This is a genomic window from Rhodopseudomonas palustris (assembly GCF_003226555.1).
Lineage (GTDB): Bacteria > Pseudomonadota > Alphaproteobacteria > Rhizobiales > Xanthobacteraceae > Rhodopseudomonas > Rhodopseudomonas palustris_I.
In genome coordinates this window covers 3,015-60,685 of sequence record NZ_QKQS01000029.1, presented here as the reverse complement: position 1 = coordinate 60,685, position 57,671 = coordinate 3,015, and the positions used below count along the sequence as shown (strand labels likewise).

Sequence of the window (57,671 nt, the reverse complement as noted above, 5' to 3'; positions counted from 1 at the left end):
GACCGCCCGGTCGACATCGGCCCCCAGACCATCCGGCTGCGTCCGGCGCCGCATACGCGGACGCCGATTCTGTCGTATTCGCTGAAGGTCACGCCGGCCAACCACTTCATCAATTGGCAGCAGGACCCGCAAGGCAATTGGCTGGCACGGTTCGTGTTTCCGGAGAAGGCGGACGAACTCAAGATCGAGGTCGATTTCACCGCGGCGATGACGGTGATCAACCCGTTCGACTTCTTCGTCGAAAGCTACGCCGAGAGCTTTCCGTTCTCATATACCGCCGACCTGCAGCACGAGCTGGCGCCGTATCTGGCGACGATCGAGCCGGGGCCGTTGTTCAAAGCCTATCTCGATTCGATTCCGCGCGAGGCCGAAAGCACGGTCAATTTCCTGGTCGATCTCAACGCCAAACTGCGCGAACGGGTCAATTACATCATCCGGATGGAGCCGGGGGTGCAGACCCCGGAAGAGACGCTGGCCAAGAGTGCCGGCTCGTGCCGCGACTCGGCTTGGCTGCTGATCCAGACGCTGCGGCATCTCGGCCTCGCGGCGCGGTTCGTGTCCGGTTACTTGATCCAGCTCCGCCCGGACATCGAGTCGCTCGACGGGCCCAGGGGCGCGGCGCACGACTTCACCGATCTGCACGCCTGGGCCGAAGTGTATCTGCCTGGCGCCGGCTGGGTCGGCTTCGACGTCACCTCGGGATTGCTCGCCGGCGAGGGCCACATCCCGGTCGCCGCCACGCCGCATTATCGCACGGCAGCGCCGATCTCCGGCGTGGTCGGCTTTGCCAATGTCGATTTCAAGTTCGACATGCGGGTCGAACGCATCCGCGAAGCCCCTCGCATCACCAAGCCGTTCTCCGACGAATCCTGGGCGCGGCTCGATGCGCTCGGCGAGAAGGTCGATGCCGATCTGGTCGCGCACGACGTGCGGCTGACGATGGGCGGCGAGCCGACCTTCGTGTCGATCGACGATCTGGAATCGCCCGAGTGGAACGTCGCCGCGGTCGGCGGCGCCAAGCGGATGCTGGCCGACGATCTGATCCGGCGGCTGCGCAGCCGCTTCGCGCCCGGCGGCCTCCTCCATTTCGGTCAAGGCAAATGGTACCCGGGCGAAAGCCTGCCGCGCTGGGCGTTCGGCCTGTATTGGCGCAAGGATGGCGTGCCGATCTGGAACAATGCCGAGCTGATCGCGCCGGTGGTGGGGCAGCGCCCGGCCAAGGTCGAAGAGGCCGAGCAGTTCGCGATCGGGACCGCGAAGCGGCTCGGCATCGACACCGATTACGTGCTGCCGGCCTATGAGGATCCGAACCATTGGCTGCAGAAGGAGGCCGCGCTGCCGCCGAACGTCGACCCGCACGACAACAAGCTCGCCGATCCAGAAGAGCGGGCGCGGATGGCGCGGGTGTTCGACACCGGGCTGAATACGCCGCGCGGTTTCGTGCTGCCGATCCAGGCGTGGAATGCGGAAGCGACGGCGGCGCAGAAGAAGCGTTGGCGCAGCGAGCGCTGGAAGCTGCGCCGCGGCAATCTGTTCTTGCTGCCGGGCGACTCGCCGCTCGGCTTCCGGCTGCCGATCTCGTCGCTGCCGCACATCCCAGAAGACGATTATCCGTTCATCGTGCCGCGCGATCCGCTGGAGCCGCGCGGCACGCTGCCGCTGTTCGCGCCGCCGCCCGCGAACGATGCGGAGCCTGAGCGCGAGCAGATGGCGGTGTTCGAACAAGGCTCGGCCGAGGCGACCACGAACCAGCCGGTCGAGGAGCAGAAGCTGCGCAAAGGCGGCGTGCGCACCGCGATGTCGATCGAGCTGCGCGAGGGCGTGCTGTGCGCCTTCATGCCGCCGACCGAGCGAATCGAGGACTATCTCGAACTGATCGCCGCGGTCGAAGCCACCGCCGAAGAGATGCAGATCCGCGTCCATATCGAAGGCTATCCGCCGCCCTACGATCCGCGCATCGACGTCATCAAGGTGACGCCCGATCCCGGCGTGATCGAGGTCAACATCCAGCCGGCGCAAAACTGGCGTGAGGCGGTGCGCACCACTTTCGGCCTGTACGAGGACGCAGCCCAAGTGCGGCTCGGCGCCAACCGCTTCCTGATCGACGGACGCCACACCGGCACCGGCGGCGGCAATCATGTGGTGGTCGGCGGCTCCAGTCCGGCGGACTCGCCGTTCCTGCGCCGGCCGGATCTGCTCAAGAGTCTGGTGCTGTTCTGGCAGCGGCATCCGTCGCTGTCGTATCTGTTTTCCGGCATGTTCATCGGCCCGACCAGTCAGGCGCCGCGGATCGACGAGGCTCGCCACGATTCGCTGTACGAACTCGAAATCGCGCTGGCGCATGTGCCGCCGCCGGGCGTGAAGGGCCCGCTGTGGCTCGCCGACCGGCTGTTCCGCAATATTCTGGTCGATATCACCGGCAACACGCATCGGGCCGAGATCTGCATCGACAAGATGTATTCGCCGGATAGCCCGACCGGCCGGCTTGGCCTGGTCGAATTCCGCGCGCTGGAGATGCCGCCCGATCCGCGGATGAGTCTGGCGCAGCAGCTTCTGATCCGTGCGCTGATCGCGATGCTGTGGCGCGAGCAGCTCTCCGGCAAGTTCGTGCGCTGGGGCACGGCGCTGCACGACCGCTTCATGCTGCCGCATTATCTGTGGGAGGATTTTCGCGACGTGCTCGGCGAGCTAGGCCGCGCCGGCTATGCGTTCGAGCCGGAGTGGTTCACCGCGCAGCTCGAGTTTCGCTTTCCCGTGTTCGGCAGCGTGTATCACGGCGGTGTCACATTGGAGCTGCGGCAGGCGCTGGAGCCGTGGCATGTGCTCGGCGAAGAGGGCACCGCGGGCGGCACGGTGCGGTTCGTCGACAGTTCGGTGGAGCGATTGCAGGTCAAGGCCGAAGGCTTCGTCGAAGGCCGCCACGTCATCACCTGCAATGGCCGCCGGCTGCCGATGACGCCGACCGCGCGCGCCGGCGAGGCGGTGGCGGCGGTGCGGTTCAAGGCCTGGCAGCCGGCTGCCGGGCTGCACCCGACGATTCCGGTGCATGCGCCGCTGGTGTTCGACATCGTCGACACCTGGAACGGCCGCTCGCTCGGCGGCTGCGTCTATCACGTGGCCCATCCGGGCGGCCGGGCCTACGAGACCAAGCCGGTGAACTCGTATGAAGCCGAGGCGCGGCGGCTGGCCCGGTTCCAGGATCACGGCCATACCCCGGGGCGGATCGATCCGCCGCAGGAAGAACGCACACTTGAATTCCCGCTGACCCTCGACTTGCGCACGCCACTGCTGCATTGAATCCTTCTACATGGGGGATGAGACAATGGCGCAGCAAGGCGGCCCGGCCCGGAAGGCTCGACCGCGCGATCGCAAGGTTGCGCAGTGGAGCCGCGACTATGTGCGCCTGCCTGGCATTCCCGACGAATTCATCGGTGCCGACGGCCAGCCGCGCGCAGTGTGGAGTCGCTATTTCGACGCGTTCGCGGCGTTGTCCTCCGACGAGATCGAGCGCCGCTTCGCCGCCGCCGACCGGCATCTGCGTGACGCCGGCGTCACCTATCGGGCGCCCGGGGACGCGGTGGATCGCGCCTGGCCGCTCAGCCATGTGCCGTTGCTGATCGGTGAGACGGAGTGGCAACAGATCGCCGCCGGCATCGCCCAGCGCGCCACGCTGCTGGAGAGCGTGCTGCAGGACATCTACGGCGACGGCCGGCTGATCGCCGACGGTGCGCTGCCCGCCGCGGCGATTGCCGGCAGCGCGGATTATCTGCGGCCGATGGTCGGGGTGAAGCCACCGGGCGGTCGTTACTTGCATTTCTACGCCGCCGACATCGGGCGCGGGCCGGATGGGCAGTGGTGGGTACTGGGCGATCGCACCCAGGCGCCGTCCGGCGCCGGCTACGCGCTGGAAAACCGCCTGGTGCTGTCGCGCGCCTTCAACGATCTGTATAAATCGATGAATGTCGAGCGCGTCGCGTCGTTCTTCGAAGCGTTCCGCGACAGCCTGCGCGCGATCGCCGATCGCGACGAGCCGCGGATCGGGCTGCTGACGCCGGGCCGGTTCAGCGAGACCTATTTCGAGCACGCCACGCTGGCGCGCTATCTCGGCTTTCTGCTGGTCGAAGGCGACGATCTCGCAGTCGCCGACGATCGTCTGCACATCCGCACCGTCGCCGGCCTGAAGCGGATCGACGTGCTGCTGCGCCGGATCGACGCCAATTCGCTCGATCCGCTGGAGCTGGACGCCTCCTCGCAGCTCGGCGTTGCCGGTCTGACCGACGTTATCCGCAAGGGCGGCGTCGTGGTCGCCAACATGCCGGGCTCCGGCGTGCTCGAAGCCCGCTCGCTGCTCGGTTTCCTGCCGCCGCTGGCGCGCCGGCTGCTCGGCGAAGATCTGAAGATGCCGCACATCGCCACCTGGTGGTGCGGCCAGGCCGCGGCGCGCGAGGAGGTGCTCGACCGGCTCGACGAGTTCGTGATCGAAGGCGCCTACGGCCAGAGCGTGCCGGGCTTCTCGCATCACGGTCCGGTGCTGCCTGGCGAATTGCCGCCGGTGGTGCGCGATCATCTGCGCGACGCCATCGCAGCCCGCGGGCTCGACTACGTCGCTCAGGAGCAGGTGCGGCTGTCGACCACGCCGGTATGGGACGACGGCAAGCTGGCGCCGCGGCCGTTCGTGCTACGGGTGTTCGCCGCCGCCACCGAACAGGGCTGGGCGGTGATGCCCGGCGGGTTCTGCCGCATCGCCGACCGGCTCGACTCGCGCGCGGTGTCGATGGGCGAGGGCGCCCGCGCCGCCGACGTCTGGGTGGTGGCCGATCATGCGGTCGAGCCGTCGTCGCTGCTGCCGGCGGTCGACAGCGTCCGCATCCGCCGCATCACCGGCGTGCTGCCGAGCCGGGCCGCCGACAATCTGTTCTGGCTCGGCCGCTATCTCGAGCGCGCCGAAGCGACGCTGCGGCTGCTGCGCGCGCTGAGCGCGCCGCAGCGCGATCCCGGAAAGGGGCCGTTGCACCACGCCATCGAGAAGATCCAGCGGCTGCTGATCGCCTGGGGTGCAACCTCGCTGGGGCCCCGCGCCCAGACCGCCAAGATCGCCGCCGACGCGCTGCAGAGCCCGGATGAGTTCGGCTCGGCACTGTCGCTGATCCGCGCCGCCCAGCGCAACGCCTCGTCGCTGCGCGAGCGGCTGTCGCCGGACGCCTGGCACGTCATTACCCAGATGGAAGCGCGCCTCGCGGTACCGGTCGAGGGTGAAGAAGCGGTGGTCCAGGCCGCCGACGTGGCGCTGCAGGAACTGGCTGGTTTCTCCGGCCTGTCGCACGAGAACATGAACCGCGCCGCCGGGTGGCGCTTCCTGCGGATCGGCCGCCGCATCGAGCGGGCCGTCAACACCGCCCGGTTCGCCCGGCAGTTCTCCTGCGACGGCGCGACCTCCGAAGACCTCGACGTGCTGCTGACCCTGGTGGATTCGCAGATCACCTACCGGTCGCGCTATCTGCTGGCGCCACTACTGGCGCCGGTCCGGGATCTCGCGGTGCTCGATCCCTACAATCCACGTTCGGTGGCGTTCCAGGTCGAAGAACTCAACGACCACATCGCCAGCCTGCCGGCGCTACACGAAGGCGGCCTGATCGAACGGCCGCAGCGGCTCGCAGTGTCGGCGCTGGCAAATCTGACCGCGGCCGAGGCCGAGGCGATCGACGCCTCCTGGCTGTTCAGTCTGGAGCAGGACCTGCTCGGTCTCGCCGAGGCGGTCGGCGCGCACTACTTCCCGCACGGCGCCAGCGCGATGCGCCCGGAAAAGCTGACGGGGCTGGCGTGATCTACGACATTCGCCACGTCACGACCTACTCCTATGGCAGCCAGGTCAGCTTCGCCCGCTGTTCGCTGCGGCTGAAGCCGCTTGCCGATGCCGATCAGCGGCTGCTGTCGCACGCGATCGAGATCAAGCCGCGGCCGGCCGTGCGCACTGCTCGGACCGATTATTTCGGCACGCTGACCGAAAGTATCGTGATCGATGCGCCGCACCGCGTCTTGCGGATCGACAGCCGGTCGCGGGTCGAGGTGACGCGGCAGCCGCCGCCGCGCGATTCTGGTAGTCAGCCGTGGGAGGCTGCGCGTGACGCCGCGCTCACCAGCCCGAGTCTCGGTGCGGCCTCGCCGGTCGGCTACGTATTTTCCAGCCCGCTGGTACCGATCCAGTCGGCGGTAACGCGCTACGCGGCGCACAGCTTTCCCCCTGGTCGCGGCGTGCTCGCCGGCGCCGCCGAACTGATGCGGCGGATCCGCACCGAATTCCGCTACGATCCCAAGGCGACGGTCATCTCGACCCCGCTGGCCGAAGTGTTCGAGAAGCGCCACGGTGTCTGCCAGGACTTCGCTCATGTGATGATCGCTGGTCTGCGCGGGCTGGGGCTGCCGGCCGCCTACGTCAGCGGTTACTTGCGGACCTATCCGCCCAAAGGGCAGGAGCGGCTGCAGGGCGCCGACGCCACCCACGCCTGGGTCTCGGTGTGGTGCGGCAATGAACTCGGCTGGATCGGATTTGACCCGACCAACGATCTTCTGGTCGGAACCGACCACATCGTCCTGGCGATCGGCCGGGACTTCTCGGACGTCTCGCCGGTCGACGGTGTCATCGTCGGCTCGCGCCGGCAGAAACTCTCGGTTGCGGTCGACGTCATACCAATCGAGTAACCACTCGGACGGTCTCAGTTCGTCCCGAATGTCCGCTGCCGTACCGGCGAGCCGATAAAATCAGTAGATTTCCCAGTTAGTTATTAGTTCGAAGGCCGATCGCCTGGTAACAACCCGAGGTAGTTGTTTAACACTACGTTCGCGTTTGAACGTCAGTGTGACCGGGCATTGAACCTGTGGTCTTTCCAGGAGGACATCTCCAATGAACAAGCACATCCTTGCCGTCGCCGCCGCAGCCGCGATGGCCTTTGCCGCCGCCCCCGCCGTCGCCGGCGCGAGCAAGGACGACGCCATTGCGATGGTCAAAAAAGCCGTCGCCGCGATCAAGGCCGATGGCGCCGACAAGGTTTATCCGACGATCAGCGACCGCGGCGGTCCGTTCGTCAAGGATGATCTCTACGTCGTGGTTTACCAGCTCGACGGAAAGGTATTGGCGCACGGCGCCAACGCCAAGTTCGTCGGCAAGGATATGATCGAGGCGCAGGACGTCGACGGCAAGTTGTACGTCAAGGAGCGTGTCGAACTGGCCGCCAAGCAGCCGTCGTTCTGGCAGGACTACAAGTTCGTCAATCCGGTCAGCAAGAAGGTCGAACCCAAAGAGATGTACTGCGAGCGGCTGGAAAACACCGCCGTCTGCGCCGGCGTCTACAAGATGTGACCTCTGCCGGTCACGCTCGATCGCCGCGGAATGGATATCGGAACATCGTTGATGACAAGCTGGATTAAACACATCGGGTTGTCGTGGAAGGTCCAGCTTGCTCCGGCATTCCTCGTCGTGGTGATGATCGCGATCGGCGCCTTTGCGCTGCAGTCGCTGCGCGCTAATCAGCAAAACGTCGACAAGCTGGTGTCCGGCCCGGTCAGGCTGTCGGAGCTCGCGGCCGACCTCAACAACACCGCCTGGACCGCGCACGCCAAGCTGTACCGGATGGCCGCGACCGCGGCGAACGAGACCGACGCGGCCAAGCTCGCTCAGGTGATCAAGGAAGCGTCCGCCGGCATCGGTCAGATCCCGGCTTCGCTCGGTGAAGTCGAGAAGGCGCTCGGCGCCGACGCCGCCAAGCCGTCGTTTCAGAAATTGAAGGCGGCGGTTGCCGCCTATCAGAAACAGGCCAAGAACGCGGTCGAGATGGCCGACGGCGACGCCGGCTCGGCGATGCTGTTCATCAAGAGCGCGGAAAAGAGCTTCGGCGAGATCGACCGGCAGATCAGCGATCTGCTGCTGTCGACGGCCGACACGCGCGACCGCGAGATTGCGCAGACCGGAATCGCGCTCGATCGCGAACAATTGGTGCTCGGCAGTATCCTCGCCGTGGCGTCGTTGGTCGGTATCGCATTCTCGTTCCTGATCGGCCGCAGCATTGCCCGACCGGTGACGGCGATGAGCGGCGCGATGCGCGAACTGGCGACTGGCAATTTCGAGGTGCAGTTGCCTGGTCTCGAACGCGGCGACGAAGTCGGCCAGATGGCGCGCGCCGTGGAGGAGTTCAAGCTTCAGGCGGTTGCGAAGGCCGAACGGGAACAGGCGGAACGCCAGCGACAAGATCGCGAGGCCGCCGAGGCCAGGCGCGCCGAGCTGCATCAGCTCGCCGACAGCTTCGAGGCCGCGGTCGGTCAGATCGTCGAACAGGTCGGCATCGCTTCGCAGGCGCTGGAAGCCTCCGCCGGCGCCCTTGCCAAGGGCAGTGCCGAGACCCAGCAGCTCGCCACCACGGTCGCGGCATCGTCGTCGCAGACGTCGAACAACGTGCAATCGGTGGCGTCGGCCACCGAAGAGATGACCGCCTCGGTCGAGGAGATCAGCCGTCAGGTCAGCGAGTCCCGCAAGATCGCCGACGAGGCGGTGCAGCAGGCCGAACAAACCGATGCGCGGATCGCCAAGCTGGCGCAAGCGGCCAACCGGATCGGCGACGTCACCCAGCTGATCACCACCATCGCCGGCCAGACTAATCTGCTGGCGCTCAACGCCACCATCGAATCCGCTCGTGCCGGCGAGGCCGGCCGCGGTTTCGCCGTGGTGGCGCAGGAGGTCAAGGCGCTGGCTGAGCAGACCGCCAAGGCCACCGACGAAATCAGCGCGCAGATCGCCGAGATGCAGGCGGCCACCCGCGAGTCGGTGGTGGCCATCAAGGAGATCGGCGGCACCATTGGCAAGATCGCCCATATTTCGTCGACGATTGCGGCGTCGGTCGATGAGCAGGGCAGCGCCACCCAGGAGATTGCCCGCAGCGTGCAGCAGGCAGCGGTCGGCACCAATCAGGTTGCGGCCAGCATCGGCAACGTCAACCGCGGCGCCGCCGACACCGGCGCGGCTTCGGACGAGGTGCTGACCTCGGCTCAGATGTTGTCCAACGAGAACAATCGGCTACGCGCCGAGGTGACTAAATTTCTCGCAACCGTGCGGGTCGCCTGACGCACGCGGCTTTGCTACGCTCCGGCCTGAGCTGCAATCGCAGCACTTGGCCGGAGACGCCATGATCTACCGCCACAGCATCGGCAACGTCTCGTTTGTGTTCGAAGACCTGCGCGACCTGCTCGCCAAGGCGAGCCCGCCGCGCTCCGGCGATCGTCTTGCCGGCATTGCCGCCGACAGCGCCGAGCAGATGGTTGCGGCGCGGATGGCGCTAGCCAATCTGCCGCTGCGGCAATTCCTGTCCGAAATGGTGATCCCTTACGAGGCCGACGAAGTGACGCGGCTGATCGCCGATCGTCACGACGCGGCGGCGTTCGTGCCGGTGGCCTCGCTCACCGTCGGCGGCTTTCGCGACTGGCTGCTGTCGGACGCCGCGACGCCGTCATCACTGGCCGCGCTGGCGCCGGGGCTGACGCCCGAAATGGTCGCCGCGGTGTCGAAGCTGATGCGCAATCAGGATCTGATCCTGGTGGCGAAGAAATGCAGCGTCGTCACCCGCTTCCGCAACACCATCGGGCTGCCGGGCCGGCTGAGCGTGCGGCTGCAGCCGAACCATCCGTTCGACGACGCCCGCGGCATCACCGCATCGATTCTCGACGGCCTGCTGCTCGGCGCCGGCGACGCCTGCATCGGTATCAATCCGGCGAGCGACGACCCGGCCGTGCTCGGCCAGTTGGTGCGGCTGCTCGACGACATCATCGCGCGGCTGGCGATCCCGACGCAGAGTTGTGTGCTCACCCACGTCACCACCACGCTGCGCCTGATGGAGCAGGGGGCGCCGGTCGATCTGACGTTCCAGTCGATCTCCGGCACCGAGGCCGCCAACCGCAGCTTCGGCATCGATCTGGCGCTGCTTGCGGAGGCGCATCAGGCGACGCTGGCGCAGAAGCGTGGCACCGTCGGCGACAACGTGATGTATTTCGAGACCGGGCAGGGCTCGGCGCTGTCGGCGAACGCGCATCACGGTGTCGATCAGCAGACCTGCGAGGCGCGCGCCTATGCGGTGGCGCGGGCGTTCTCGCCGCTGCTGGTCAACAGCGTGGTCGGCTTCATCGGTCCGGAATATCTGTACGACGGCAAGCAGATCGTGCGGGCCGGCCTGGAGGATCATTTCTGCGGCAAGCTGCTCGGCCTGCCGCTCGGCGTCGACATCTGCTACACCAACCATGCCGAAGCCGATCAGGACGACATGGATACGCTGTTGACGCTGCTCGCAGCCGCGGGCGTCAATTTCATCATGGGCGTGCCCGGTGCCGACGACGTGATGCTCAACTACCAGTCGACCTCGTTTCACGATGCGCTGTATGTTCGCGATCTGCTCGGGCTGAAACGCGCGCCGGAGTTCGACGATTGGCTTGTCCGTGCCGGCTTTGCCGGACCGGATCACCGCCCGCTGACGGACGGTGTCCTGCTGCCGGACATCGCCGCGCGTTTGATCGCCTGACGGCGCCGCTTGGACAGACACCCCGACAAGAATCGCTGGCCGCTCCGCTGGCCCCGTGATTAGATCATGCCTCGCGGCCGCGCTCGGGAACTTCAGAGCCGAGGGGAACCGGTTGCGACTCTCGTGGTTGTATTGGACTTGCCGTTTTTGGGGCCGGTGGTCGAACCGTGCGGGCGATCGCTGCAACCAACTCGGGACAGCGTGACGTTCGCGGGGAAAGTTCGATGAGAGCCGAGTCGGGGCAAACCAGTCGTCGCATACTGTGTGTCTTCCCGCGCTACACCAAGTCCTTCGGTACGTTTCAGCACTCCTATCCGCTGATGGACGACGTTGCGGCCTTCATGCCGCCGCAGGGGCTGCTGGTGATCGCAGCCTATCTGCCCGAGGAATGGCAGGTTCGCTTCGTCGACGAGAACATCCGTCCGGCCACCGAGCAGGATTTCACCTGGGCGGAGGCGGTGTTCGTCAGCGGCATGCACATCCAGCGGCAGCAGATGAACGACATCTGCCGGCGCGCGCATGATTTCGATCTGCCAGTGGCGCTCGGCGGCCCTTCGGTCAGCGCCTGCCCGGACCACTACCCGAATTTCGACTATTTGCATGTCGGCGAACTCGGCGACGCCACCGATCAATTGATCGCGAAGCTGTCGCAGGACGTCGCGCGGCCGAATCGCCAGATCGTTTTCACCACCGAAGACCGCCTCGATATGACGCTGTTTCCGATTCCGGCCTACGAGCTGGCGGAATGCAGCAAATATCTGCTCGGCAGCATCCAATATTCGTCGGGCTGCCCATATCAGTGCGAATTCTGCGACATTCCGGGCCTGTACGGCCGCAATCCGCGGCTCAAGACGCCCGAGCAGATCATCACCGAGCTCGACCGCATGGTCGAATGCGGCATCCGCGGTTCGGTGTATTTCGTCGACGACAATTTCATCGGCAACCGCAAGGCGGCGCTCGATCTGCTGCCGCATCTGGTCGAATGGCAGAAGCGCACCGGCTTTCAGCTGCAGCTCGCCTGCGAGGCGACCTTGAACATCGCCAAGCGTCCCGAAATTCTCGAGCTGATGCGCGAGGCGTATTTCTGCACGATCTTCTGCGGCATCGAAACGCCGGATCCGACCGCGCTGAAAGCGATGCACAAGGACCACAACATGATGGTCCCGATCCTCGAAGGCGTGCGGACGATCTCGAGCTACGGCATCGAGGTGGTGTCGGGCATCATTCTCGGCCTCGACACCGACACGCCGGAGACCGGCGAATTCCTGATGCAGTTCATCGAGCAGTCGCAGATCCCGCTGCTCACCATCAATCTGCTGCAGGCGTTGCCGAAGACGCCGCTGTGGGACCGGCTGGAGCGCGAGGGCCGGCTGGTCCACGACGACAACCGCGAGTCCAATGTCGACTTCCTGTTGCCGCACGATCAGGTGGTGGCGATGTGGAAGGACTGCATGGCGCGAGCCTACCAGCCCGAGGCGCTGCTGAGGCGCTACGCGTATCAGATCGAGCACGCTTATGCGACGCGGCTCCATCCTGCGACGCCGCAGCGTGCATCGAAGGCCAACATCAAGCGTGCCCTGATCATGTTGCGCAACATCATCTGGCAGATCGGTGTTCGCGGCGATTACAAGCTGGTGTTCTGGAAGTTCGCGCTGCAGCGGTTGATCCGCGGCGACATCGAGAACCTGCTGCTGGTGATGGTGGTGGCGCATCATCTGATCATCTACGCGCGCGAAGCCTCGCGCGGCCACGCCAATGCCTCCAACTACTCCCTGCGCCTGCGGGAAGCGGCCGTGCCGGCCGAATAGGACTGCTATGACTTCACCCGCCACTCCGCCGCGCTCGCTTGCCGAGCTGCGCCGTCTCACTCCGGCCCGCGTCGCCCTTGGCCGCGCCGGCGCCAGCCTGCCGACTGAGGCGCTGCTGGATTTCACCCTGGCCCACGCCCGCGCCCGAGACGCCGTCCATGCCGGCTTCGATGCCGCGGCCATCGCCGGCGAGCTGCAGGCGATCGGCCTGCCGGCTTTGCAGGTGGCGAGCCGCGCCGCGGACCGCCGCGACTATTTGGCCCGGCCCGACCTTGGCCGCCAACTGGATCCGACCTCGCGCGACTCGCTGGCCGGTGTCCTGCAAGGGGGCGATGTCGCACTGGTGGTCGGCGATGGCCTGTCGCCCGTTGCTGTGGCGGCGCAGGCCGCAGGCGTGGTGCGACAACTGTTGCCGCGGCTCGCTGCGGCCCGGATCAGCATCGGCGCCGCAGTGGTCGCGACCGGTGCCCGAGTTGCGCTGGGCGACGAAATCGGCGCCGCACTCGGCGCCCGGATGGTGCTGGTGCTGATCGGCGAACGGCCTGGACTGTCGGCGCCGGCCAGCCTTGGTGCCTATCTGACCTTCGGGCCGCGCGCCGGGCTCACCGACGCCGACCGCAACTGCGTCTCCAACATCCATGACGCCGGTATCTCGGCGGATGAGGCGGCGCACAAGATCGCCTGGCTGGTGCGCGAGGGATTGGTGCGCGAGGCGACCGGCGTCATCCTCAAGGACGAGAGCGGCAGCCCGATTCCGGAGCTGCCGTCGCCTTGATCCGAGGCGATCGGAAAACTCGCAAGCGGACCGCGAATCTGTTGGATTCCGGTTCCCAGTCTCGATGCCGAAGGGCGGTCGGTCCGAGCCTGCGCACGTGGTGAATTGCTGCATGTCCGAGGACCTGGATGCCGGGCGATGCGACGCTGTCGTATTCGTGCCGGGAATTCTGGCTAGGACGAGCGATCGACAGGACGGAATAGCGCATGCTGGATAAAAACGTGAACGATGCCGAAGTCGCGGAATTGAAGCGGCGGCGGGTCAGCATCGCCTTTGGCCTGGAGCGGCTTGGCCTAATCCCGCTACGCGCGCCGGTGGTGTCCTGCATCATCCTGCTGGCGCTGATCGTCGGTGCGGTGTTCGGCATCGAGCGGATCAAGATCGATGACTCCCTCAGCCAGCTGTTCCGCTCCGACACCAAGGAGTTCAAGCAGTACGAGGAGGTCACCAAGCGGTTTCCGTCGACCGAGTTCGACGTGCTGCTCGTGGTGGAAGGCAAGGATCTGCTGGCACGGGACAATCTTGAGAAACTGCGCGACACCGTCACCGACCTGCAACTGATCGACGGCGTGCGCGGCCTGATCTCGCTGTTCTCGGCGCGGCAGGCGCCGGAGCCCGGCAAGCTGCCGGCGGCGCTGTTTCCGCCCGATCTGCCGGAAGGCGACGCCTACGACCAGTTCATCCAGACGGTGAAGAGCAACGAGATCATCCGTGGCAAGCTGTTGTCCGAGGACGGCACGCTGGCGCTGGTGGTGCTGTCGCTCGATCCCAAGGTGGTGGGCGACACCACCCGGCTGCGCGCGACCATCGGCGAAATGCGCAAGACGATGGACCAGGATCTCGAGGGCTCCGGATTAACGCGTGAGTTGTCCGGCGTGCCGGTGATGCAGCTCGAAATCCGCAACGCGGTCGAGCGCGACGGCCTGATCTACAACGTCGCCGGCATCCTCGCCGGTTGCGTCATCGCCATCCTGTTCTTCCGCAAGATCTCGTTCATGGTGGTGGCGGCGTTTCCGCCGCTGCTGGCGATCCTGCTGGCGCTCGGCGTGCTGGGCTGGGCCGGCTTCAGCCTCAACATGTTCCTCAACGTGATGACGCCGCTGATCATGGTGATCAGCTTCTCGGACTCGATGCAGCTCACCTTTGCTGCACGAGACCGGCTGATCGCCGGCGAGGACAAATACACCGCGTTCAAGAACGCGGTGCTGGTGGTCGGGCCGGCCTGCGTGCTGACCCACGCGACCGCCGGCATTTCCTTCATCGCGCTGCAATTCTCCAATTCTGATCTGATCCGCGCATTCGGCGAGGCCGGCCTGCTCGCCACCGTGCTGGCGCTGATCGCGGTGCTGACGCTGGTGCCGGTGTTCGGCGTGCTGCTGGTCAGGCACGAAGAGGCGTTCGCGGCCAAGTTCCAGAGCGGCGATCTCGGCGTCAACGCGCTGCGGCGGTTCTGCGCCTTCATCGCGGTGCGGATGGTCGGCCGTCCTGGCCTGTTCAGCCTCCTGGCGGTGCTGGTGGTCGGCGGACTGTCGGTGATCTACGCCAATCTCGAGCCGCGCTACCGCCTGGCCGATCAGGTGCCCGACCGCGAACAGGCGGTGCAGGCCAGCAGCCGGCTCGACGCCAAGCTGACCGGCGCCAATCCGATCGACGTGCTGATCGAATTTCCCAAGGGCGAGACGCTGTATTCGCCGCAGACCTTGCAGATCATCGCCCAGGTCCACGCGACGGTCGAGAAGCAGGCCGGCGTCGGCAACGTCTGGTCGCTGGAGACGCTGCGACGCTGGCTCGCCGAGAAGGCGCATACCACCAGCGTCGACACGTTGAAGGAGTACGTCGACCTGTTGCCGCAGAGTCTGGTCCGTCGCTTCATCGCCGAGGATCAGACCGCCGTGGTGGTCTCCGGCCGCGTGCCCGATCTCGATTCCAGCCAGATCCTTCCGGTGGTGGAGAAGCTCGACCATGCGCTCGACAAGCTGCGCGCCGAGCACCCGGGTTACGAGATCGCGGTCACCGGCCTGTCGGCGATCGCCGCGCGCAACAGCGCCGATATGATCTCCAAACTCAACCACGGCCTCACCATCGAGTTCGCGCTGGTGGCGGTGTTCATCGGCCTGGCGTTCCGGTCGGTGGTGGTGATGCTGGCCTGCATCCTGCCGGGCATCTTCCCGGTGGTGCTGTCCGGAACGATGCTGTGGGTGATGGGGGAGGGGCTGCAATTCGCCAGCGTGGTGGCGCTGACGGTGTCGTTCGGTCTCGGCTTGTCGGCCACCATCCACTTCCTCAACCGGCTGCGGCTGGAGAGCCCGCCGGGCGTCAGCGCCGCGCAGGCGGTCGAACGCGCCACCGTGCTGGTGGGACCGGCGCTGATCCTCACCACCGTGGTGCTGGCCTGTGGCCTCGGCGTCACCGTGTTCTCGGATCTGCCGTCGCTGCGGCTGTTCGGCTGGCTCAGCGCGTTCGCGATGGTGGCGGCGCTGATCGCCGACCTGTTCATCCTGCGTCCGACCGCGATGTGGCTGATCGCCACCGCACAGCGCCTGCGCGGCGGGCGCCATCGCGCAGGGCCGGTGGTTTAGAATCATCCACGCGAACAAAAGCCCCCGGATCGCAAGATCCGGGGGCTTTGTGATTCAGAGCGTCGGCCGAGTGTTCGGTCAGCCGCGCGTCATCGAGATGTTGACGCCGCGGATCTCGCCCTTGGAACTGATCGCCACCGATTGCTTGTTGCCGCGGGTGGTGAGCGAGATGCTGGCGGCGAAGCCCGCGGCTTCGACGAACACTTCGATGTGGCCGCCGCCGGCCTTGCCCTGCAGGCTGCCGTTGACGTTGCGGCTGGCTTCGCTCCAGTTACCGGAGATGCGGTCGCCGCTGCTGGCGACGTCGGCCGACAAGTCGAACTTGTAGCTGTCGCTGGCGCAACGCAGCGTTTGGGTCAACTGGTTGCCGCCGCTGCCGACCCGATAGGTCGCCTTGCAGCGGATCCGCTCCTTGGTGCCGTCCGACAGCGCCACTGTTCCGCTGCCCGACCACGATCCTTCGAACCCGGCGAACGGTCCGGAGTCCGCGACCGCGGCCGATGCCGACAGCATCATCGCGGCGCCGAGCCCGGCTGCCTTCAACGCGTGGAGGGAGGAAGTGGAGGAACGAAGCAGGCGCATTCTGGCCATCCTTGAGTCGCTTGGTGACGACCTTGCGTCACGTCGCTGGTTAGTGTGTTCGCCTCACGGCAGGTTCAAATCAAATAGTGACGCCGACCCCCCACACCAAGCGCATGCTCATGCTGTTCCGCTGCGCCCGCCGCGGAACTATCGCATTTGCATCAAATCGGCAACGCTTCGACAAAAAGCCACTGGTATTGCGTGCCTTTCAGCAGCATCGCCGCGTTGACGCGTGCGTCGGCACTAATTTGGCCGTATTTGTCTCCTTGATCGACACATCATACCGTTGTGCCGATCGTGCGTGCGTCCCGCGATTCTTTCATGCGGCGCCATTGATGTGATCGAGAACGGGTTTCGAACCCCAAGCCCATATCGAAGGAAGACAATGCAAAAGACCTTGGTTGCGCTCGCGTTGCTGCTCGTTTCGATGTCCTCCGGTGCCTATGCCCAGCAACCGCAGCGTAGCGGCACCGAAGCCGAGCAGAAGGCCTGCTCGCGCGACGTGTCCCGTTTCTGCCGCTCGGTGATGGAGCAGAGCGATCTGGTGATTCTGTCCTGCCTGCAGCAGAATCGCCCGAAGATCAGCAAGGCCTGCAACCAGGTGTTGGTCAGCCACGGCCAGTGAGGCGGTGAGCCGGCGGCCGCCGCCGGGCCGTTTTCGGCCCGGTTCGGCGGTTCCGGCGGCGATCCGGGCAAAACTGCGGCCCGGACATCCTCCGTCAAGATCGTTGGTTTAGCCGGCGATTTCCCTTATATGGCGTCGCGAACGGTGCGCCCGGCTCCGCTGGGTGCGGCCGTTCGCTTTTTTTCGTCACCAAACCAAGTGTTTAGCCAGTGCCGATGACGACTGCGAGCGAGCTTCGATCGGGTAAGACCCACCGGGACGAGAATTTCCCGGTCGCGTCGTGGATCATCCATCCGCGGCACCGTGACCTGATTCTGGCGTTCTACAATTTCGTCCGGACCGCCGACGACATCGCCGACCACGCGATGCTCGATGCCGCCACCAAGCTGGAATATCTCGACCTGCTCGAAGCCGAGCTGCTCGGCCGCGGCGAGACCCAGGCCGAAGCGGTGCATCTGCGCCGGGCGCTGGCGGAGCGCGGCATGCCGCCGCGCCATGCGCTCGATCTGCTGATCGCGTTCCGGATGGACGTCACCAAGCTGCGCTACGAGGATTGGGACGAGGTCATTCATTACTGCCGCTATTCGGCGATGCCGGTCGGCCGCTTCATGCTCGACGTCCACGGCGAAAGCACCGCGACCTGGCCGGCGTCCGATGCGCTGTGCGCCGGGCTTCAGATCAACAATCACCTGCAGGATTGCGGCAAGGACTATCGCACCCTCAACCGCGTGTATCTGCCGCGCGACGTGCTCGATGCCGCCGGCGCCAAGGTCGAGGACCTCGGTCTGCCGAAGGCGTCGCCGGCGCTGCTGAAGTGCCTGCAGGGGCTTGCGACCCGGACCGCGTCGCTGCTCGGCGACGGCCGGCCGCTCGCCGCCGAGATCAAGGATTTCCGGCTCGGCCTCGAAGTCTCGGTGATCCAGGCCTATGCCGACCGCATCGTCGGGATGCTGCAGACCCGCGATCCGCTCAGCGAGCGCGTGCACCTGAAGCCGATCGAATTCGCCACCGCCAGCTTCGGCGCGATGGGCTCCGAGATCTTCCGCCGCAGCTTCGGGAAGGGACCGGTGTCGCATCCGGCGCCGCGCGCATGACCGTTCACGCCACGCCGGAGCCGGCCGCGCATCAAGGCGTCGCGCTTGGTAGCTCGTTCTACGCCGCGATGCGCATCCTGCCGCGCCCGCAGCGCGAGGCCATGTTCCAGGTCTACAGCTTCTGCCGCTTCGTCGACGACATCGCCGATTCCGATCGGCCGCGCGAGGTGCGCGTCGCCGAGCTGCAGCAATGGCGCGACGACATCGCGGCGCTGTATCGCGGCGCGCCGTCGCCGCGGCTCGCGGACTATCAGGAATCGCTGCGCACCTTCGGGCTGAAGCGCGAGGATTTCGAGGCGATCATCGACGGCATGGAGATGGATGTCGACGCCGACATCCGTGCGCCGGACGAAGCCACGCTCGATCTGTACTGCGATCGCGTCGCCAGTGCGGTGGGGCGGCTGTCGGTGCGGATCTTCGGTCTGCCGGAAGGCGACGGCATCGAGCTGTCGCATCATCTCGGCCGCGCCCTGCAGCTCACCAACATCCTGCGCGACATCGACGAGGATGCCGGCATCGGCCGGCTGTATCTGCCGAGCGAGCTGCTGCACAAGGCCGGTATCACCGCTACCGATCCGCGCGTGGTCGCGGCGCATCCGGCGCTGCCGAACGTCTGTGCGCCGCTGGTGGAGCGCGCGCTTTCGCATTTCGCCGCCGCCGACAAGGTGATGAACCGCAATCCGCGCCGGCTGGTGAAGGCTCCCCGCATCATGGGCAAGTACTACTACGCGATCCTGCAGCTTCTGATCGCGCGCGGTTTCGCAGCGCCGCGCGCTCCGGTGAAGCTCGGCAAGGCCTCGAAGATCGCCATCCTGCTGCAATACGCGATCGTGTGATGTCGAAAACAGTTCACGTCATCGGTGCGGGAATCTCCGGTCTTGCGGCCGCGACCCGGCTCGCCCGCGCCGGCCTCATTGTCCACGTCCATGAAGCGATGCAGCAGGCCGGCGGCCGCTGCCGCTCGTATTTCGACGCCCAGACCGGGCTGGTGATCGACAACGGCAATCACCTGCTGCTGTCCGGCAATCACGCTGCCTGCGCGTATGCGCGCGCGATCGGCACCGAGGCCGGGCTGGTCGGCCCGGAGCGTGCCGAGTTCGACTTCATCGACCTGCCGACCGAGGCGCGCTGGCGGCTCAAGCTCGGCGGCGGCAAGCTGCCGCTGTGGCTGTTCGATGCGAGTAGCCGCGTGCCGGATACGTCGATCGGCGATTACCTCGGCCTGATGCCACTGTTGTGGGCGCCGACCACCAAGCTGATCGGCAACACCATCAAATGCTCCGGCCCGCTGTACGACCGGCTGGTGGCGCCGCTGTTGCTCGCTGCGCTCAACGTCGATCCGCCGGAAGGCTCCGCCGGGCTCGCCGGTGCGGTGGTGCGCGAGACGCTACTGGCCGGCGGCAAGGCTTGCCGGCCGCTGATCGCCCGCGACGGTCTGTCCGCCGTGCTGGTCGAGCCGGCAGTGGCGCAGCTCGCCGCCACCGGCCCCGGCGTGCGGTTCGGTCACGAGCTGCGGGGGCTGACCCCGGCCGGCGACCGCGTCGGCGCGCTGCAGTTCGGCGGCGAGGATGTCGTCACCCTTGGTCCGGACGATGCGGTGGTGCTGGCGGTGCCGCCGCGCCCGGCGGCGTCGCTGCTGCCTGGGCTGAAGACCCCGCAGGAATACCGCGCCATCGTCAACGCGCATTTCAACTATGCGCCGCCGCCCGGCATGCCGGCCCTGACCGGGGTGATCGGCGGGGTGGTGGAGTGGCTGTTCGCGTTCCCGAACCGGCTGTCGGTGACGATCAGCAACGGCGACCGCCTGGTCGAGGCGCCGCGTGAGCAGCTCGCGGCCGAAATCTGGGGCGAAATCTGCAAGATCGCCGGCATCTCCGCCAATCTGCCGCCGTGGCAAATTGTCCGCGAGCGCCGCGCCACATTCGCCGCTACACCGGCGCAGAACGCCCTGCGCCCCGGGCCTGTCACCCAGTGGAGAAACCTATATCTCGCTGGCGATTGGACTGATACGGGGTTACCGGCGACCATCGAAGGATCGGTCCGATCCGGCAACCGTGCCGCAGACTTGGTGCTGGCAGCCGGTCGCGCCTGATCCACCCCCACAACGGAGACTCAGCAGATAAAATGGATTCCGGCAGCTACGATACCGGTGTCGGGCGCAATGCGCTCGAAGCTTCGATCGATGCGGCGCGCAGCGCGCTGCTGAACTATCGTCGCGACGACGGCCATTGGGTGTTCGAACTCGAGGCCGATTGCACCATTCCTGCCGAATACGTGCTGCTGCGGCATTACCTCGGCGAGCCGGTCGATGCCGCGCTCGAAGCCAAGATCGCGACCTATCTGCGCCGCATCCAGGGCGCCCACGGCGGCTGGCCGCTGGTCCACGACGGCGATTTCGACATGAGCGCCAGCGTGAAGGGCTACTTCGCGCTGAAGATGATCGGCGACAGCATCGACGCGCCGCACATGGTGCGGGCGCGCGAGGCGATCCGCTCGCGCGGCGGCGCGATCCATTCCAACGTCTTCACCCGGTTCCTGCTGACGCTGTACGGCGTGACCACGTGGCGCGCGGTGCCAGTGCTGCCGGTCGAAATTATGCTGCTGCCGAGCTGGTCACCCTTCACACTCAACAAAGTGTCGTACTGGGCGCGGACCACGATGGTGCCGCTGTTGGTGCTGTGCGCGCTGAAGCCGAAGGCCAAGAATCCCAAGGGCGTCGGCATCGACGAATTGTTCCTGCAGGACCCCAAGACGATCGGGATGCCGGCCAAGGCGCCGCATCAGAATTGGGGGCTGTTCAAGCTGTTCGGGTCGATCGACGCCGTGCTGCGGGTGATCGAGCCGGTGATGCCGAAGCGGCTGCGCCAGCACGCGATCGACAAGGCGCGCGCCTTCATCGAGGAGCGGCTCAACGGCGAGGATGGCCTCGGCGCGATCTTCCCGCCGATGGCCAACACCGTGATGATGTACGAGGCGCTGGGCTATCCTGAGGATTATCCGCCGCGCGCCATCCAGCGCCGCGGGATCGATCTGCTGCTGGTCGATCGCGGCGACGAAGCCTACTGCCAGCCTTGCGTCTCGCCGGTGTGGGACACGGCGCTCGCCAGCCACGCGGTGCTGGAGGCGGACGGTCACGACGGTGCCAAGGTGGTGAAGCCGGCGCTCGATTGGCTGCTTCCGCGCCAGGTCCTCGACGTCAAGGGCGACTGGATCGTGAAGGCGCCGAATGTCCGCCCCGGAGGCTGGGCGTTCCAGTACAACAACGCCCATTATCCGGATCTCGACGACACCGCGGTGGTGGTGATGGCGCTCGATCGCGCCCGCAAGGACCAGCCGAACCCCGCCTACGACGCCGCGATCGCCCGCGCCCGCGAGTGGATCGAGGGCATGCAGAGCGACGATGGCGGCTGGGGTGCCTTCGACATCAACAATACCGAGTATTATTTGAACAACATCCCGTTCTCGGACCACGGCGCGATGCTCGATCCGCCGACCGAGGACGTCACCGCGCGTTGCGTGTCGATGCTGGCGCAGCTCGGGGAGACGGTCGACAGCAGCCCGGCGCTCGCCCGTGCAATCCGCTATCTGCGCGACACCCAGCTCGCCGAGGGTTCCTGGTACGGCCGCTGGGGCATGAATTACATCTATGGCACCTGGTCGGTGCTGTGCGCGCTCAACGCCGCCGGCGTTTCCCATTCCGATCCGATGATCCGCAAGGCGGTCGCCTGGCTGGAGTCGGTGCAGAATCGCGACGGCGGGTGGGGAGAGGACGCCGTCAGCTACCGACTGGATTACCGCGGCTACGAAAGTGCACCCTCCACCTCCTCACAAACGGCATGGGCTTTGCTTGCTCTGATGGCTGCGGGCGAGGTCGATCATCCCGCCGTGGCACGGGGCATCGAGTACCTGAAAAGCACACAGACCGAAAAAGGACTGTGGGACGAGCAACGTTACACGGCGACGGGCTTCCCGCGGGTGTTTTATCTGCGGTATCATGGCTATCCGAAGTTCTTCCCGCTCTGGGCGTTAGCGCGGTACCGGAACTTGCAGGCCGCGAACAGCAAGGTGGTAGGGGTCGGGATGTGATTCTGGGGGCAGTGGACGAGCAGGCCGCGGCGAATCGCCAGGATCCGCGGCCGGTATTGATTGTGACGGGCCTGATTCAGGAAGCACGTATCGCGGCGGGGCCGGGCCTCACCGTTATCTGCAGCAGCAGCGACCCCAAGCAACTGCGCGCGATCATGGCCGATTTCGACCCTTCGTCGATTCGCGGCGTGATCAGCTTCGGCGTCGCCGGGGGGCTCGATCCGTCTCTCGAGGCCGGTGACATCGTCATCGCCACCGAGGTCGTGGCGGGTGAACGCCGCTGGGCGTCGGAAGTTGCACTCACCGACGAATTATTGCGAAGCGCCGGGCTCGGCCGCCACCGCGTGGTGCGCGGCGGTCTGGTCGGGGCCGAGCAGGTGGTCGCCGCCCGCACCGCTAAGGCGGCGCTGCGCTCGGAGACCGGCGCGGCCGCGGTCGATATGGAGAGCCACATCGCCGCCGATTTCGCCGCCGCCGCCAAGCTGCCGTTCGCGGCGCTGCGGGTGATCAGCGATCCGGCGGGGCGGAGCCTGCCGCAGATCGTCTCCAGCGCGATCAAGCCGAACGGCGACGTCGATCTGCGCAAAGTGCTGCGCGGCATCGCCCGCCACCCGACCTCGATCCGGTCGCTGGTCTCGACCGGCATCGACTTCAACCGCGCGCTGCGGTCGTTGCGCGGCTGTCGGAACTTCGTGCAAGAAGCCGTTCTGGGCGGCAGCGGTAGCGGCATAGTCGCCGAGATCTGAGAGCCAGCGATCTGGGAGCCCAGCCCATGGGCTCCCCATTCTTGAAGACGCTCGGCTTTGCCGGGCGCGTCAGGATGGGCTTAGGGCCGACGTCCTGATCTCCTCCTTCAGCCATTCCAAGAACCGGCCGAGATAGCGCGGATCGGCGCGCGAGGTCGGGTGAGCGGCGTACTTTTCGCCCTTCACGACCAAGTCCGGAAACGGGCAGACGAGCCGCCATTCGGGCTTTCCGGGAAAGAACTCCTTCGGCGCGACGATCGAGCCGAATCCCTCGCGCACCGCATGCATCGCGACGAACATGTGGTCGAAGCGGTGACCGCCTTCGAACAGATGGTCGCGCAGGCCCGCTTTCTTCAGCCAGGCCTCCCAGTGTCCCGGCCGCGTGGCCGAGGTGATCAATGGAAAGGTGAGAAGATCCTCCGGCGTCGCGATGACCGTCTCCTGCAGCAGGTCCACGCTGCAGACCGGCGTCAGGTTCTCTTCGAACAACGCCGTCGAGGCTTTCGAATGCCCGCCGATCTTCCCGCTGCTGCCGCGCGTGATCAGGAGATCGTGCGAGGCCACGTCCGGTGTCTGGCCCGTCATCCGCGTCGAAATCCAGACCGCCAGATCGGGATTGGCCGCCTCGAACCGCTTCAGCCGCGGCATCAGAAAATACATGGCGAATGTCGACGGCGCCTCGACCGCCAGCACCGCCTTGCTGCGACGACGGCGGACATACTGGCAGGCAGCCTCAATACTGCGGAACGACTGGCTCAGTTGTTCCGCCAGGACGCTGCCATAGGGCGTGAGCGCCACACTGCGGCCTTCTCGGGTGAAGACCTGCTGACCGAGCCAATCCTCGAGGAGCCGCACCTGCTTGCTGACGGCGCCGTGGGTGACACCCAGCTGCTCGGCGGCCGAACTCAGGCTGTCGCTGCGCGCAGCCACGGCAAACGCCCGTAGGGCAACCAGTGGCAGTTCTCGTTCTTTCAAAATGACCTCCGTGTGACGACAGCGACCGGAAAGCCTCGCTGATCTGCGACTTATACTCACGTGTTTGTCGATTTTATTCGATCGATTCTCACATGTGAACGGCCTACCACCCGGGACGCCAGCCGCCGCAGGGCGGCGCTCAGGACTGGGATCACTGTATGACGCTCCATTCTCAAACCGCCCGACCTCTGCCGCTGGTCGAGGTCAACGGGCGCAGCTACGCCGTGCCGCGACGACCGGTCGTCGTGATCTGCCTCGACGGCTTCGACCCCGAATATCTGGAGCGCGGCATTGCGGATGGCGTGCTGCCGACCCTCGGTGCGCTGAGGTCAAGCGGCTATGTCGGCACCGCGCTGGCGACGCTGCCGACGACCACCAACACCAACAACACCTCGATCGTCACCGGCGTGCCACCCGCCATCCACGGCATCAATGGCAATTATTATCTCGACGCCGACACTGGCGAAGAGATCATGGTGACGGATGCGCGCCGGCTGCGTTGCGGCACGATTCTCGGGGCCATGAGCCAAGCGGGCGTGCGGACCGCGGTGGTCACCGCCAAGGACAAGCTCTTGAAGGTGCTCGCCTACGAAATGGAGGGCATCGCGTTCTCGTCCGAACACCCGAACGCTGCCGATCTCACCGCGCTTGGTTTCAAGAACGGTGAGGAGATGGTGGGGCGCGCCAAGCCGGATCAGTATTCCGCCGATCTGTCGCTGTTCGCATTGGACGCCGGCATCAGGCTGCTCGAGACGGCCAAGCCCGACCTGATGTATCTGTCGACGTCGGATTATGTGCAGCACAAGCACCAGCCGGGTGACGACGAATCCAACGACTTCCACGCGGCCGTGGATCGGCGCATCGCGCGCCTGATCGAACTCGAGGCAACCGTCGCGCTGACCGCCGATCACGGCATGGCCGACAAGTCGGATGCGGATGGCCAGCCGAACGTCGTCTATCTCGAGGACGCGCTGAACGAGAAGTTCGGGCCCGGCATCGCGCGCGTGATCTGTCCGATCGCCGATCCGTTCGTTCGTCATCACGGCGCACTCGGTGGCTTCGTGCGCGTGCACCTGCTCAAGCCCTGCGATATCGCCGCGATGATGACCTTTGCACGGTCGCTGCCCGGCATCGAACTCGTGCTCGATCGCGCGACGGTGTGCGAACGCTACCAATTGCCGCCGGATCGCGAGGGCGACTTCGCGGTGTTCAGCGATCGCGGCACCGCAGTCGGCGCGCGGCGTGAAGACCACGACCTCTCGGCGCTTGGTGACCACCGCTTGCGCTCGCATGGCGGGCTGGGCGAGCAGCGCGTGCCGTTCGTGCTGTCGCGCCCGCTCACGCGTGACTACCGCGAGTGGGCGGAAACCGGCGTGTTACGCAACTACGACATCTTCGACTTCGCCCTGAACGGCGCCGAATAATCCCGCACGATTGCATAGAGGAATTCAGATGCGCGCGATTCGCTTCGCATTGATGGCGCTCGCCATCAGCTCGGCCGGCGTGACGGCCGGTCGTGCCGAGACTCCAGTGATGGGGACCGGTTCGGCCTTCGCCGCGCCGATCTACATCAAATGGGCGGAACAGATGAAAGCGGCCAAGGGGCCGGCGATCAACTATCAGCCTTCGGGATCGTCGGTCGGGCAGCTCCAGGTGCTGAAAGGCCTGACGGATTTCGGCGGTTCGGACGTGCCGATGGACGACAGCAAGCTGAAGGAAGGAAATATCCGGCAGTTTCCCACCGTCGTCGGCGGCTATGCCGTGGTGGTCAATATTCCGGGCGTCTCGGCCGGCAAACTTCGGCTCACCGCGCCTGTGCTCGCCGACATCTTCATGGGCGACATCAAGTCGTGGGACGACACGCGGATCGTACAGCTCAATCCCGGGCTTGCGCTGCCCAGCCTGCCGATTTCCCTGCTGTATCATGCGGGAGGGTCAGGCGGCACCTACGCGATCTCCCGCTATCTGTCCAAGATCAGCACGGCATGGCGCGACAGAATGGGGATCGGGATGACCCTGAGTTGGCCGGTTGGCGCCGGCGTCAAAGGCAGCTATGGCGCGGCGTCGACCGTGCCGATGACGCCCGGCGGGATCGGCTACGCCGAGCTCTCCTACGTCATCGCCAACAACTTGGCGACCGTGCAATTGCAGAACAAGGCAGGGCGGTTCGTGCTGCCGAACGGGAGTAGTTTCGCCGCCGCCGCCGAGACTGGCGACTGGTCCGTGCCGAACTATGCGGTCGATCTCACCGACATGCCGGGTGAGCACGCCTGGCCGATCGTGACGGCGACCTTCGCGCTGGTGCCGAGGAGCCCGGACAAGCGCGCTACGTCGGCGGCCGTCTTGGAGTTCTTCAAATGGGCGTTCACCCATGGCGACCCCACAGCACGGTCGATGCAGTTCGTCCCTCTGCCAAGCAAAGTCAAAGCCGACATCGTGAAGAACTTCATGGATTGAATGGCCGGTCGTGCCCAACGAGAGATTCGCCAAACAAAAAAGCGCGACCCGCCGGCCGCGCTTTTGATCTGTGAGCCAGGGGGCCGGATCAGGCCGCGGTGGAGGCCTTCTGGCGCTTCTCGGCCTCGGCGGCTTCGTCGCGGCGGAGCTCCGTCAGCGTCTTCTGGACCTGCTCCGAGAACACGTACTGGGCCGGGCGCTGCTTCGACAGGTCGATCTCCGGCGCCATCGGCCCCGAGGTCTTGATCCCGCGCAGCGCCACCCAGGCGGCCTTCAGCGGATTGTTCAGCGACGCCATCGCCGCGGTTGGTTCGTAGCCGCAATGCGCCATGCAGTCGGCGCACTTCTCGTACTTGCCGGTGCCGTAGGAATCCCAGTCGGTGGTCTCCATCAGCTCCTTGAAGGTCTTGGTGTAGCCTTCGCCGAGCAGGTAGCACGGCTTCTGCCAGCCGAAGATGTTGCGTGCCGGCATGCCCCACGGAGTGCATTCGAACGACTGGTTGCCGGCCAGGAAGTCCAGGAACAGGCTGGAATGCATCAGGTTCCACTTCTTGCCCTTGCCGCGTGCGAACACCTGCCGGAACAGTTCCTTGGTGTTGGTGCGGTTGAGGAAGTGGGCCTGATCGGGCGCGCGCTCATAGGCGTAGCCCGGCGAGATCGACACGCCGACGCCGAGCTCCTCGGTGAAGTCGAGGAAGTCGGCCAGCTCGTCGGCCGGATAGTTGTCGAAGATCGTGGCGTTGACGTTGACGGTGAAGCCGCGTGCCTTCGCCGCCTTGATCGCCGAGACGGCGCGGTCGAACACGCCCTTCTGCGACACCGCGCGGTCGTGATGTTCCTTCAGGCCGTCGAGATGCACCGAGAAGAACAGATAGGGCGAGGGCTCGAACAGATCGAGCTTCTTCTCGAGCAGCAGCGCGTTGGTACACAGCGACACGAATTTCTTCCGCGCCACCAGGCCGCGCACGATCTCGCCGATCTCCTTGTGGATCAGCGGCTCGCCGCCCGGGATCGCGACCATCGGCGCGCCGCATTCCTCGGCGGCGTCCCAGCACTCCTGTGCGGTCATCCGGCGGTTGAGGATGGCGTCGGGATAATCGATCTTGCCGCAGCCTGCGCAGGCCAGATTGCAGCGGAACAGCGGCTCCAGCATCAGGACAAGCGGATAACGCTTCCGCCCAAGCAGCTTCTGCTTCAGCAGGTAGCCGCCGATCACCAGTTCCTTGTGAAACGGTATAGCCATTACGAAATCTTCTCTTTCACGGCACGTCGGTTGGTGCGGATCAGGTGGTCGCCAGTTCCGCAGGCAGAACGAATTCGATGTTTTCCTCCCGGCCGGGCAGCACCGAAACGGTGACCGGAACGATCCGGCGCAGCGCTTCGATCACGTCGTCGACCAGCACCTCCGGCGCAGAGGCGCCGGCGGTGATGCCGACCGCGCGCTTGCCGTCGAGCCATTCCGGGTTCAGCTCGCTGCCGTCGGCGATCAGATAGCTCGCGATTCCGGCCTCGGTGCCGATTTCCCGGAGCCGGTTGGAGTTCGAGCTGTTGTTGGCACCCACCACCAGGATCAGGTCGACCAGCTTGCTCATCTGCCGCACCGCCGATTGCCGATTTTGCGTGGCATAGCAGATGTCGCGGGTGTCAGGCCCCTCGATATTGTGGAATTTCTCCGAAAGTGCGGCGATGATGTCCTTGGTGTCGTCGACGCTCAGCGTGGTCTGGGTGATGTAGGCCACCGGGGTGTCCGGCGGCAGCGTCAGCGACGCGACGTCTTCCAGATTCTGAACCAGCAGCACCGGGCCGGGAACCTGGCCCATCGTGCCCTCGACCTCGGGATGGCCGGCGTGGCCGATCAGGATCAGGGTGCGCCCCTTCGAGGTATAGCGCTTACCCTGGTTGTGGACCTTGGTGACCAGCGGGCAGGTGGCGTTGAGCACCGGCAGGCCGCGGGTCGCCGCCTCTTCTTCGATGCTGCGCGCGACACCGTGAGCGCTGAAGACGGTAACCGCATCTGGCGGAACTTCCGACAGCTCCTCGACGAAGATCGCGCCCTTCGCCTTCAGGCTCTCCACCACATATTTGTTGTGCACGATCTCGTGCCGCACATAGACCGGCGGGCCGTACTTCTCCAGCGCGCGCTCGACGATCTCGATCGCGCGCACGACGCCGGCACAGAAGCCACGGGGTTGGGCAAGAAATACTTCGAGAGGGCGGACTTCAGACAAGGGGCACCACGCTCATGATCTTTCGGTCTCCTGGCAGCACGTCGCATTCCCCTAGCATGATCTAGCTGGTATGAGGACACCCGCAACCGCAAGGGGCGCAAGGGACTTATCGGCGTATTGCAACACGCGATGCAAAACGCCCTTGGCAATCCTGCCTGGTGAGATTACTTCCGCGAACACATCTCCGCCGGCTTGTTTTCGGCTGTTTTGTCCAGTCCTTGGTCGCAGAACCATCAAAAACAGTTCGATCGACTCGGAACCCAGCGGAGCGGGCGTATTTTATGCCAGCCGGCAGCAATAGAAAGTGTAAATGTGCTGAAGAGTGCCATCGTCTCCATTGTCAAGGCCAGCACCAGGTTTGCGGCTTTTACTGTGCTGATCGGCGTATTTCTCGCGATCGCGGCCGGTTTCTATACTTACCAACATTTCGGGATCAACACCGACATCAACCATTTGATCTCGCCTGATCTCGACTGGCGCAAACGTGATATCGCGTTCGAGAAGGCGTTCGATCAGGAAAGATTGATCCTGGCGGTGGTCGAGGCGCCGACGCCGGAATTCGCGAATGCCGCGGCGGCTCAGCTGACCGCTGAATTATCCAAGAATAACAAAAACTTCGAGTCGGTGAAGCGGCTCGGTGGCGGTCCGTTCTTCGACCGCAACGGGCTGTTGTTCCTGCCCAAGGACGAGGTCGCCAAGGCCACCGGCCAGTTCCAGCAGGCGGTTCCGCTGATCGAGATCATGGCCGGCGATCCGTCGATCCGCGGCCTGACGGCGGCGCTGGAAACCGGTCTGGTCGGCCTCAAACGGGGCGAACTGACCCTGGACGCCACCGCGAAACCCTTCAATGCCGTCGCCGCGACGGTCGAAGACGTGCTCGGCAAGAAGCCGGCGTTCTTCTCCTGGCGCGGTTTGGTCAATCCGGAACCGCTGACCGACGCCGACCGGCGCGCCTTCATCGAGGTCAAGCCGATCCTCGACTTCAAGGCGCTGGAACCCGGCAAGGACGCCACCGACGCGATCCGCAAGGCGGCGGTCGATCTTAAGCTCGAGCAGGAACTGGGCGCCCGGGTGCGGCTGACCGGTCCGGTGCCGATCGCCAACGAGGAGTTCGCCACCGTCAAGGACGGCGCCGTCGTCAACGGCATCGGCACGGTGCTGGTGGTGCTGCTGATCCTGTGGATGGCGCTGCATTCCTCCAAGATCATCTTCGCGGTGGCGACCAATCTGGTGATCGGCCTGTCGATCACCACGGCGGTCGGCCTGATGCTGGTGGATTCGCTGAACCTGCTGTCGATCGCGTTTGCGGTGCTGTTCGTCGGCCTCGGCGTCGATTTCGGCATCCAGTTCAGCGTCCGTTATCGATCGGAACGCCACAAGACCGGGGATCTGCAGCAGGCGCTGGTGCAGGCAGCCGAGTATTCGGCGGTGCCGCTGTCGCTGGCGGCAATGTCGACCACCGCCGGCTTCCTGTCGTTCCTGCCGACCTCCTACAGGGGCATTTCGGAACTGGGCGAGATCGCCGGCGCCGGCATGGCGATCGCGTTCTTCACCAGCATCACGGTGCTGCCCGCGCTGATCAAGCTGCTGAACCCGCCCGGCGAGAAGGAACCGCTGGGCTATGCGTTCCTGGCGCCGGTCGACCACTTCCTGGAAAAACACCGCATCGGCGTGATCGCGGGCACCCTCGGCGTCGCGATCGCCGGCCTGCCGCTGCTCTACTTCATGCAGTTCGACTTCAACCCGATCAATTTGCGCAGCCCGAAGGTCGAGTCGATCGCGACCTTCCTGGATCTGCGCAAGGATCCGAATACCGGTGCTAACGCCGTCAACGTGCTGGCCCCGTCGGAACAGGCGGCGCGCGAGGTCGAAGCCAAGCTGAGCAAGCTGCCGGAAGTGTCGCGGACGATCTCGCTCGACACCTTCGTGCCGCCGGATCAGCCGGAGAAGCTGAAGCTGATCCAGGCCGGCGCCAAGGTGCTGGAGCCGGCGCTCAATCCCGAGCAGGTCGATCCGCCGCCGTCGGATCAGGATAACATCGCTTCGCTGAAGAGCTCGGCCGACGCGCTGCGCCGCGCCGCCGGTGAGGCGGGTGGTACCGGGGCCGATGCCTCGCGCCGGCTCGCCGCCGCGCTGACCAAGCTCGCCGAGGCCGATCAGTCGACCCGCGAAAAGGCGCAGGACGTGTTCGTGCGTCCGCTGCTGATCGACTTCGAGCTGCTCCGCAACATGCTGAAGGCCCAGCCGGTGACGCTGGACAATCTGCCGCCGGACATCGTGTCGTCGTGGAAGACCAAGGACGGCCAAGTCCGCGTCGAGGTGCTGCCGAGCGGCGATCCCAACGACAACGACACCCTGCGCAAATTCGCCGCGGCCGTGCTGCAGGCCGAGCCGCTGGCAACCGGCGGACCGGTGTCGATTCTGAAGTCGGGCGACACCATCGTGGCGTCGTTCGTCCAGGCCGGGCTGTGGGCGCTGCTGTCGATCTCGATCCTGCTGTGGATCACCCTGCGCCGGATCACCGACGTGGCGCTGACCTTGATCCCGTTGCTGGTTGCGGGCGCGGTGACGCTGGAGATCTGCGTGCTGATTGATCTGCCGCTGAACTTCGCCAACATCGTCGCCTTACCGCTGCTGCTCGGCGTCGGCGTTGCGTTCAAGATCTATTACGTGACCGCCTGGCGCGCCGGCCGCACCAACCTGCTGCAGTCGGCGCTGACCCGGGCGATCTTCTTCAGCGCCCTGACCACCGCCACCGCGTTCGGCAGCCTGTGGCTGTCCAGCCATCCGGGAACCGCCAGCATGGGCAAGCTGCTGGCGCTGTCGCTGCTGACCACCTTGGGCGCCGTGCTGCTGTTCCAGCCGGCGCTGATGGGCAAGCCGCGTCACATCGACGAGAGCGGCGACACCGATCTGTGAGTCGCCCTGTCCGGGGCGTCGGCGCTGCCGGCGTCTCGGATAGGGGCTTTACCGAGGGGGCGTTTTTTCTTCGCACCTTGCGTTTCGGAGCATGAGATCGCGCTGAGACCCGCAAGCAAGGCGGGATTGCCGCAGGCGAGGTGACAGGGCTGGCGCCGCATGGGTTGTTGGGACTATACCAACCTCGGGGCAGGGGGCTTGCCCATGCGGAAGCGGCCGAGAAACCGGTCTGTCTCCCGCGCATCACAACTCTGGAAAGAATGCTCCAGTGCGACGTGCCGCCGGCCTTTAGGTGTTGACGGCAGCTCCAACAAGCGACGTATGTAGCCCATGCACCAGCCGAATTTAGACCTCGCCGAGATGTTCGCGGCGCGCGAAGCGCAGCGCAGCTCGATGCACACGCGTCACCTCAACGAGCAGCTCGTCCGCGTTCTCAAAACCATCGGCTACGACGTCGGCTTTCAGAAGGGCACCGGCCAGTATCTCTACGATCGCGACGGTGCCCGCTATCTCGATCTGCTCAGCGGCTTCGGCGTGTTCGCGCTCGGCCGTAATCATCCGGTGGTGCGCAAGGCGCTGCAGAGCGTGCTCGACGCCGATATGCCCAATCTGGTGCAGCTCGACGTGTCGACGCTGGCCGGTATCCTGGCCGAGCGGCTGCTGGAGCAGGCGCCGTATCTCGACAAGGTATTCTTCGCCAATTCCGGCGCCGAATGCGTCGAAGCCGCGATCAAGTTCGCGCGCGGCGCGACGGGGCGCAACGGTATCGTCAACTGCGACCACAGCTATCATGGCCTGACCTACGGCGCGCTGTCGCTCACGGACGATCAGAATTTCCAGGGCGGTTTCGGCCCGCTGCTGCCGGGCGTCACCACGATTCCGTTCAACGATCTCGAAGCGCTGGAGAAGGCGCTGTCGACCCGTGAGGTCGCCGCCTTCATCGTCGAGCCGATCCAGGGCAAGGGCGTCAACATGCCCACCGACGAGTTCCTCCCCGCAGCGGCGGCGCTGTGCAAGCGCTACGGCACGCTGTTCGTCGCCGACGAGATCCAGACCGGCATGGGCCGCACCGGACGCTTTCTTGCGGTCGAGCATTGGAACGTCGAGCCCGACATGGTGCTGTTGTCGAAGGCGCTGTCCGGCGGCCACGTTCCGGTCGGCGCGGTGCTGACGCGCAAGTCGATCTTCGACAAGATCTTCAACCGCATGGACCGTGCCGTGGTGCACGGCTCGACCTTCGCCAAGAACGATCTGGCGATGGCGGCCGGAATTGCCACGCTCGAAGTGCTGAAGGCCGAGAAGCTCGTCGAGGCCGCCGCCAAGCGCGGCGCCGAGCTGCGGTTGGCGCTGACGCGGATGGTCCCGGGCTACGAGTTGCTCAAGGAAGTGCGCGGCAAGGGCCTGATGATCGGCGTCGAATTCGGTCCGCCGAAATCGCTGCGGCTGAAGGCGTCGTGGACGATGCTGGAGAGCGCCAACAAGGGGCTGTTCGTCCAGCTCATCACCGTGCCGCTGTTCAAGGATCACAAGGTCCTGACCCAGGTCGCGGGCCACGGCCTGCACACCGTCAAGCTGCTGCCGCCGCTGACGATCACCGAAGACGACTGCGCCTGGATCGAACGGTCGTTCGATCAGGTAATCGCCGATAGCCACAAGGTTCCCGGCGCGATCTGGTCGCTCGGCAAGACCCTTGTCGACAACGCGGTGCGCAAGTCCGCGTAGTTCGGGCGCGCACGGCGAAGGCTAGTGCAGTGAAGATCCGAGCGACGCTTGGTGCGCCGCTCGCGACCAACTCATCGATCCGAGTGTACGGCTGCGTTCAGATCGCGTGGCGTCGGCGTTGACTTGAAGCAACACCGCATCCGCGCGCTGACCTATCCTTGCAACTAGTGCCGGCAGCGACTGGCTTCGATCAGTGGTGAGCGAATGGCCCTCAAGACAATCGTCGTGTTCGTCGACCAGACCGCAGCCAGCGATGCGCGGGTTCGCTACGCCGCCGGTCTGGCGATGCGTCACCAGGCGCATCTGATCGGCCTCTTCATCGTCCCGAATGCGTGGCAGCACGATCGCGCCGATAGCAACATCCAGGGCGGCGCGGCGATCCACGAGATGCTGGAACGGCACAATCTCATTGAAAGCGATGCGCTGCGAGCCGCCGGCCGCAGTTTCGAGGCGATGGCTGCGCGCGACGACGCCTCGTTCGAATATCGCGCTGTTCGCGGCGGCGACGTCGGCGAACTGGTGCGGCTGCATTGCCTCCACAGCGATCTCGTGGTGGTCGGGCATCCGTCCGCGGGACTGCCCGCGGGATGGTCGCCGGAGCAGATGCTGCTCTCGACCGGCGTTCCGGTGCTGATCGTTCCGGCAAGCTGGCCCGAGGGGACGATCGCACGCAAAGTTCTGTTCGCCTGGAATGCGAGCCGCGAAGCGCGGCGCGCGATCACCGACTCGCTTCCGGTGCTGCGCGCGGCGGAGTCGGTTTCGGTGGTCGTGGTCGATCCGACCAACAATCCGCTGCACGGCCAAGAGCCCGGCGCCGACATCGCGCACCATCTCAGCCGCCACGGTGTCGCGGCGCGGGTCGAGCAGCTGCAGTCCAGGGGCGAGCCGATCGCCGAGGTGATCCGTCGCTACGCCGCCAAAGACCAATCCGACCTGATCGTGCTCGGTGCCTACAGCCACTCGCCGCGGCGTGAATTGCTGTTCGGCGGCGTGACCCGCACCTTGCTCGGCAAAGTGACGATCCCGACGCTGATCTCGCATTGAGGTCGAAAGCGGAGCCGAAGGCAGCTCGCAGCGACCGCGAACGTAGATTGCTGCCGCAGCAGGCGATGCAGGTGCTTTGACGATGTCCCGGCTGCGTGGTATCTATCAAAGGTAGATATCAGTTTGGAGGCGAGGTCATGCCCAATCGTGCCAAGAGGTCCGGGGCTGCGTCGCCGTCCGCGCCCGATGCGCCGGCGACCGCCAAGCTGTTCATGCACGGCCGTAGCCAGGCGGTGCGCCTGCCCAAGGCATTCCGCTTCGAAGGCTCGGAGGTGCGCGTCTCGCGGCAGGGCGACAGAGTTATCCTGGAGCCGCTGAAGCGGAAGCCGTTCGACGCCGAGGCGTTCTGGGCCAAGCTCGACGCGCTCGGCGCGCGCGATTTCCCGGATCTGACAGACGACGACCTGCGACCGGACCTCGACGACAAGCCTTCGTTCGATTGACGGCGCCATGTTGTTTCTTGATACCAACGTCGTGGTCGATCTGCTGCGCAAGCGATCGCCGCGGCTGCGCGACAATTTCGCCGCTGCCTGCGCCTCCGACAGTCCGCTCGCGATCTCGAGTATTGTGCTGTTCGAGCTGCGCTTCGGCGCACACAATAGCCAGCGGCCGGAAGCGAACATGCGCGCGCTCGAGGCTTTCCTGGACGATACCGGCATAACCGTCGTGACTTTCAACGCAGCCGACGCCGCGCAGGCCGCGGAGATCCGCGCCGGGCTCAGCCAGGCGGGCGCACTGATCGGCCCCTATGATATCCTGATCGCCGCGCAGGCGCGCGCGCGGGGCGCGATTCTCGTCACCGCCAACCGGCGCGAGTTCGAGCGCGTGCCGGGGTTGATGGTAACAGATTGGACGGCGTGACGGTCAGTCGACCACGAACAAGACGCAGGGCGACGCTTACTTCCCATCCTGCAAAATCATCTCCGCGCCCTTCTCGGCGATCATCGCGGTCGGGGTGTTGGTGTTGCCGGAGGTGATCGTCGGCATGATCGAGGCGTCGACGACGCGCAATCCGTCGAGCCCGTGGAAGCGCAGCCGTTCGTCGACGACGGCGAGCGGATCGTCGGCACGGCCCATCTTGGCGGTGCCGACCGGGTGAAAGATCGTGGTGCCGATGTCGCCGGCGGCTTTGGCGAGCGAAGCGTCGTCGTCGCCGACCGCGGGGCCGGGCAGATACTCTTCGGGGTGATGGCTCGCCAAGGCCTGCTGCTTCATCAGCCTTCGCGTGACGCGGATCGCGTCCGCGGCGACCTGGCGATCCTGGTCCGTCTGCAGATAATGCGGTGCGATCGACGGCGCAGCGTCGAGCTCAGCGGATGTCAGCTTGATCTCGCCGCGCGAAGTGGGGCGCAGGTTGCAGGCGCTGACGGTGATCGCCGGAAAGCGGTGCAACGGATCGCCGAACTTGTCGAGCGACAGCGGCTGGACGTGGAACTGGATGTTGGCGCGCTCCTGATGCGGGTCGGAGCGGGTGAAGATGCCGAGCTGCGACGGCGCCATGGTGAGCGGGCCGCGCCGGCGTAGCGCGTAGTCCATCCCCATCCAGGCGCGGCGCGGCAGCGAGTGATAGGTCTCGTTCAGGGTGCGGCCGCCGCTCACCTTGTAGATCGCCCGTTGCTGCAGATGGTCCTGCAGGTTGCGGCCGACGCCGGGACGGTCCAGCACCGGCTCGATGCCGAGCGGCCGCAGCCATTCGGCCGGGCCGATGCCGGAGCGATGCAGCACCTGCACCGAGCCGATCGCGCCGGCGCACAGCACCACCTCGCGGCGGGCGCGGGCTTCGATCGGCACCCCGTTCTGCAGGAAGCGGACACCGACGGCGCGGCCGTTCTCGACCAGCACCCGGTCGACCACCACGTTGGTTTCGAGCCGCAGGTTGGAGCGATGCAGCGCCGGCTTGAGAAAGCCGCGCGCCGACGACCAGCGCCGGCCGCGCTTCTGGTTGACGTGGAAATAGCCGACGCCTTCGTTGTCGCCGGTGTTGAAGTCGGCGCTGCGCGGGATTCCCATCTCGCAGGCCGCGTTCGCGACCGCGTCGAGGATCGGCCATGACAGCCGCGCCGCCTCGATCCGCCAGCCGCCGCCGGCGCCGTGATGCTCGCTGTCGCCGAGGAAATGGTCTTCGAGCCGGCGGAACACCTTGCGGACGTCGTCCCAGCCCCAGCCGGCAAGGCCGAGCTGGCGCCAATGGTCGTAATCGGCCGCCTGGCCGCGCATCGAGATCATCGCGTTGATCGCTGACGAGCCGCCGATCACCTTGCCGCGCGGATAGGCCAGCGAGCGGCCGTTGAGTCCGGGCTCGGGCTCGGTCTTGAACATCCAGTCGGAGCGCGGATTGCCGATCGCGAACAGATAGCCGACGGGAATGTGAAACCAGATCCAGTTGTCGCGGCCGCCGGCCTCCAGCAGCAGCACCTTCCGGCTCGGATCGGCGGAGAGGCGGTTGGCGACGATGCAACCTGCGGTGCCTGCGCCCACCACGATGGTGTCGAATTCGCCTTCGATCCGTGCCGTCATCGAGTCCGCCCGTGCGTTTATGGTTGGGCAGAGGCTTAGCGCCGCGGGGCGGCGCTGTACAGTTGCCGGAGCGGGACGGGGCGGTTAGCCTGCTCGCTTCGATAACTGGAGCCCCACCGCCTCATGCCCGTGATCAACCGCGTCGCCGATTTGCAGCCCGACATCGCCGCTTGGCGCCGCACGCTGCATCAGCAGCCGGAGCTGATGTACGACGTCGACGGCACCGCGGCGTTCGTCGCCGAGCGGCTGCGCGAATTCGGCTGCGACGAGGTCGTCACCGGGCTCGGCCGCACCGGCGTGGTCGGCGTGATCCGCGGCGCCAGGCCTGCCAACGGCGGCGAGATCCGCACCATTGGATTGCGCGCCGACATGGACGCGCTGCCGATCATGGAGGCGACCGGGCTGCCTTACGCCTCCAAGGTGCCGGGCAAGATGCACGCCTGCGGCCACGACGGCCACACCGCGATGTTGCTCGGCGCCGCGCGCTATCTCGCCGAGACCCGCAACTTCGCCGGCGACGCGGTGGTGATCTTCCAGCCAGCCGAGGAGGGCGGCGCGGGCGCCGCGGCGATGATCGACGACGGGCTGATGGAGCGGTTCGGTATCGAGCAGGTCTACGGCATGCACAACGGCCCCGGCATTCCGGTCGGCGCGTTCGCGATCAGCCCGGGCCCGGTGATGGCGGCGACCGACGCGATCGACATTCGCATCGAAGGCCATGGCGGCCACGCCGCGCGGCCGCATCTGTGCGTCGATCCGGTGCTGGCCGGCGCGCAATTGATCACCGCGCTGCAGGGCATCGTGTCGCGCAACGTCGACCCGTTCGAAGCCGCGGTGGTGTCGATGTGCGAGTTCCACGCCGGCAACGCCCGCAACGTGATCCCGCAAGTCGCCGAGCTGAAGGGCACGGTGCGGACGATGACGGCCGCGGTGCGTGACATGATCGAGCAGCGGGTGCGCGACGTCGTCGCCGGTGTCGCGCAGGTGACCGGCACCAAGATCGATCTGACCTACGAGCGCGGCTATCCGGTGTTGGTCAATCATTTGGCCGAGACCGACGTGGCGATGCGGGTGGCGCGCGATGTCGCCGGCGAGGCCAATGTGGTGCCGCTGCCGCCGCTGATGGGCGCCGAGGATTTCGCCTACATGCTGGAGAAGCGGCCGGGCGCATTCGTGTTCATCGGCAACGGCGACAGCGCCGGGCTGCACCACCCCGCCTACGACTTCAACGACGAGGCGATCGTGTACGGCACCTCGTATTGGGTCCGCCTGGTGGAAACCCAGCTCGCGGCGTGACGCGCAGCGCATGGTTCGAGACGGCGCTGCGCGCCTCCTCACCATGAGGTTTTGTCTGTTGGGAGCGCTGCAGAGCGCCAACCCCGGAACCGATCGGAAACAGAACGGTCCTAAAACTGCGTGCGCAGTCGCGTGGCGATCAGGTGCACCGGGCCGCGGTCGCGGTTGAACGCCGGGTTGGCGATGAACTGATAGTCCGCGGTCAGCCGCCAGGAATACAGCGGCAGGCTGTAATAGGCTTCGAACACTTTCTCGTCGCCCGGATTGGGCAGCCGGCCGTCGCCGATGATCGCGGTCAGGCCGCCGGCGTCGAGATAGGCGATCCGCGACGCCGAGATGTGGTTGAGCAGGCCGCCGAGCCCGACCGTGTCGCCCTCGCGGCCCCACAGCCGCCCCGACAGCGACAGCCCGGCCGACAGCGTGCGATCGGAATCGGTGAAGGCGTTGGTCTCGAGATTCGGGCTGCTGAAGCCGGCGCGTGCGAACATTCCGATGTCGGCGGTGAGCTCCTGTTCGAGGCTGGCGGACAGACCGGTCTTGGAGGTGTAGCGGCGCACGTCGGCGATGCTCGGCGTGGTGCCGGCCGCCTGCGCCTGCCGCACGGCGTCGTTGAAATTGCCGAGCCGGGCGCGGTTGAGGAAGCCGGTGACCAGTACCTTGCCGGCGAGGCCCCACAGCTCGTGGCGATGTTCGATCTCGCCGACCAGCTGGAATTGGCCGAAAGTCGGATCGAGGTCGCTGTTGTTCGGCGTCACCGGCAGATCGAACACGCCGCCGCGCACCGTCCAGGCGCCGGTGTACCATTCCAGCGCGGTGCCGTAGGTGAAGGCCCAGGCGTCGGCCGCGTAGTCGAAGGTCAGCGCGTCGGCGAGGCCCCAGTTGAGGAAGTCGACGCGTGGGTCGTGGGCGTATTTGTTGACGTCGAAAATGTCGGCGACCGAGAACTTGCCGGCGGTGATCACGATCCGGTCGGCGGACTGCTTGCCGGCGAACTGGTTGGGCCCGCCCTGCACGGTTTCGACCGGGCCGCCGAGATCGAGCGTCTGCCGGACGAAATAGCGCGGCACCCGCGCATACGGATAGTCGGCGCCGACCTTGTACGACTCCGCGCTCGGAAACGCCGCGACGCCGAAGGTGCCGCTGAGACCGAAGCCCTGGTTGATCTCCGGATTGATCCAGAACTCGGCGCCGTCCCACAGCCTGGCGCCGACATAGAGTGTGGCGTCGAAGGTCTGCCGCGCCTGGTTCGGCTTCAGGCTGTTGGTGCCGAGATAGGGCGAGCGGAAGCCGGGGGCGTATTGCCAGGTAAAGGTGCTCTGGCCGTGCACCGCGAATCGCTCCAGCTCCAGTGCGTCGATTCCCTTGGTGAATACGTCGGATTTGGTCAGGTCGTCGCCGAGCCGGTAGTTCAGGCCGAGCCGAAACGCATGGGTGAGCACGTCGGAGGTGACGCGCTCGCTGGCGATCGGAAAGTCGACGGTGCCGTTGCCGAACCCGGTCGCCAGATATTCGACGCGCGCGCTCCAGGCTGACGACAGCGGCAGGTCGACGCCGGCACCCGCGGCCCAGCCGAGTCGCCACAGCAGCGCGGTCTCCTGCTGCACCAGCGCGGGATCGGGCGTCCAGCGCAGCCGGTCGTAGCTCCAGGCGAAGCCGGCGGTGAGGTAAGGCAGCCAGCCATCGAACGCGTAGCCGAGCCGGCCACGCACGGTGCCGCCGAGCAGCACCTGGTGATCGTGGCCGCCGACCATGCCCGAAGGCAGCGTGGTGCCGGCGGTGCCGCCGATCGTATTCGGCGAATTGAGGTCGGCCTCGATGCCGATCAGCCAGCGCGACGGCAGCGTCCAATTGTAGCCGGCCTGCAGCCCCATCACGTAGCTGCCGGTGCCTTTGAACAACTGAAACGCATCGAACAGGTCGATCGAGCCGCTGGTGCCGGCGGGTGCTGCGCTCCAGTCGGAGCGGCCGGCGACCGCGCTGAGATGCGCGCCGATGTAGAAGCCGCTCCAGTCGAACACCGCGCGCGGGGCAGCCGGCGCCTTGCGCGGCAGATCGGCCGCGGCGGCGGGGACGGCCCAGACCGTGGCGGCTGCGAGGATCGGAACGAGCAGAGAGTGGCGCACGCGTTGGTTCGTCCTGGTCGTCAATGCCGGGTCCCGTATCACAGCGATCGGAGAGCCGGCGTCATGGACTGAGCACGCCGGCTGATTTCGCGGCAGCGTAGCCATCGGGCCACAGCCGTGCTGCGAGCGGGCCGGCGGAGCGCCGCAAGGCGCGGCGGGGAGCGGAAGGGGAGATACACCGGGACTACCTGATCAGGCCGAAACGCTTCATCACCACATAGGCGACGAACGACGACAGCAGCATGATCAGGATCGCCCAGCCGAAGCCGCCGCCGCCTTCGGAGAACGGCAGGCCGTGCAGGTTCATCCCGAACATCCCGGTGACCAGGGTCGGCGGCAGCAAAAGCGCGGTCAGGACCGACAGCACCCGCAGGCTGTTGTTGCCCTGTTCTTCGATCTGCAGGTGCAGCTCTTCCTGCAGCAGCCGGCTGCGCTCGCGCATTTCGGTCACGGTGCGGTCGAGCCCGTCGAGCCGCTGCGCCAGCTTGCCGGCGTGGGGCCGCAGCGACGGCGGCAGGTCGGCGCCGCCGTCACGATCGAACCGGTGCAGCACGACGCGCAGGCCGGACAGATGACGATGCAGCCGAACGCAGGTGCGGCGCAGCCGGCCGAGTCCCTGGCGCAAATCGTCGGTGTCTTCGGACAGCAGTTTGTCCTCGATCCGGTCCAGCGTTTCGCCGACATTGTCGGTGATGCTCTCCATCGCATCGGCGACATTGTGAACGATCACCTCGAACAACGCCGCGCAATGATCGACCCGGAGGCCGCGCTCCAGCGCCCGCCGCGCAGTTTCCACCGCGCACAGGGCCTGATAGCGACCGGTGATCAGCAACCGCTCCGCCATCACGAAACGCAGGAACCCGGTGTCCTCGGTGGCGTCGGCGATATCGCGCATCAGGTCGGCGATCACGCCGTAGACGCAGCCGTCGACGCTGTGGAGCTGCTGATAGGTGTCCTTCGATTGCAATAGCGCCCGCGCCGGTGGCGGCAGCACGAGTTCCGATAGCCAGAGCTGGGCGCGCGAGTCGGCCAGATTGAAGTGCAGCCAGTACCAGCCGTCGGGTTCGAACACGAACGGCGCCTCCTGCGGCAACGGCTGCGCGACGCCTGCAGCGTCGATCCGGAACGCCCACACCAGGCCGGGCACCGGCATTCGCGCCCCTGACGCGGCGTCGGCCAGCGGTGGGGGCGTGTCGCCGAAGCGGTCCGCGATCGCGCGGTTGCGGGGCAGGGGAATGGACATCGGCTCAGTCCGGAATCCGTCGCGCGCCGCGCCCGGCCGGTGCCATGGCGGTGGTTGGGCCGAACGTTTCCGGGATCATCATCACCTCGCAGCAGCACGACGACTGTGCCGCAGTGATTTGACAGTTGGATGACAACGGTGCCCTAGGAACGATCTGGCGAAGGTTGCGTTGGGCGGGAGGGCAAGGCCCCTCACTCACGGTTTCATGGAGAGTACCAATATGGCTGGGACCAAGGACAAGGACCTCAACGACCTGTTTTTCGATACCCTGAAAGACATCTACTTCGCCGAGAAGCAGATCCTGAAGGCGCTGCCGAAGATGGCGAAGGCGGCGACCTCGGACAAGCTGCGCGCCGCATTCGAGAAGCATCGTGACGAAACCGAAGGCCAGATCGAGCGGCTGGAGCAGGTGTTCGAACTGCTCGAGAAGCCGGCCCGCGGCAAGACCTGCGACGCCATCCTCGGTATCATCGACGAGGGCAAGGAGATCATGGACGAGTACAAGGGCACCGAGGCGCTCGACGCCGGCCTGCTCGCCGCCGCCCAGGCTGTGGAGCATTACGAGATCTCCCGCTACGGCACGCTGAAGACCTGGGCCGGCCTGCTCGGCATGAAGGACGCGGTCAAGCTGATCGACCAGACTCTGCAGCAGGAGAAGACCACCGACCAGACGCTGTCCAAGCTGGCCGAGAGCGAAGTCAACTACGAAGCCGCGGCGTAACCGGCCGCCTTTCGCAGGCTATCCGCGGATCGAAACGACGAAGCCCCGGGCGTTGCCGCCCGGGGCTGTTGTTTGTTGCTGGATCAGTCCAGGTCAGCCCCCGACATCGGCGCTGATGACGTCGCCGAACAGCTCCCACTTCTCGCCCTTGAAGCGCTGCAGCTGCAACTGGCTGATCGGTGCGAAGTCGGTCGCCGAGGTGTTGATCTTGACGCCCGGCAGCAGCACTTCGGTGCGGAAGTCCTTCAGGCTGGCGGCCTGCTTCATCACGTTGGCGCGGGTGAGGTTGTCGCCGCAGTTCTTCAGCACGTGCACCAGCGTCTGCGCCACGCCGTAGCCGACCACGGTGCCGCCGTCGAGCTTGTTGCCCTCCGGGAACTCCTTGTCCATGAAGGCGATGAACTCCTTCATGCCGGGGTCGTTCTTCCACTGCTCGTCGGAGACGTCCTTCAGATACGCCGCCGAGATGATGCCTTGGGCGTTGTCGAAGCCCGCCGGCTTGATCACGCTGCCGACCGAGGCCGACACGTTGTTGAGGAAGTGGGTCGGCTTCCAGCCGATCTCGGCGAGTTTCTTGATCGCCTGGGCGGCGAATTTCGGCGTCGTGATGTTGATGAAGACGTCGGCGCCGGTCGACTTCAGCTTGACGATATGGTTGTCGATCGTCGGCTCGGCGACCTCGTAGCTCTCCTTCATCACGATCATCGAGGCGTGCTTGGCGCCGAGGCCGTCCTCGAAGCCCTTCAGATAGTCCTTGCCGTAATCGTCGTTCTGATACAGCACGGCGATCTTGGCGTTCGGCATGTTCTTGAGGATGTATTTCGCGTAGATCTGGGTCTCGCTCTGGTAGTTCGGCTGCCAGCCCATCGTCCAGGGATAGTTCTTCGGGTCGTTCCACTTGCTGGCGCCGGTGGCGACGAACAGCTGCGGCACCTTCTTGCTGTTCATGTATTTGTGGATCGCCGAGTTCGGCGGCGTGCCCAGCGAGTTGAAGATCAGCAGCACTTCGTCGCTCTCGACCAGCTTGCGCGCCTGCTCCACCGTCTTCGGCGGCGAGTAGGCGTCGTCGTAGCTGATGAAGTTGATCTTACGGCCGTTGATGCCGCCCTTGTCGTTGATCATCTTGAAGTAGGCGGCCTCGGTGCGGCCGATCACACCGTAAGCGGAGGCTGGGCCGCTGTAGGGCATGATGTTGCCGATCTTGATTTCGGTATCGCTTGCGCCCCGATCGTATTTCTTTTGCGCGAGTGCGCCGTTCGAGGCTGCGAAACTGACGAGAACTGCCGCGGAAAGCGCAGCCGCGTGCGAACGGAGTGAAGGCATTGCTGACTCCCTTTTCTTGGATGTGTGTTTGTTGTGTCGGGTTTACGGGCTCTTGATGGCCCTTTCGCCGACATTGAACACCTTCCGACTCGGTCCAGCAAGCGCCAGTCGTCGTTACTTCAGCATGTTGCAATGCGAAGTAACCATTCCCGAACTAATCATCCAGGTAGAACTACGTGTGGCGCTATCGTGCAGGGTCTTGGTGCGCCGCACCCGCTCGTGTCGGTTGTGGGTGGAATCGCCGGTTGGTGCGGTGGCGGCCGTCGGCGCAATCGATGACTGATGCTGCGTTGCGGCCAAGAGCTGCGATTCGCCTGCCGGCAAAACAAAGCCCCCGGCAATCGCTTGCCGGGGGCTCGGTGGACGGAAGGGGTTATCGCGTTCGAGCGATCACTTGCTCGCGGAGTCGGCGGAGATGATGTCGCCGAACAGTTCCCAGCGCTCGCCCTTGAATCGCATCATCTGCAACTGGCTGATCGGGGCGAAATCGGTGGGCGAGGTGTTGATCTTGATGCCCGGCAGCAGGGTGTCGGGTTCGAAATCCTTCAGGCTCGCCGCCTGCTTCATCACGTTGGCGCGGGTCAGATCGTCGCCGCAGCGCTTCAGCACCTCGACCAGCGTGGCGGCGGCGCCGTAGCCGTACACCATGTTGCTGTCGGACTTGCTGGCGCCCGGCATGTACTTGTCGACGAACGCATGCCAGTTCTTGAACTTCGGATCGTTGTCCCACTGCGGGTCGGTCGGATCCTTGGCGTAGGCGGCCGACAGCACGCCCTGCGAGTTGTCGAAGCCGGCGGGCTTCATCACGCTGCCGACCGAGGCGGAGACGTTGGTCAGGATCTGCATCGGTTTCCAGCCGAGCTCGGCGGTCTTGCGGATGGTCTGCGCGCCGAATTTCGGCGTGGTGTAGATCAGCAGCACGTCGGGATTGAGCGCCTTCAGCTTGACGATGTGCCCGTCGATCGACGGCTCGGAGATCTCGTAGGCCTCCTCGGCGATCACCATCGACTTGGCCTTGTCGCCGAAGCCGTCGATCGTGCCCTTGAGGTAGTCCTTCCCGAAGTCGTCGTTCTGATACAGGATCGCCACCTTGGCGTTCGGCTTCTCCTTCAGGATGTACTTGACGTAGATCTGGGCTTCGCTCTGGTACGACGGCTGCCAGCCGATCGTCCACGGGAAGTGTTTCGGATCGTTCCACTTGCTGGCGCCGGTGGCGACGAACAGCTGTGGCACCTTCTTGGCGTTGAGATACTTCTGGATCGCGGTGTTCGACGGCGTGCCGAGCGGATTGAACACCGCCAGCACTTCGTCACTCTCGACCAGCTTGCGCGCCTGCTCGACGGCCTTCGGCGGCGAATAGGCGTCGTCGTAGCTGATGAAGTTGATCTTGCGGCCGTTGATGCCGCCCTGGTCGTTGATCATCCGGAAATAGGCTTCCTCGGTCTTGCCGATGGTGCCGTAGGCGGATGCCGGGCCCGAATAGGGCATGATGTTGCCGATCTTGATTTCGGTGTCGGACGCACCGGTGTCGTATTTCTTTTGGGCGAAGGCAGTGCCGCTGAACGCGGCGAAACTGACGGCGACGGCTGCCGAAACGGCAAACGCGCCCGAACGGAAGGCGGGCATCAATAGGCTCCTTGGGATTTCGATTCTTTTTGTGGACTTCGAGGTCCGGAGCCAATTGAACACGGTTCTCGCGGTTGCAGCAACTAAAAGCCGCGTCGAGGGAAATCGGCGCGGCGGTGGTGATCATATCCCGCCATGCGGAGTTTTTCCGAGGCGGTGCATGCGTGGAGTTTAGTCGCGTAGCCTGCCGTCGATCACCGGGCCGAACAGCTCCCAATGATCGCCGGAGAACCGCATCATCCGCAGCTGTTCGATCGGATGGAAGTCGTCCGCTGCCGTGTTCACTGTGATGCCGGGAAGCAGCGTATCGGGCGCGTAGCCCTGGAGGCTTGCGGCTTGTTTCATGATGTTGGTGCGGCTGAGATCGTCGCCGGCGCGGCGTAGCACCTCGACCAGGCATTGTGCGGCGCCGTAGCCGTACACGACCGAATTGTCACCGCGGTCGACATCCGGTGCGTAGGCGTCGAGGAAGGCGTGGAACCGTTGCATGCCGGCATCGTCACGCCACTGCGGATCGGCTGCGTCCTTGTTGTAGGCGGCCGAGACCAGCCCCTGCGAGGCGTCGAGCCCGGCGGGCCGCAGCACGGCGGCGATCGAGGCCGACACCAGCGCCTGCACATAGAGCGGATGCCAGTCCAGCGCGGCGGCAGCCTTGATGCTCTGGGCGGCGAATTTCGGCGTGGTGATCGAGACGAACACGTCGGCGCCGGACGCCTTCATCCGCGCGATGTGGTTGTCGGCAGAGGGCTCGGCGACTTCGTAGCTCTCCTCGAGGGCGATCATCGCAGCGTGGCCGCCGAGGCCGTCCTTTAGACCCTTCAGCAGGTCGCGGCCGAGATCGTCGTTCTGATACAGCACCGCGATCCGGCCCTGCGGCCGGATGGCGAGGATATACTTGGCGTAGACCCGGCCTTCGCTCTGGTAGGGCGGCTGCCACCCCATCGTCCACGGGAATGCCGTGGGATCGCCGAACCGGGTGGCGCCGGTGGCGGCGAACAATTGCGGCACCTGCTTGAGGTTGAGATATTTCTGGATCGCGGCATTCGTCGGTGTGCCCATCGCGCTGAACACCAGCAGCACCTGGTCGCGCTCGACCAGCTTGCGCACCTGCTCGACCGCCTTGGCCGGATTGTAGGCATCGTCATAGGAGATGAACTCGATCCGGCGGCCGTTGATGCCGCCCTGATCGTTGATCATCTTGAAATAGGCCTGTTCGATCCGGCCGACGATCGAATAGGCCGAGGCCGGCCCGGAATACGGCATCAGATTGCCGATCCGGATGACGCGGTCGTCGCTCCCCGCGGCGGAGTCAGCAAGCGCCGGCGAGGCCAGGGTGAGGGCGGCGGCGGACAGGACCAGCAGCGCGCGTCGGCGCGTCCGGCAGAAGCTCAAGGACGACATGGCTCGATCGGATCGCGTGTGGCGCGCGGTCGCCGCGCGCTGCGTTGGCGCCCTGCATACGCCCGTGCCGCACGGCGCGACACCCTCCGATCGGGCAACAGCTACGCCGTCGGTGCAGAGGCGCGTGAGCATTCGGCCAAAGAAAAAGCCCCTCGCGAGCGGGTCGCGAGGGGCCGGAGTGGACGGTGCGGGCGGGTTATGCCCGCCGGCCGAGTTTGTGCACCCAGTTCTGCACCGTGTAGGCGATCTGCCGCGAGCCGTGCGGCAGCAGGAAGATGATCAGCACCAGGATCACGCCGAACACCGCACCGGAGAGGCCCTTGGAAAACTCTTCCGCGATGTTCGGCACGAACACGATGAACGCCGCGCCGACGATCGAGCCGGGCAGCCAGCCGACGCCGCCGACCACCATGCCGAGGAACAGCGCGATCGCGAGCTGGATGGTGTAGCTGTCGGGCGCGACGAACTGCACCGCGATGGCACCGAGGCCGCCGGCGACGCCGGTGATGCCGGCGCTGATGCCGAACGCCAGGGTCTTGTAGCGCGCCACGTCCACGCCCATCGCCGAAGCGGCGATTTCGTTGTCGCGGATCGCCATCATCGCCCGGCCCGAGCGCGACTTCAGCAGGTTGACCGAGGCGACGTAGATCACCATCGAGACCGCCAGCACGAAGTAGTACAGCCACATGTCCTGCGACATCGGCAGGTCGAACGGCGCGTCGGGCTTGGTGATGACCAGACCCTGGACGCCGCCGGTCCAGTGCTCGAAGTAGTGCAGCTTGAGGAGTTGCGGCATTGCGGTGGCGAGCGCGAAGGTCGCGAGCGCCAGATAGATGCCGCTCAATCGCAGCGCCGGCAGGCCGAACAGGTAGCCGCAGAGGAAGCAGATCGCTCCGGAGATCGGCAGCGTCAACGCGTAGTTGACGCCGAAGTTCTCCATCAGGATCGCCGAGGTGTAGGCGCCGACCGCATAGAATGCGCTCTGGCCGAGCGAGAACTGGCCGGAGCCGCCGGTGAGGATGTTCAACGCCAGCACGGCGATGGCGTAGATCAGAACCATCGTCAGCTGGAAGATGACGAAGTTCTTGGCGAGCAGCGGGGCGAGACAGAGCAGCAGCACCACCACGACAGAGGCCGTGGTGCTGAGCGCCATGTACTTCTTCGGCGTGGTCTCGACCGGTTGGGTGTCGTTGACGACTTCCTGGAGAGCGCTCATGTTCAGACTCGCTTGACGATGGTGCGGCCGAACAGGCCAGTGGGTTTCACGACGAGAACGGTGACGATCAGCGCCAGCGCGATCGGCAGTTTGAGCTCGTTGCCGACACCCGGGATGTAGGTGCCGGCGAGATTCTCGAACACGCCGACCAGGAAGCCGCCGACAACCGCGCCGAACGGGCTGGACAGACCGCCGAGCACGGCCGCTGCGAAGCCGTAGATCAGCACGCCGCCCATCATGTTGGGCTCCAGGAACACCACCGGCGCGATCAGCATGCCGGCGATCGAGCCGATCGCGGCCGCCATGCCCCAGCCGAGTGCGATCATCCACGAGGTGTTGATGCCGACCAGCCGCGCGGATTCAGGTTGCGAGGCCGCCGCACGCATCGCGAGACCGATCCTGGTGTACTGGAAGAACAGAAACAGCAGGATCAACAGCACGATCGTCACGCCGATCATCCCGGCCTGGTGGGTCGAGATCAACTGGCTGCCGAGGAACGGCGAGGAGCCGAACGGCGACGGGAACTGCTTGATGGTGAAGTCCCAGGTCAGGCCTGCGACCGAGTTGATGATCGCGAACAGCGCGATGAAGCCCGCCACATGGGTCAGCACCGGCGCGTTGCCGAGCGGCTTGAACAGCGCCCGTTCGATGATGACGCCGCCCGCGAACGAGAACGCCAGCGTCAGCACGAAGGCGCCCCAATAGGGCACGCCCCATTGCATCAGCTGCCAGGCGACGAAGGTCGAAAACATCGCCATTTCGCCTTGCGCGAAGTTCAGATGGTCGATCGCCTGGTAGATCATCACCACGGCGAGCGCCATACAGGCATAGATCGCACCGGTGGCGACGCCAGCCAGGATTTGGTTCAGAAACAGATCCACGGCCAGTCTCCTCAGTAACCCAGATAGGATTTGCGGACGTCTTCGTTGCTGGCGATCTCCGCCGCATTTCCCGACATGACGATCCGCCCGGTCTCGATCACATACGCCTTGTCGGCGAGTTCGAGGGCGAGCTGGGCGTTCTGTTCGACCACCAGGATGGTGACCTTGTCCTCGCGGTTGATCTTGCCGAGGATCTTGAACAGATCCCGCACGATCAGCGGGGCGAGGCCGAACGAGGGTTCGTCGAGGAGCATCAGCCGCGGTCGCAGCATCAGCGCGCGGGCGACCGCGAGCATCTGCTGTTCACCGCCGGACAGCGTGCCGGCCTGCTGAGTGTGGCGCTGCTTGAGCACAGGGAAGTGCGCGTACATCCGCTCGATGTCCGAGGCGATCGCCTTGGTGTCCTTGCGGGTCATCGCGCCGAGCTGCAGGTTCTCCTCCACGGTCATGGTGGTGAAGGTGCCGCGGCCCTGCGGAACGTGGGCAATGCCGAGCTTGACGATGGATTCCGTCGAGCTCTTGTTGATGGTCTTGCCCTCGAACTGGATCGAGCCGGTCGAGCGCACCATGTTGCAGATCGCCCGCAGCGTGGTGGTCTTGCCGGCACCGTTGGCGCCGAGCAGGGTGGTGAGGCTGCCTTCGTGCAGATCGAATTCGAGCCCGTGCAGCGCTTGGACCTGGCCGTAATAGGCGCGCAGGTCGCGAACATTGAGCATCGCGGTCATTGTTCGTCCTTGCTCCCCAGATAGGCTTTGATCACATCCGGGTCGTTCTGCACCTGGGTCGGTGTTCCCTCTGCGAGCTTGCGTCCGAAATTGAGCGCGACCACGTAGTCGGCGGTCGACATCACCATGCCCATGTGGTGTTCGACCAGCAGCACGGTGATGCCGCGATCGTCGCGGATGCGGCGGACCAGGTCGCCGAGGATGTGGACTTCCTCGTGGTTGAGACCGCCGGCCGGTTCGTCCAGCAGCAGAATCTTCGGCTCGGCGGCGAGCGCACGCGCCAGCTCGACGCGCTTCTGCGTGCCGAAGGGCAACCCCGACACCGTGGTGTGGGCGACGCCGCGCAGCTCGAGATAGCCGAGGATGTCGTCGACCTTCTTGTTCAGCGCCTTTTCGCTGCTGCGGATCCACGGCATCCGCAGCGAATCCGAGACGATGTCGCTGCTCGTGCGGCAATGCGCGCCGACGCGCACGTTGTCGATCACCGACATGTTGGGAAACAGCGCGACGTTCTGGAAGGTGCGACCGATGCCGATCTCGGCGATGCGATGCGGCGGACGCGTGAGAATGCTCTCGCCTTCGAGCAGGATGTCACCCTTGCTCGGCTGATACAGCCGCGACAGGCAGTTGAACAGCGTGGTCTTGCCGGCGCCGTTCGGGCCGATCAAGCCGAGGATCTGTCCCTTCTGCATGTTGAAAGAAATGCCGTTCAGGGCGACGATGCCACCGAACACGACGCTGACGTCGCGCACCGCAAGAAGCGGTGACGCGGAAGACGAAACCTGAGCCTGCGTCATTTGCAGCAGCCCGGTCGAGGCAGCGACTTGCTACCTGATCCCCTCGACGACACGCGCAACTTTCCCTCCTTTTGTTCTTTTGTTATCGGATTTTCTTGGTTGCGGCGCAGCTACTCCCCCGAGCGCCGCTTCGATTTTCCTTACCATCGCCACGAGGCGAGGTCCAATGTCGTTGATTAGCCGCTCTTCCGTGAAGCGGAAAGCCGGAGCACCGCAGTTGAAAGCATAAGTTCCGGTGCCGTCGTTGAGAGTCATCGCGACGCCTGCCGCGTGGACATCGTCCTGCCACTCGCCGACTGAAATCGCGAAGCCGTGCTTTTCCACCATTTCTTCGGAGCGCTCGATGCCTTCTTTGATGCGCGGCCAGCGACTGCCGTAATACTCGCGCATTTCTCTCATTAAAATCGCGCGTTCTTCATTCGGCAGTGCACACAGATAGGCGCGGCCCATCGCGGTGGTGGCAATCGGAATCCGCGAGCCGACATCGAGTTGCACGCCGACGGTGAGGCTCGACCGCGCTTGTCCGACATAGATCATGCTGAGACGATCGCGCGCGCCGACCGCGACGGCGCCGCCGGTCTGCTGCATCAATTCGTCGCGGAACGGCTGGGACAAATGCCGCAGTCCGAGATTGGCCACTGCAGCGTAACCGAGCGACATCGCCGCCGGCGCGAGTTGATACTTCTCGAACCGGGGGACCTGCGTCAGATAGCCGAGCTTGGTGAGGGTATAGGTCAACCGCGAGATCGTCGGCTTGGGCAGCTTGGTGCGCGCCGCAAGCTCCTGATTGCCGAGCAATCCGTCGTTCGGCCCGAATGCGCGCAGCACCTCGAGTCCGCGCGCCAGGGCGACGACGAAACTACGGTCGTTGGCGGTTTTCTTGGGTGGACGCTTCATCCCTGCACGCGTTTCGTTTTATGGTCGTCGTTGACAATCGACGCTCTTCAAAATAACCCTCGATGTCAAGATGTGGAATTAATTTTCGCAGTGCGAAACGAACCAAGAAACGAAAACCCAAGGAGAATGGCATGAGCGAAGTAGTCACACGCGCAACGCAGGATCAGGTCGCGATCGTCACTGTGGACAGTCCGCCGGTCAATGCGCTGAGTGCGGCTGTTCGCCGCGGTATCCTGGAAAACGTCACTGCCGCCGTAGCCGATCCGGACGTGCAGGCGATCGTGCTGGTATGCGCGGGCCGCACCTTCATTGCCGGCGCCGACATCACTGAATTCGGTAAGCCGCCGCAGCCGCCGGCGCTCACCGAGGTTATTGCCGCGCTGGAAAATTCATCGAAGCCGACGATCGCTGCTATTCACGGCACCGCGCTCGGCGGCGGCCTCGAAGTCGCGCTCGGTTGTCATTTCCGCGTCGCGGTGAAGGAAGCTAAGCTGGGCCTGCCCGAGGTCAAGCTGGGATTGTTGCCGGGTGCAGGCGGCACGCAGCGGTTGCCGCGCGCAGTCGGTCCCGAGCTGGCGGTGCAGATGATCGTCGGCGGCAACCCGATCGGCGCGGCCGAAGCGCTCAAGCACGGCTTGGTCGAAGAGATCGTTGACGACCTGGTCGCGGGTGCGGTGGCGTTCGCCAAGAAGGTGCTGGCCGACAAGCGCCCGCTGCGCCGGCTGCGCGACGACGACTCCAAGCTCGCCGCCGCCAAGGCCGATCGTTCGATCTTCACCAATGCGGTTGCGGCGATCACCAAGAAGGCGCGCGGCCTCGAAGCTCCGTTCGCCTGCGCCGACGCAATCGGCGCCGCGATCGATCTGCCGTTCGACGAAGGCATGAAGAAGGAGCGCGAGGGTTTCATGAAGCTGCTCGTCTCCGACCAGTCGAAGGCGCAGCGTTACGCATTCTTCGCCGAGCGTGAGGCCGCCAAGGTCGATGGCGTGCCTGCCGGCACCAAGCCGCGGCCGGTGTCGCGCGTCGCGATCATCGGCGCCGGCACCATGGGCGGCGGCATCGCGATGTCGTTCGCCAATGCCGGCATTCCGGTGACGCTGATCGAGACCGGTGAGGAGCAGCTCAAGCGCGGCCTCGGCATCATGCAGAAGAATTGGGAAGCCACCGCGGCGCGCGGCGGCATTCCGGCGGATGCGCCGGCCAAGCGGATGGCGCTGATCACCGGCGTGGTCGGGCTCGAGAACGTCAAGGACGCCGACCTGGTGATCGAGGCGGTGTTCGAAACCATGGCGGTGAAGAAGGAAGTGTTCACCGCGATCGACGCCCACGCCAAGCCGGGCGCGGTGCTGGCGTCCAACACGTCCTATCTGAACATCGACGACATCGCCGCCGTCACCAAGCGGCCGCAGGACGTGCTCGGTATGCACTTCTTCTCGCCGGCCAACGTGATGAAGCTGTGCGAGATCGTGCGCGGCGCCAAGACCGCACCGGACGCGCTGCTCACCGCGGTGTCGATCTCCAAGAAGATCGCCAAGGTCCCGGTCGTGGTCGGCGTGTGCGACGGCTTCGTCGGCAACCGCATGCTCGCGGCCCGCTCCAAGCAGTCCGAGAAACTGTTGTTCGAAGGCGCGCTGCCGCAGCAGGTCGACGCCGTCGTCACCAAGTTCGGCATGCCGATGGGACCGTTCGCGATGGGCGATCTCGCCGGCCTCGACATCGGCTGGCGCTCGCGCAAGGACCGCGGCATCAAGTCGGAGATCGCGGACGCGTTGTGCGAAGCCGGCCGCTTCGGCCAGAAGACCGGCAAGGGCTACTACAAGTACGAACAGGGGTCGCGTTCGCCGCTGCCCGATCCGGAAGTCGAGACGCTGATCAACGACACGCTGGCCAAGCTCGGCCTGAAGCGCCGCGACATCACCGACGAGGAGATCCTCGAGCGGATGGTGTACCCGATGATCAACGAGGGCGCCCGCATCTTGGAGGAGAAGATCGCGGCGCGTCCGAGCGACATCGACGTGGTGTGGCTGTACGGCTATGGCTGGCCGATCTATCGCGGCGGCCCGATGCACTACGCCGACTCGGTCGGCCTCAAGCACATCGCCGAGCGACTGAGCGCCTACGCCAAGGCCACCAACGACCCGTCGCTGGAGCCGGCGCCGCTGCTGAAGAAGCTCGCCGACGAAGGCAAGACCTTCGCGTCGATCGGCCAGCCGAGCAAGGCGGCGGCGTGATCGCAGGCCTCTCCACCTGTCATTCCGGGATGCGCCCCTCTGGGGCGCAGACCCGGAATCCATACCCCCTGGCTTTTCGGTTGAGCACTGCGTGGCAGCGCTCTTTCTCTCGCGGCGAGGCCAGGGGATATGGATTCCGGGCTCGCGCCGCGCGCGCCCCGGAATGACGAACTCATACTTCACCCCCAATCGCGAAGTGGCCCGCATGTCCAAACCCGGCGAACAGTTCTACCCCCCTGGTATCCGCTGGGATGAGCCGATTCCGCGTGGCACCTTGGTCGATCTGCTCGCGCAGGCGGCGAAGGATTACGGCTCGCGCCCGGCGCTGGAATTCCGTGATCGTCAGATCACCTACACCAAGCTCGAAGCGCTGGCCGAGACGGCGGCCGCGGCATTGCTCGCGGCGGGCTACAGCCGCGACTGCTCGGTCGCGCTGTTTCTCGGCAACACGCCCGACCATCCGATTAATTTCTTCGGCGCGCTGAAGGCCGGCGCCCGCGTGGTGCATCTGTCGCCGCTCGATGGCGAGCGGGCGCTGTCGCATAAACTGACCGACTCCGGCGCGCGGGTGCTGATCACCACCAACTCCGCGGCGCTGCTGCCGATGGCCACCAAGTTCCTGGAGAAGGGGTTGCTCGACCGGCTGATCGTCTGTGCCGACGATGATTGGGGCGCGGCCGGCACGCCGCAGGTGCCGCTGCCGGACGATCCGCGGGTGATTACTTACGCCAATTTCGTCAAGGACACCTTGAAGCCGATGTCGTGGCCGAGCGTGTCGCCCGACGACATTGCGCTGTTGCAATACACCGGCGGCACCACCGGGTTGCCCAAAGGCGCGATGCTGACCCACGGCAATCTCACCGCCGCCGAAGCGATCTTCAGCATCTGGTGGGCGCCGAACCGGCGCGAGGGCGTGATCGAGCGCGTGATCTGCGTGCTGCCGCTGTTCCACATCTACGCGCTCACCGTGATCCTGTTTCGCACGCTGCGCCAGGGCGACCTGATCTCGCTGCACCAGCGCTTCGACGTCGCCTCGATCTTCCGCGACATCGAGGAGAAGCGCGCCACCTCGTTCCCCGGCGTGCCGACGATGTGGATCGCGCTCGCCAACGATCCGTCGCTGGAGAAGCGCGATCTGTCGTCGCTGGTCACCGCCGGCTCCGGCGGCGCGCCGCTGCCGGTCGAGGTCGCGCGGCTGTTCGAGCGCAAGACCGGGCTGTCGCTCAAGAGCGGCTGGGGCATGACCGAGACCTGCTCGCCCGGCACCGGGCATCCGCCGCAGGGGCCGGACAAGCCGGGCTCGATCGGCCTGATGCTGCCGGGGATCGAACTCGACGTCGTCGCGCTCGACGATACGTCCAGGGTGCTGAAGCCCGGCGAGGTCGGCGAGATCCGGGTGCGCGGCCCGAACGTCACCAAGGGCTACTGGAATCGGCCGGAAGAGGCCGCCCACAGCTTCGTCGGCGACCGCTTTCTCACCGGCGACATCGGCTACATGGATCAGGACGGTTACTTCTTCCTGGTCGACCGCAAGAAGGACATGATCATCTCCGGCGGCTTCAACGTCTATCCGCAGATGATCGAGCAGGCGATCTACGAACACCCGGCGGTGCAGGAAGTGATCGTGATCGGCATTCCGGACGATTACCGCGGCGAGGCAGCCAAGGCCTTCGTCAAGCTGCGCGACGGTGCGAAGCCGTTCAGCATCGATGAACTACGTGCGTTCCTCACCGGCAAGCTCGGTAAGCACGAGCTGCCGACCGAGGTCGAATTCCGTGACGAACTCCCGCGCACCACGGTGGGCAAATTGTCCCGCCACGAACTGCGCAACCAGCAGACCACCACCAAGACCTGACAATAACGACCAACAGCAACCGCAGGAGCCTGCCCATGACCGAGGCCGTCATCGTTTCCACCGCGCGCACGCCGATCGGCAAGGCGTATCGCGGCGCTCTCAACGCCACCGAGGGCGCCACGCTGCTCGGCCACGCCATCGAACACGCGGTCAAGCGCGCCGGCATCGACCCGAAGGAGGTCGAGGACGTGGTGATGGGTGCGGCATTGCAGCAGGGCGCCACCGGCGGCAACATCGCCCGCAAGGCGCTGCTGCGCGCCGGCCTGCCGGTGACCACCGCCGGCACCACCATCGACCGCCAGTGCGCCTCCGGCCTGCAGGCGATCGCGCTCGCCGCCCGCTCGGTGATTTTCGACGGCGTCGAGATCGCGGTCGGCGGCGGCGGCGAGTCGATCAGCCTGGTGCAGAACGACAAGATGAACGCCTTCCACGCCGTCGACCCGGCGCTGCAGGCGATCAAGGGCGACGTCTACATGGCGATGCTCGACACCGCCGAAACCGTGGCGAAGCGCTACGGCATCTCGCGCGAGCGCCAGGACGAGTATTCGCTGGAGAGCCAGCGCCGCACCGCGGCGGCGCAGCAGGGCGGCAAGTTCAAGGACGAGATCGCGCCGATCTCGACCAAGATGGGCGTCGTCGACAAGGCGACCGGCGAGGTCTCGTTCAAGGACATCACGCTGTCGCAGGACGAGGGCCCGCGGCCGGAAACCACCGCTGAAGGTCTCGCCGGTCTCAAGGCCGTGCGCGGCGAGGGCTTCACCATCACCGCCGGCAACGCCAGCCAGCTCTCCGACGGCGCCTCGGCCACGGTGATCATGAGCGACAAGACCGCGGCCGCGAAGGGCCTCAAGCCGCTCGGCATCTTCCGCGGTATGGTCTCGCACGGCTGCGAGCCGGACGAGATGGGCATCGGCCCGGTGTTCGCGGTGCCGCGCCTGTTGAAGCGCCACGGCCTCACCGTCGACGACATCGGCGTCTGGGAGCTGAACGAAGCCTTCGCCGTGCAGGTGCTGCACTGCCGCGACAAACTCGGCATCGATCCGGAGAAGCTCAACGTCAACGGCGGCGCGATTTCGGTCGGCCATCCTTACGGCATGTCGGGCGCGCGCCTCGCCGGCCACGCGCTGATCGAAGGCCGCCGCCGCAAGGCGAAGTACGCAGTGGTGACGATGTGCGTCGGCGGCGGCATGGGCTCCGCCGGCCTGTTCGAGATCGTGCAGTAAGCCTCACGGGAGTCATTCCGGGGCGCGAGCGCAAGCTCGCGAACCCGGAATCCCGATGTGGCTGCGGCACTCCTCAACAGCTCGAGATTCCGGGTTCGCGCTTCGCGCGCCCCGGAATGACGAATGATAGTTTCGTAGACGAATTCGACCCAAGGAGGATCCGATGGATCTGAATTTCAGCAAGGAAGAGATCGCGTTCCGCGACGAGGTGCGGCAGTTCTTCAAGGACAATGTGCCGACCAAGACGCGGCAGAAACTGATCGAAGGCCGCCATAACACCAAGGAAGAGATGGTGGAGTGGTATCGCATCCTCAACAAGAAGGGCTGGGCGGTGACGCACTGGCCGAAGGAATATGGCGGCACCGGCTGGAGCAGCGTGCAGCACTACATCTTCAACGAGGAGCTGCAGGCCGCGCCCGCGCCGCAGCCGCTCGCCTTCGGCGTCTCGATGGTCGGCCCGGTGATCTACACCTTCGGCAGCGAGGAGCAGAAGAAGCGCTTCCTGCCGCGCATCGCCAATGTCGACGATTGGTGGTGCCAGGGCTTCTCCGAGCCGGGCTCGGGTTCCGACCTCGCGTCGCTCAAGACCAAGGCGGAGAAGAAGGGCGACAAGTGGATCATCAACGGCCAGAAGACCTGGACCACGCTGGCGCAGCACGCCGACTGGATCTTCTGCCTGTGCCGCACCGATCCGGCCGCCAAGAAGCAGGAAGGCATCTCCTTCATCCTGGTCGACATGAAGACCAAGGGCATCACCGTCCGTCCGATCCAGACCATCGATGGCGGCCACGAAGTCAACGAAGTGTTCTTCGACGACGTCGAGGTGCCGCTGGAGAACCTGGTCGGGCAGGAGAACAAGGGCTGGGACTACGCCAAGTTCCTGCTCGGCAACGAGCGCACCGGCATCGCCCGCGTCGGCATGTCGAAGGAGCGCATCCGCCGGATCAAGCAGCTCGCCGCGCAGGTCGAGTCCGGCGGCAAGCCGGTGATCGAGGATCCCAAGTTCCGCGACAAGCTGGCCGCGGTCGAGATCGAGCTGAAGGCGCTCGAACTCACCCAGCTTCGCGTCGTCGCCGATGAAGGCAAGCACGGCAAGGGCAAGCCGAACCCGGCGTCCTCGGTGCTGAAGATCAAGGGCTCCGAGATTCAGCAGGCGACCACCGAGCTGCTGATGGAAGTGATCGGCCCGCTGGCCGCGCCCTACGACGTCCACGGCGACGACGACTCGAACGAGACGATGGATTGGACCGCCCAGATCGCCCCCGGTTACTTCAACAACCGCAAGGTCTCGATCTACGGCGGCTCCAACGAGATCCAGCGCAACATCATCTGCAAGGCGGTGCTCGGGCTGTAAGCGGCTCAGCGAAGCGTCTCCCAAACCTCTCCCCGCGCGCGGGGAG

43 protein-coding genes (1 of these 43 only partly in view) are annotated in these 57,671 nt (G+C 65.6%); 28 read left to right on the top strand and 15 right to left on the bottom strand.

What is annotated here, in order from left to right:
- From DNX69_RS22650 to DNX69_RS22610, 9 genes are all read left to right on the top strand, one after another.
- Positions 1 to 3,297, top strand: the 3' portion of a protein-coding gene (locus DNX69_RS22650) for a DUF2126 domain-containing protein (RefSeq protein WP_110788286.1). Its footprint begins 45 nt before the window's first position; 3,297 of the gene's 3,342 nt are visible here — the last part of the coding sequence; its start codon lies off the left edge, out of view; it ends in the stop codon at positions 3,295 to 3,297.
- 25 nt (positions 3,298 to 3,322) lie between these two features.
- Entirely contained in the window at positions 3,323 to 5,824 is a 2,502-nt protein-coding gene (locus DNX69_RS22645) for a circularly permuted type 2 ATP-grasp protein (protein ID WP_110788271.1), read from the top strand.
- The gene (locus DNX69_RS22640; protein WP_110788270.1) at positions 5,821 to 6,699 is read left to right on the top strand and encodes a transglutaminase family protein; all 879 of its coding nucleotides are present in this window, start codon (positions 5,821 to 5,823) and stop codon (positions 6,697 to 6,699) included. The genes DNX69_RS22645 and DNX69_RS22640 overlap by 4 nt, the downstream gene beginning before the upstream one ends.
- 202 nt (positions 6,700 to 6,901) lie before the next feature.
- On the top strand, positions 6,902 to 7,357 hold the full coding sequence (locus tag DNX69_RS22635) for a cache domain-containing protein (RefSeq protein ID WP_110788269.1): 456 nt from the start codon (positions 6,902 to 6,904) through the stop codon (positions 7,355 to 7,357).
- 51 nt (positions 7,358 to 7,408) lie between these two features.
- Complete coding sequence (locus DNX69_RS22630; RefSeq protein WP_110788285.1) at positions 7,409 to 9,112, top strand: methyl-accepting chemotaxis protein; 1,704 nt, start codon at positions 7,409 to 7,411, stop codon at positions 9,110 to 9,112.
- A 61-nt stretch (positions 9,113 to 9,173) separates the two neighbouring features.
- Complete coding sequence (locus DNX69_RS22625) at positions 9,174 to 10,556, top strand: ethanolamine ammonia-lyase subunit EutB (protein WP_110788268.1); 1,383 nt, start codon at positions 9,174 to 9,176, stop codon at positions 10,554 to 10,556.
- Between the two features lie 224 nt (positions 10,557 to 10,780).
- Complete coding sequence (gene hpnP, locus DNX69_RS22620) at positions 10,781 to 12,364, top strand: hopanoid C-2 methylase (RefSeq protein WP_110788267.1); 1,584 nt, start codon at positions 10,781 to 10,783, stop codon at positions 12,362 to 12,364.
- A gap of 7 nt (positions 12,365 to 12,371) precedes the next feature.
- Entirely contained in the window at positions 12,372 to 13,139 is a 768-nt protein-coding gene (gene eutC, locus DNX69_RS22615) for an ethanolamine ammonia-lyase subunit EutC (protein WP_110788266.1), read from the top strand.
- Between the two features lie 206 nt (positions 13,140 to 13,345).
- Positions 13,346 to 15,718, top strand: coding sequence for an efflux RND transporter permease subunit (locus DNX69_RS22610; RefSeq protein ID WP_110788265.1), 2,373 nt, complete (start codon positions 13,346 to 13,348; stop codon positions 15,716 to 15,718).
- A 78-nt stretch (positions 15,719 to 15,796) separates the two neighbouring features.
- On the opposite strand, the gene DNX69_RS22605 is transcribed toward DNX69_RS22610, so the two are convergent.
- The gene (locus tag DNX69_RS22605) at positions 15,797 to 16,300 is read right to left on the bottom strand and encodes a hypothetical protein (RefSeq protein ID WP_110788264.1); all 504 of its coding nucleotides are present in this window, start codon (positions 16,298 to 16,300) and stop codon (positions 15,797 to 15,799) included.
- A gap of 385 nt (positions 16,301 to 16,685) precedes the next feature.
- On the opposite strand from DNX69_RS22605, the gene DNX69_RS22600 reads away from it, so the two are divergent.
- From DNX69_RS22600 to DNX69_RS22575, 6 genes are all read left to right on the top strand, one after another.
- Positions 16,686 to 16,925: a hypothetical protein gene (locus tag DNX69_RS22600; protein WP_110788263.1), complete on the top strand. Its 240-nt coding sequence runs from the start codon at positions 16,686 to 16,688 to the stop codon at positions 16,923 to 16,925.
- Between the two features lie 215 nt (positions 16,926 to 17,140).
- Positions 17,141 to 18,019, top strand: coding sequence for a squalene synthase HpnC (hpnC, locus tag DNX69_RS22595; protein WP_110788284.1), 879 nt, complete (start codon positions 17,141 to 17,143; stop codon positions 18,017 to 18,019).
- Positions 18,016 to 18,855, top strand: coding sequence for a presqualene diphosphate synthase HpnD (hpnD, locus tag DNX69_RS22590; protein WP_110788262.1), 840 nt, complete (start codon positions 18,016 to 18,018; stop codon positions 18,853 to 18,855). Before hpnC ends, hpnD begins: the two co-directional genes overlap by 4 nt.
- Positions 18,855 to 20,111, top strand: coding sequence for a hydroxysqualene dehydroxylase HpnE (gene hpnE, locus DNX69_RS22585; protein ID WP_110788261.1), 1,257 nt, complete (start codon positions 18,855 to 18,857; stop codon positions 20,109 to 20,111). Before hpnD ends, hpnE begins: the two co-directional genes overlap by 1 nt.
- Before the next feature lie 32 nt (positions 20,112 to 20,143).
- A complete protein-coding gene (gene shc / locus DNX69_RS22580; RefSeq protein ID WP_110788260.1) occupies positions 20,144 to 22,105 on the top strand; it encodes a squalene--hopene cyclase in 1,962 nt (653 codons plus the stop codon).
- Positions 22,102 to 22,851 (top strand): phosphorylase, encoded by a 750-nt coding sequence (locus DNX69_RS22575; RefSeq protein WP_110788259.1) that lies wholly within the window; start codon positions 22,102 to 22,104, stop codon positions 22,849 to 22,851. The genes shc and DNX69_RS22575 overlap by 4 nt, the downstream gene beginning before the upstream one ends.
- A gap of 69 nt (positions 22,852 to 22,920) precedes the next feature.
- Here the strand turns inward: DNX69_RS22575 and DNX69_RS22570 are convergent, their stop codons facing one another.
- Positions 22,921 to 23,826: a LysR substrate-binding domain-containing protein gene (locus DNX69_RS22570; RefSeq protein ID WP_234827055.1), complete on the bottom strand. Its 906-nt coding sequence runs from the start codon at positions 23,824 to 23,826 to the stop codon at positions 22,921 to 22,923.
- A gap of 158 nt (positions 23,827 to 23,984) precedes the next feature.
- Between DNX69_RS22570 and phnA the strand changes: the two genes are divergently transcribed.
- Both phnA and pstS read left to right on the top strand, forming a co-directional pair.
- A complete protein-coding gene (phnA, locus tag DNX69_RS22565) occupies positions 23,985 to 25,250 on the top strand; it encodes a phosphonoacetate hydrolase (protein WP_110788258.1) in 1,266 nt (421 codons plus the stop codon).
- Between the two features lie 28 nt (positions 25,251 to 25,278).
- Positions 25,279 to 26,283, top strand: a complete 1,005-nt coding sequence (gene pstS, locus DNX69_RS22560) for a phosphate ABC transporter substrate-binding protein PstS (protein WP_110788257.1) — start codon at positions 25,279 to 25,281, stop codon at positions 26,281 to 26,283.
- An 88-nt stretch (positions 26,284 to 26,371) separates the two neighbouring features.
- Here pstS and hpnH read toward each other — a convergent pair whose 3' ends face one another.
- Both hpnH and ispH read right to left on the bottom strand, forming a co-directional pair.
- Positions 26,372 to 27,526: an adenosyl-hopene transferase HpnH gene (hpnH, locus tag DNX69_RS22555; protein ID WP_110788256.1), complete on the bottom strand. Its 1,155-nt coding sequence runs from the start codon at positions 27,524 to 27,526 to the stop codon at positions 26,372 to 26,374.
- A 40-nt stretch (positions 27,527 to 27,566) separates the two neighbouring features.
- A complete protein-coding gene (ispH, locus tag DNX69_RS22550) occupies positions 27,567 to 28,511 on the bottom strand; it encodes a 4-hydroxy-3-methylbut-2-enyl diphosphate reductase (RefSeq protein WP_110788255.1) in 945 nt (314 codons plus the stop codon).
- Positions 28,512 to 28,823: 312 nt separating this feature from the next.
- Between ispH and DNX69_RS22545 the strand changes: the two genes are divergently transcribed.
- The 5 genes from DNX69_RS22545 (at position 28,824) to DNX69_RS22525 (ending at position 35,057) form a co-directional block, all read left to right on the top strand.
- Positions 28,824 to 31,430 carry an MMPL family transporter gene (locus DNX69_RS22545; protein ID WP_110788254.1) on the top strand — a complete coding sequence of 869 codons (2,607 nt, stop codon included), beginning with the start codon at positions 28,824 to 28,826 and terminating at the stop codon, positions 31,428 to 31,430.
- A 330-nt stretch (positions 31,431 to 31,760) separates the two neighbouring features.
- A complete protein-coding gene (gene hpnO / locus DNX69_RS22540) occupies positions 31,761 to 33,152 on the top strand; it encodes an aminobacteriohopanetriol synthase HpnO (protein WP_110788253.1) in 1,392 nt (463 codons plus the stop codon).
- A 204-nt stretch (positions 33,153 to 33,356) separates the two neighbouring features.
- Entirely contained in the window at positions 33,357 to 34,196 is an 840-nt protein-coding gene (locus DNX69_RS22535) for a universal stress protein (protein WP_110788252.1), read from the top strand.
- 137 nt (positions 34,197 to 34,333) lie between these two features.
- Positions 34,334 to 34,639, top strand: a complete 306-nt coding sequence (locus tag DNX69_RS22530; protein WP_110788251.1) for an antitoxin — start codon at positions 34,334 to 34,336, stop codon at positions 34,637 to 34,639.
- A 7-nt stretch (positions 34,640 to 34,646) separates the two neighbouring features.
- Entirely contained in the window at positions 34,647 to 35,057 is a 411-nt protein-coding gene (locus DNX69_RS22525; protein ID WP_110788250.1) for a type II toxin-antitoxin system VapC family toxin, read from the top strand.
- Positions 35,058 to 35,093: 36 nt separating this feature from the next.
- On the opposite strand, the gene DNX69_RS22520 is transcribed toward DNX69_RS22525, so the two are convergent.
- Entirely contained in the window at positions 35,094 to 36,713 is a 1,620-nt protein-coding gene (locus DNX69_RS22520; RefSeq protein WP_110788249.1) for a GMC family oxidoreductase, read from the bottom strand.
- Positions 36,714 to 36,836: 123 nt separating this feature from the next.
- Here DNX69_RS22520 and DNX69_RS22515 point away from each other — a divergent pair, with 123 nt between their 5' ends.
- Positions 36,837 to 38,009: a M20 aminoacylase family protein gene (locus tag DNX69_RS22515; protein ID WP_110788248.1), complete on the top strand. Its 1,173-nt coding sequence runs from the start codon at positions 36,837 to 36,839 to the stop codon at positions 38,007 to 38,009.
- A 110-nt stretch (positions 38,010 to 38,119) separates the two neighbouring features.
- Here DNX69_RS22515 and DNX69_RS22510 read toward each other — a convergent pair whose 3' ends face one another.
- On the bottom strand, positions 38,120 to 40,237 hold the full coding sequence (locus tag DNX69_RS22510; RefSeq protein WP_425327320.1) for a carbohydrate porin: 2,118 nt from the start codon (positions 40,235 to 40,237) through the stop codon (positions 38,120 to 38,122).
- 79 nt (positions 40,238 to 40,316) lie between these two features.
- Positions 40,317 to 41,375: a transporter gene (locus tag DNX69_RS22505; RefSeq protein WP_110788246.1), complete on the bottom strand. Its 1,059-nt coding sequence runs from the start codon at positions 41,373 to 41,375 to the stop codon at positions 40,317 to 40,319.
- A gap of 220 nt (positions 41,376 to 41,595) precedes the next feature.
- Here DNX69_RS22505 and DNX69_RS22500 point away from each other — a divergent pair, with 220 nt between their 5' ends.
- Complete coding sequence (locus DNX69_RS22500) at positions 41,596 to 42,096, top strand: ferritin-like domain-containing protein (protein ID WP_110788245.1); 501 nt, start codon at positions 41,596 to 41,598, stop codon at positions 42,094 to 42,096.
- A gap of 93 nt (positions 42,097 to 42,189) precedes the next feature.
- On the opposite strand, the gene DNX69_RS22495 is transcribed toward DNX69_RS22500, so the two are convergent.
- The 8 genes from DNX69_RS22495 to DNX69_RS22460 form a co-directional block, all read right to left on the bottom strand.
- Entirely contained in the window at positions 42,190 to 43,419 is a 1,230-nt protein-coding gene (locus tag DNX69_RS22495) for an ABC transporter substrate-binding protein (protein ID WP_110788244.1), read from the bottom strand.
- Between the two features lie 390 nt (positions 43,420 to 43,809).
- Complete coding sequence (locus DNX69_RS22490; protein ID WP_110788243.1) at positions 43,810 to 45,045, bottom strand: ABC transporter substrate-binding protein; 1,236 nt, start codon at positions 45,043 to 45,045, stop codon at positions 43,810 to 43,812.
- Between the two features lie 171 nt (positions 45,046 to 45,216).
- A complete protein-coding gene (locus DNX69_RS22485) occupies positions 45,217 to 46,446 on the bottom strand; it encodes an ABC transporter substrate-binding protein (protein ID WP_110788242.1) in 1,230 nt (409 codons plus the stop codon).
- A gap of 196 nt (positions 46,447 to 46,642) precedes the next feature.
- On the bottom strand, positions 46,643 to 47,662 hold the full coding sequence (locus DNX69_RS22480) for a branched-chain amino acid ABC transporter permease (RefSeq protein ID WP_110788241.1): 1,020 nt from the start codon (positions 47,660 to 47,662) through the stop codon (positions 46,643 to 46,645).
- Between the two features lie 2 nt (positions 47,663 to 47,664).
- On the bottom strand, positions 47,665 to 48,543 hold the full coding sequence (locus DNX69_RS22475) for a branched-chain amino acid ABC transporter permease (protein WP_110788240.1): 879 nt from the start codon (positions 48,541 to 48,543) through the stop codon (positions 47,665 to 47,667).
- 11 nt (positions 48,544 to 48,554) lie between these two features.
- Positions 48,555 to 49,268: an ABC transporter ATP-binding protein gene (locus tag DNX69_RS22470; protein WP_110788239.1), complete on the bottom strand. Its 714-nt coding sequence runs from the start codon at positions 49,266 to 49,268 to the stop codon at positions 48,555 to 48,557.
- Positions 49,265 to 50,065 carry an ABC transporter ATP-binding protein gene (locus tag DNX69_RS22465; RefSeq protein ID WP_110788238.1) on the bottom strand — a complete coding sequence of 267 codons (801 nt, stop codon included), beginning with the start codon at positions 50,063 to 50,065 and terminating at the stop codon, positions 49,265 to 49,267. Before DNX69_RS22465 ends, DNX69_RS22470 begins: the two co-directional genes overlap by 4 nt.
- Before the next feature lie 30 nt (positions 50,066 to 50,095).
- Positions 50,096 to 50,962 carry an IclR family transcriptional regulator gene (locus DNX69_RS22460; protein ID WP_110788237.1) on the bottom strand — a complete coding sequence of 289 codons (867 nt, stop codon included), beginning with the start codon at positions 50,960 to 50,962 and terminating at the stop codon, positions 50,096 to 50,098.
- A gap of 131 nt (positions 50,963 to 51,093) precedes the next feature.
- Here DNX69_RS22460 and DNX69_RS22455 point away from each other — a divergent pair, with 131 nt between their 5' ends.
- From DNX69_RS22455 to pimC, 4 genes are all read left to right on the top strand, one after another.
- Entirely contained in the window at positions 51,094 to 53,193 is a 2,100-nt protein-coding gene (locus tag DNX69_RS22455) for a 3-hydroxyacyl-CoA dehydrogenase NAD-binding domain-containing protein (protein WP_110788236.1), read from the top strand.
- Between the two features lie 205 nt (positions 53,194 to 53,398).
- Positions 53,399 to 55,048 carry a dicarboxylate--CoA ligase PimA gene (gene pimA, locus DNX69_RS22450; RefSeq protein ID WP_110788235.1) on the top strand — a complete coding sequence of 550 codons (1,650 nt, stop codon included), beginning with the start codon at positions 53,399 to 53,401 and terminating at the stop codon, positions 55,046 to 55,048.
- A gap of 35 nt (positions 55,049 to 55,083) precedes the next feature.
- Entirely contained in the window at positions 55,084 to 56,271 is a 1,188-nt protein-coding gene (locus DNX69_RS22445; protein ID WP_110788234.1) for an acetyl-CoA C-acyltransferase, read from the top strand.
- 163 nt (positions 56,272 to 56,434) lie between these two features.
- Entirely contained in the window at positions 56,435 to 57,625 is a 1,191-nt protein-coding gene (gene pimC / locus DNX69_RS22440; protein WP_110788233.1) for a pimeloyl-CoA dehydrogenase large subunit, read from the top strand.
- Positions 57,626 to 57,671 lie beyond the last annotated feature (46 nt).

Bases quoted from the DNA above. Each gene is read 5' to 3' on its own strand.
- DNX69_RS22645 (WP_110788271.1), top strand. From the start codon at position 3,323: ATGGCGCAGCAAGGCGGCCCGGCCCGGAAGGCTCGACCGCGCGATCGC.
- DNX69_RS22635 (WP_110788269.1), top strand. From the start codon at position 6,902: ATGAACAAGCACATCCTTGCCGTCGCCGCCGCAGCCGCGATGGCCTTT.
- DNX69_RS22630 (WP_110788285.1), top strand. From the start codon at position 7,409: ATGACAAGCTGGATTAAACACATCGGGTTGTCGTGGAAGGTCCAGCTT.
- DNX69_RS22625 (WP_110788268.1), top strand. From the start codon at position 9,174: ATGATCTACCGCCACAGCATCGGCAACGTCTCGTTTGTGTTCGAAGAC.
- hpnP (WP_110788267.1), top strand. From the start codon at position 10,781: ATGAGAGCCGAGTCGGGGCAAACCAGTCGTCGCATACTGTGTGTCTTC.
- eutC (WP_110788266.1), top strand. From the start codon at position 12,372: ATGACTTCACCCGCCACTCCGCCGCGCTCGCTTGCCGAGCTGCGCCGT.
- DNX69_RS22610 (WP_110788265.1), top strand. From the start codon at position 13,346: ATGCTGGATAAAAACGTGAACGATGCCGAAGTCGCGGAATTGAAGCGG.
- DNX69_RS22605 (WP_110788264.1), bottom strand. From the start codon at position 16,300: ATGCGCCTGCTTCGTTCCTCCACTTCCTCCCTCCACGCGTTGAAGGCA.
- DNX69_RS22600 (WP_110788263.1), top strand. From the start codon at position 16,686: ATGCAAAAGACCTTGGTTGCGCTCGCGTTGCTGCTCGTTTCGATGTCC.
- hpnC (WP_110788284.1), top strand. From the start codon at position 17,141: ATGACGACTGCGAGCGAGCTTCGATCGGGTAAGACCCACCGGGACGAG.
- hpnD (WP_110788262.1), top strand. From the start codon at position 18,016: ATGACCGTTCACGCCACGCCGGAGCCGGCCGCGCATCAAGGCGTCGCG.
- hpnE (WP_110788261.1), top strand. From the start codon at position 18,855: ATGTCGAAAACAGTTCACGTCATCGGTGCGGGAATCTCCGGTCTTGCG.
- shc (WP_110788260.1), top strand. From the start codon at position 20,144: ATGGATTCCGGCAGCTACGATACCGGTGTCGGGCGCAATGCGCTCGAA.
- phnA (WP_110788258.1), top strand. From the start codon at position 23,985: ATGACGCTCCATTCTCAAACCGCCCGACCTCTGCCGCTGGTCGAGGTC.
- pstS (WP_110788257.1), top strand. From the start codon at position 25,279: ATGCGCGCGATTCGCTTCGCATTGATGGCGCTCGCCATCAGCTCGGCC.
- hpnH (WP_110788256.1), bottom strand. From the start codon at position 27,526: ATGGCTATACCGTTTCACAAGGAACTGGTGATCGGCGGCTACCTGCTG.
- hpnO (WP_110788253.1), top strand. From the start codon at position 31,761: ATGCACCAGCCGAATTTAGACCTCGCCGAGATGTTCGCGGCGCGCGAA.
- DNX69_RS22535 (WP_110788252.1), top strand. From the start codon at position 33,357: ATGGCCCTCAAGACAATCGTCGTGTTCGTCGACCAGACCGCAGCCAGC.
- DNX69_RS22530 (WP_110788251.1), top strand. From the start codon at position 34,334: ATGCCCAATCGTGCCAAGAGGTCCGGGGCTGCGTCGCCGTCCGCGCCC.
- DNX69_RS22525 (WP_110788250.1), top strand. From the start codon at position 34,647: ATGTTGTTTCTTGATACCAACGTCGTGGTCGATCTGCTGCGCAAGCGA.
- DNX69_RS22520 (WP_110788249.1), bottom strand. From the start codon at position 36,713: ATGACGGCACGGATCGAAGGCGAATTCGACACCATCGTGGTGGGCGCA.
- DNX69_RS22515 (WP_110788248.1), top strand. From the start codon at position 36,837: ATGCCCGTGATCAACCGCGTCGCCGATTTGCAGCCCGACATCGCCGCT.
- DNX69_RS22510 (WP_425327320.1), bottom strand. From the start codon at position 40,237: ATGGCTACGCTGCCGCGAAATCAGCCGGCGTGCTCAGTCCATGACGCC.
- DNX69_RS22505 (WP_110788246.1), bottom strand. From the start codon at position 41,375: ATGTCCATTCCCCTGCCCCGCAACCGCGCGATCGCGGACCGCTTCGGC.
- DNX69_RS22500 (WP_110788245.1), top strand. From the start codon at position 41,596: ATGGCTGGGACCAAGGACAAGGACCTCAACGACCTGTTTTTCGATACC.
- DNX69_RS22495 (WP_110788244.1), bottom strand. From the start codon at position 43,419: ATGCCTTCACTCCGTTCGCACGCGGCTGCGCTTTCCGCGGCAGTTCTC.
- DNX69_RS22490 (WP_110788243.1), bottom strand. From the start codon at position 45,045: ATGCCCGCCTTCCGTTCGGGCGCGTTTGCCGTTTCGGCAGCCGTCGCC.
- DNX69_RS22485 (WP_110788242.1), bottom strand. From the start codon at position 46,446: ATGTCGTCCTTGAGCTTCTGCCGGACGCGCCGACGCGCGCTGCTGGTC.
- DNX69_RS22480 (WP_110788241.1), bottom strand. From the start codon at position 47,662: ATGAGCGCTCTCCAGGAAGTCGTCAACGACACCCAACCGGTCGAGACC.
- DNX69_RS22470 (WP_110788239.1), bottom strand. From the start codon at position 49,268: ATGACCGCGATGCTCAATGTTCGCGACCTGCGCGCCTATTACGGCCAG.
- DNX69_RS22465 (WP_110788238.1), bottom strand. From the start codon at position 50,065: ATGACGCAGGCTCAGGTTTCGTCTTCCGCGTCACCGCTTCTTGCGGTG.
- DNX69_RS22460 (WP_110788237.1), bottom strand. From the start codon at position 50,962: ATGAAGCGTCCACCCAAGAAAACCGCCAACGACCGTAGTTTCGTCGTC.
- DNX69_RS22455 (WP_110788236.1), top strand. From the start codon at position 51,094: ATGAGCGAAGTAGTCACACGCGCAACGCAGGATCAGGTCGCGATCGTC.
- pimA (WP_110788235.1), top strand. From the start codon at position 53,399: ATGTCCAAACCCGGCGAACAGTTCTACCCCCCTGGTATCCGCTGGGAT.
- DNX69_RS22445 (WP_110788234.1), top strand. From the start codon at position 55,084: ATGACCGAGGCCGTCATCGTTTCCACCGCGCGCACGCCGATCGGCAAG.
- pimC (WP_110788233.1), top strand. From the start codon at position 56,435: ATGGATCTGAATTTCAGCAAGGAAGAGATCGCGTTCCGCGACGAGGTG.